This window comes from Belnapia sp. F-4-1 (genome assembly GCF_000802185.1).
GTDB lineage: Bacteria > Pseudomonadota > Alphaproteobacteria > Acetobacterales > Acetobacteraceae > Belnapia.
The window spans coordinates 2,292,742-2,349,271 of the sequence record NZ_KN676113.1 but is presented as its reverse complement, the minus strand read 5'-3'; the positions used below and the strand labels follow the sequence as shown (position 1 = coordinate 2,349,271).

Genomic DNA, 56,530 nt, shown 5'->3' with positions numbered 1-56,530 from the left:
TCTCTGGGGGCGAGACGCCGGGGAACACGCCGGTTGTCGCGTGGCAGACAAATGCTCGGTCGCGCGTGGAGATCAGGTCTGCTTCTGGGAAGCGGTGTTCACATAGGATCCGGAGGACCGTCGCAGCCTGCAGCAGGATGGTAACGGGCAGGACCAGCGCGACTGACAACTCGAACAATGTACCTGTTGCAGCTGCAACGAGTAAGAGGGAACCCCAAGTGATACGCCCAACGAGGTCGTGTGCCTTGTCCCCAGTAAATAGGCTGGCCCGAACACGACGAAGGAGGAACCGCGAGTGAAAGACGGGCGAGACGAGGTTCGTGCCAATACGTCTCCATGCCTCTCGCTTCGGCATGCCTGGCTCTAACCCACACAGGCCGAGCACAAAGTCGGCAAACTCATCCTCTTCAGTGAGCAGCTTTTTCGGGCTGTGGTGCAGCATGTGCTCACGCTGGTAATCATCAAATCTTTTGAAGAGAAGCAGCGCTGAGATAAGCCTTCCAACTCGGCGATTGCGCTCACGCGTACGAAAAACTGTGCCATGGGAACAGTGATGAAAAATGATCACCTGAAAAATCCCAAGGCCGCAGCTTGTGGCAAGGAGGCCAAGAGGTAGCAGAAGCCATACCCAATAAGGAGGCTCGACAAGTAGCAGTGGGCACAAGCTTAAGCCGCAACCCACTAGCATCCAAGCCAACGCACTCACGACAAAACTGCTAGCTGAGCGAGGTGACGCGGTCTCACCGGGCGCTGGTCTCGCCGTGAGCCAAGTCAGGAACGGCTGGACAACAGCCGGAAGCCGTTCTGACATTTGTGCCCTTGGGTCCGTTTGATGTTTTATCGAAACACGAGGTTGGTCAGCAACTGTCGATGGACCAACGAACGTCATAAGGTATGCTCTCCCTGGCTTACGGCACGGCATCGCACCGTATTCAAACCAAGAAGTAGCAAGAGAGTTCTGTTTCGTATACAATTTGGCGAAAGCTACCGTTGGCGCTTACACCTGGGTACGCGCACGCGGCCCTTCACAGCCTTAGCAGGCTTGTCCAAAGATTTGAGCCTCTCAACGTGGGCTGAGCGATGTATGTCGCCCTGAAGCGGCTAGCTACAACCTCGGGCATGGTCACTGGCCCGAAGTACCGATCACCACACATGTCCGATGGTGAGCAGATGATTGTGCCGTCTTGCCACTCGCGGCAGTCAGCCTTCTCAGGCCAGTCATCCCCTCGCCAAAGCAGTGGGCGCAATCCTGTTGCATCCTCCACCCAATGCCATCCACTGCATTCAGGCTTATCTGGAACTCCATTCCATTTAACGGTCATTGCCCGCCTCCATCAAGCGCACGACAAAAAAGCATAACACTGCTGAAGGTCTGTCCTTAGCTTTTATCAAAGCAACATTCTGGCAACATGGAGTTTTCCAGCGCCCCAAAACGCTGCTCTTAAGCAAGCCATTCGCAAACAAGTAAAAGAAATTTGTCTCTAATGCGTGTAAATCTTATTTAAGATATTGCTTTACTGCTGAACGAGAGGTCCTGCTAATCACTACGTCTATAACTCCGTTTGCTACTCCCATATTGCCTCACGCCTGCCACAACTCCGCCCGCTCAAAGATGCTGGTGAACTGCTCCGGCTCAGTCATCGACCGACCAACCGCCATGATCAGCGCCACGGCTGCGTCGATCTTCTGCTCCGGGCGCGCTTTGGTCGGGTAGAGGTTGCCTCGCCGGTCCGCCTTGCCGACGACATTCCCGATACACCACTCCAGCACCGGGTTGCCGTCATGCTGGAGGCGGCCCGAGCGCATGGCAGCGTCAAGCTCGATAATCGCCGGCGAGAAGTTCGCGGTTGTCGAGCGGAACTCGACCATCTCGATGTCCTGCGCCCGGAGCCGCTGCGCCAGCTGCGTCGATTGCCAAGGGTCATAGCCAACGCTCACGATACGAAAGCGGCGTCTGAGCTCCAGGATGTCGTCCTCGATGGCCTGGAAGTCGGTCTCGTTGCCGGGTGTCAGCACGAGGTGCTCGGCTGCGGCCCAGCCGGGGTAGGCGGCATTGCGGGCCTCGAGCACAGCCTCCTCGTTCAGGTAGCAGCGGGCGAAGGCGGCATAGGTCGTCTTGCCGATCTCCCGGCAGGTCTGGGGAAAGACCAGGGCGAGCGCCGCCAAGTCGGTGCGGCTGGCAAGGTCGAGGCCGAGGTGGCACTCCTGCCCCTCAAACTCCTCCAGGCGCAGGTCGGGGTTGCGGCAGGTCTGCCAAGCGCGCATCGAGAACAGCGCCTCATCGGCCCCGGACCAGATGTTCAGGTGTCGAGTCCGGGCGGCGGTCTCCTGCGCTAGGTTGTTCCGCGCCTGCTTCATAATGGCGCGGATGGCGTCCGGCTGCACCGCTTGGCCCCAGCTCGGGTTCGCCTTGATCCAGGTCGCCTCGTCCCAGGGGTCATCCTCCGGGTCGGCGGCATAGATCAGCGTGAACAGCCGCTCATCCTCCTGGGCGCCCTCCAGCACCCGGACGCCGTAGTCCCAGAGCTGCTTGCCGATGCCCGTGGTGTTGCCGGTCGCCGTGCTGATGGACAGCAACAGCGGATGCCGCCGCTTGCCCATGGCGGTCAGCAGCACGTCATAGACCTCGGACGTCTTGTGCGAGGCGATTTCATCGCAGACCGCCACCTGGACATTGAGGCCGTCCAGCGCCTTGGCGTCCGAGGAGACGGGGGCGAACTTGGACGCGGTCGCCTCCTGGTATAGCGCATTGGCGCCGACACCGACCCCGAAGGCCTGGCGAAAAGCCCCTGTTCTCCTCGCCATCTGCTGGGCGGCATCGAACAGGATCCGGGCCTGATCCCGCGTCACCGCCGCAGCATAGCCCTCAGCACCCCCCTCACCCTCGACGAAGGTCAGGTACAGCGCGATCGGCGCGGCGAGCGTCGTCTTGCCGTTGCCGCGGGGGACGAACACCACCGCCTGGCGGAACCGGCGCGTGGTGGTGCCTCGCTCGACGAAGCCGAAGAGGTTGGCGAAGACCAGCTTCTGCCACGCCATGAGCCGCAACGGCTGGCCGGCCTCTGGGCCCTTGATGTTCGGCATCTGCCCGGCGAACAGCAGCGCTGCCTCGACCAAATCAGGGCGAAAGGCCCAGGGCCCCTGCCCTGCCTCGGCCGCGGCCTTGTCACGCAAGAAGCGCGCACAGGCGAGCACTGCCAGCCGCCCGGCCGGGATGGCGCCACCCACCACCGCCTCGGCATAGGCGACCGCCTCAGCGACGCCCTGCGGGGCAGCTACGGCATGGTTAGCCAGCGTCCTTGCCGCCATGGATCACCTTCAGCTGGCTCCAGGGGGACTGCTCCTCGGCCGGCTCCTGAGCACCAGCTGCCAGGCGGGGTCGAGCCGCGGGCGAGAAGCCGAGCTCCGAGGCGGCTTTGATCATCAGCGCCGCTGCGCGGTTCATGATGCCGATGTAGGGCGACTGCACCGGCGTGCCGTCCCGGGTCTTCGTCAGCAGCGGCAGGCTGGTGTTCTGGTCGAGCTGCGCCTGCATCGTGGCCGCGGTGCGGTAGCGCGCCTCAGCCTCGACCCAGATCGCCAGCAGCCCGCGGTCGATCTGCTTCAGCAGGCCACGCGGCGCGTGCTCGAGGGCGTAGCGCCAGCCGGCCTGCTGCGCCTCGGTCATCCAGGCTGGCGGCTCGGGCAGCAGGTCGCCGGTGGCCTCGGGCTCGCCGGCGCGGCTCTTCCCGTGGCGGGTGGCGTTCAGGGTGCCGCGGAGCTTGTGCAACTCGGTCGGGACGGGCTTGCGGCCGCGCATCTCAGGCCGCCTCAGCGGTGGGGAACGGCAGGCCATCGCCCTCTCGAACAGCCTGCTGGCCGGTGAACGCCTGCCACCGCAGCACGGCCACGTCGACGTAGGCCGGCGAGAGCTCGATGGCGTGGCATGACCGGCCCGTCATCTCGGCGGCGATCAGGGTGGTGCCCGAGCCGCTGAAGGGCTCGTAAACCGCCTGGCCGGGGCTGGAGTTGTTCTCGATCGGCCGGCGCATGCACTCGACCGGCTTCTGGGTGCCGTGCACCGTCTCGGCATCCTGACCGCGGCTGGCGATCTGCCAGAGGGTCGTCTGCTTGCGGTCGCCCGCCCAGTGGCCGCCAGCAGCCTTGCGGACAGCGTACCAGCAGGGTTCGTGCTGCCAATGGTAATGACCGCGGCCGAGAACCAGCCGATCCTTGGCCCACACGATCTGGGCGCGGATCTCGAAGCCACAGGCGGTGAGGCTCTCGGCCACGGCACCGGCGTGGAGGGCGCCATGCCAGACATAGGCCACCTCGCCCGGAAACAGCGCCCAGGCGTCGCGCCAGTCGGCTCGGTCGTCATTGGCCACTGCTCCTGTCCGACGGGTGGTGCTGAGGCCGGCACGGTTGCGCCAGGCGGGGTCGTACTCGACGCCATAGGGCGGGTCGGTGACCATCAGATGCGGCTGGACGCCGCCCAGAGCGGCTGCGACGGCCTCCGGGGTAGTGCTGTCACCACACGCCAGCCGATGCCGCCCGAGCAGCCATACGTCGCCAGGGCGCGTCACCGGCTCGGCAGGCGTCTCTGGCACGGCGTCGGGGTCGGTGAGGCCGGCGGTGCCCTCGACCAGCAGCGAGGTGAGCTCGTTGTCGCCGAAGCCGATCAGGGACAGGTCGGCGCCCATGCCCTGAAGGTCGGCAAGCTCGGCCCGCAGCAGCGCCTCGTCCCAGCCGGCATTCAGGGCCAACTTGTTGTCGGCTAGCACGTAGGCGCGCTTCTGAGCGTCGCTCCAGCCGCGGGCGACCACGACCGGCACCTCAGGGAGGCCGAGCTGCCGCGCGGCGAGGATGCGGCCGTGGCCGGCGATGATGCTGCCCTCCTCGTCGACCAGCACCGGTGTCGTCCAGCCCCACTCGCGGATGCTGGCGGCGATCTGGGCTACCTGCGCGTCGCTGTGGGTGCGGGCGTTCCGGGCGTAGGGGATGAGACTGCCGACAGAGCGGCGCTCGACGGCGTTAGCGGGCCAGGTCTGGGCGATATGGCTCATAACGGCCCCGGTCGGTAATTTCGCAAGCAAAGAAATTCAGCGGGGGCTCGGTCACGGCGCCGAAGGGCGTCGACTTTGACACCCCCTCCCCCATCGCGCTCAGCGCAGTCATGGTCGCGCATCCACCCCGTCGCGCTGCGACTCTCGTCGGTGACAGGGGCGGCAGATCGGCTTGAGCCAGCGTCGGTCGAGCCGCAGCGGGTCGTGGATGCCGTGGAACCCGCGCATATGGTGCACCTCTGTCGCTGCCGTGACACGACCGGCGTCCTGGCACATCCGACACAGTGGCTCCTCAGCCAGCACCTGCAGACGTAGCCGCCGCCAATCTTCGCCGTACCCGCGTGCCGTGCTGCTGGCGTTGCCCTCGCGCCGAAAGCCAGAAGCCGATGGCTTCCAAGCTTCAGAGCGGTGCAGCGGTGAACGGAGAGGCATGGCGGCGTCCTCGGGACGAAGCGCCGCAGTGCAGGCAGCGCACGCCAACTATGCCTGCCACGACTGCAAGGAACAATAACCTTCCCTTTCGCTCTACTACGAAAGCTCCCGCACTTCACAGAAAGCCTGAGCGAGCACGAAAAGCTGACCCGCGTGGGATGTGTCGGTTATCGTTGCTGGTGACGGGTAGTGACGGGTTCTCCCTATTTAACCGTATATGTACGCGCACAGGGGTCGACCAAACATGCAACGCAATTACTGCAACACGCATATACGGAGATATAGGGACAACCCGTCACCACCCGTCACCAGCGGGTCTGCGTCACCAGACGCCGGTGTCGGACGGCAAGAGCTTCAGGCCCTTGAACACAGCGCCGGTGTTCGTCCGCTTCTTGACCGCATGGCGCTCGAGAGCCTCACTGAACCGCTTTTCAGTCCCAGGCTCCTCGTTCCGGGATGAGCACCATTCCTTCCAGTCGGAGAACAGCACGCGGGTCCCGGTTTCGGCCTTCGGATCAAGCAGGCAGCGTGTGTTTACCCACTCTGCAAGAGTATCCTCGTCTTCGAAATAGCTGTCGGTCGCCGACCTGATCACTGGAGGTGGATTCAAGCCTTGCTGCTGCCAGTCCAAGCAGCCGCGAATTGCCCAGGCAAGGATACCAGGGAGCTCCGCCCGCAGGGTCTCCGCAAGCGAGGGATCTGGGACGGCTGGGACGTAGGTAAGCGGGACCAAGTGCAACCGCCGACGCATGGCTGCGTCCGGGTTCCGGAGTGCTGGCCGGTGATTGCCCGCAATCCAGAGTTTGAACTGTGGCGTGAATTCGAAGGGGTCGCCGTGCATAACACGGGCGGTGATGCGATCCCCACCGGTGAGCGCCTTCAAGCGCGCCTCCGCCCAAGGCCGGTCCTGCGCGGTTTCGGTCACGAGAACGAGGCGTGCGCCGCGCAGCGCAGCCAGGTGCGTTGGATGCTGCTCGCCACTCCCCACAGTGAACACGTCAGCCATCGCCACTTTCGCATAATCCCCAAGCATGGCAGCTATGGTGCTCAGCAGAACGCTCTTGCCATTCTTGCCCGGACCGAAGAGAAAAACGAAGGCATGCTCGTCGGTCACCCCAGTCAGAGTGTAGCCAATAAATCTTTGTAGGTAGCGAATCACAGCCTTATCGCGTCGGGTGATCTGAAGAAGGAAGCGGTGCCACCGTGGACACCGCCCTCCTGGTCCGACCGAAGTCACCTTGGTGACTAGGTCATCCCGGCGGTGCGGACGCAGCTCTCCCGTGCGCAGGTTGACTACGCCGCTAGGCGTGTTGAGTGCCCAAGGATCGGCATCGAAGTCGCCAGTCTTTCGTGCATGTCTCGGATCTGAGCGCGCAAGACGTTCGACTGCCGCGATCGTATTTGCGCTGACGAGCCGCTTGGCAACCGCTGCTCCGCTTTTGCCGCCGGCCTTCGCGGTGCCAGCGACGCCGCGGCACAGCTCACGCGCTCGGCTGAAGATGTGCAGGGTCTCGTCTGCCATCCAGCGACTTCCATCCCAGAACAACCAGCGGTTCCAACCAGCCACATAGAGCGCCTGCCCGTTCAGCAGCACACTGAGCGCCAAGGCCACGCTGTCGTCTGAGAACTCCGGTGATAGGTTCGCTTCACCACCCTCATCGCCGGCGGGTAGAAGGAAGGCGTCGCAGGTCAGGTCGTCGATTGTGAGCCATCCAGCGTCCAGCATTTGCCGCACGAAGATCAGTCGGTCCACGCCATCGCAGTGGGCATGTCGGCAATGATAGACGAAGCCGCGACTAGTGCTGTCGCTTGCGTTCTTGACGAACGTGGCATCATCGGTCCCAGCTTGGCTGTGGGCGTGCTCGTTCACACAGCGGAGATGATGCTTTCCCTCGACCACCTTGCCGGTGAAGACAACTGGAGAGCGTGCTTGCAGCGCATCGACGATCTGGAAGCGTGGTCCCAGCTCCGACGCCCACGCCGCCAGGTCGTGGACCTGACCCGTTCGCGGGTCGACGTATTGGAACTCGTCTGGAGGCAGCCCCATCGAGCTCCGCTTGGAGCGCCCCTGTTGCCTGCCCCTGCTCGGCCCAGCCTTGGGCAGAGCGAAGAGATCGCACTCGGTGCCGTCCAGGATCGCAGTCTCGGGCAGTGGACCATCAGCTGGACGGCGCGGCATGAAGAACGCTCGAGACGTGTCCGTGCAGGCTTGGTCGATCTGGAGGCCGAGTGAAGCGGCTAGCGCTTCGACCTGTTCTTTCCAGACTTCGTTGGCTTCCTGCTGGTTCCGGTAGTTGGCCGCCTCCCAGGGGCGGAGCAGCGGTATGACTACTCGGAATTTTGGACAGGGCTGGTGTTCGAAAACGATGTATTCGGCATCCTCCTGGACCAGAGTCGCACCTGCGGCGATGCGGGGTAGGTAACCCTTCTCGACCATGAGAAAGTCGGCTGGAGCCGTCGTAGGGTCGGCAGCTGCGGCTCGGAACTTCTCCCAGTTGCTCCGTCGGATTCGAGTGCGGGTCGTCATGTGCGAGTGGGTCGAGGTGATGATCGCCGCATAGCCTTTCGCGGCTATCGCTGCGGCGATCTCCCTCCGAGTTGTCCCGTCATCGATATCGAGGAAGACCAGCTCGATCCGCCTCGCATCTGCGTTGCTCCGCCGAATGCCGGAGAACACGGCTGGGACGATGCAGCTGCCCTCCTTGGGACCGATTTGGTGGTCGCTGAGGAGGCCGCCGAGTTCCAGCCACGAGTAGCTTCGGACGTCGGCCCAAGGTGTCGTCTGGTTGAAGATGCCGAAGGTGCAGGTGTAATTCTGGTCAGACCCAGCGGGCGCCTCGCGCTGTGTTTGAGCGTTCGCGGTCATGATGACACTCCTTCACGCTTGGCCCGCTCTCGGCGCCAATGCTCCCGCAAGGCGCGGCCGGTGTTTTCCAGCGCCACTTCAGGGCTTGGGGTTGGGGTCTCTGAGGACGTCGGGTAATCCAACTGCTCTCGCCAGCGGCGCCGGAAGGATGGGTTCCGCCGCGGATCGCTCATGGCGGCGGCCGATGCGGCGTCCTTCATGCGGACCTCCGCTGCGCTGCCTCATAGGCTTCGATATCCTCGACCCTATAGGTGACGATCGCGCCCAGCTTTAGATACGGGGGCCCTTGGCGAAGCGACCGCCACCGCTCCAGTGTGCGCGGACTGATGCGCCAGCGACGCGCCAAGTCGAGCTGCGTCATGTGGCGTAAGGTGAGGGGAATAGATGACGCTGGTTCAGCAGCGCGCTGTGTAGTGAGCTTGTCCATGAGGTCGCCTCATCGAGAAACGGCGCGGGATGCGCCGGGCGACCTCGTTCTTATGTGGGCTGATGCGTGCCGGCGAAATGTTTTTGAATTATTTTAATTTAGCCCGGCCGGGGTAGATATTCCAGCAATCACAATGCCTTAGCAGGCCCAGAACTTGTCATTTCCGTGGTTTTTTGCGGTAGGGACCCCGTGGTCCCTGCCGGTTCCAAGACTCCGGCGTTTTCGCCTTCCGGAGTTTGAAGAAGCTTTGCTTATGGATAGGACCAGAGAAGAATGCCCGGGCGTCCGCATAGCAGTCTTCCCGGCTCGGAGGCGGCTCGCCGGGAGGCAAGCCGGCGACGCGAATGTCAAGCCACTTAACGCATAGCTCCGGGGTATAAGTCGGCTTCAACGGTTTTCGGGCAGTGCTGTCGTCCGGAGCCGCGTTCTGGTCACCATTAGCCGTGTTCGTTGTGGTTCGAGGCGACCTAACATCGGCAGTGTTCGCGCCGTCGACCGCCTCGACTCTGGCTCCCAAAAGCACCTCGACCTTCGGGTCTGATGGCACGCTCGTTTCGTAGAGGACTAGCTGAACTTCGTTGCGGAGAAAGCTGAACGTTATCTCTGTCCGAGGATTCTCGTGACGATTCTTGTATGCCCACAGCGCCGTCTCCAACTGCGCAAATGGCACCGCTACCTTTTTGGCGTGCACGCCCTCCGACTGAGGATAGCCGGTAAGCTGCAGATCGAGTCGCTTGCAGAGAAATCGAAGCACGTCCTCGGTCAGAAACTCCTCACGATGGGACGCGAATCGGTAACGCCCGTGCCTGCCGGCACGGGACTCCGCCTCGGCTTCGGGGCTTCGTTCCCGATATATTCGCGCCAGACGTGGCGAAAAGACTTCAGCTGCCTGGAGAAGGGTCCAACCGCCCGGCGGCGGCCCAGGGAGTGGGGAAGTGTTGCGAGCTTCCGCCTGAGGGGATGCGAGGCTCATATGGCAGTCACTTTCGATCCGGTATTAAGACTTAGGGTTCCGTTCAGTCCGACTCCGGCATGCCTACCGAGGCGGTCTTCCAGGTTAGGTGTTGAACACCCGCACTCGCTACGATGCACTCCGCTGCGTTTATAAAACGGCGCCATTGCCCCTATATGTCGCTGTTTTCCCTATACTTTCCGCCCATCCAGTATCAGCTTGGCAGGCGAACCATGATCTCCACGCCCCAAGCTCCCCAGCTCCCGCCCCACCTCCGCGAGGTCTGCTCCATCCTCGGAGTCGGCTTGTTGCGGATCCGGCGGCTCGCCGCCGAGGATTTCGGCCGCGATGCCGCACAGCCCAGTGACCAGGGAGAGAGTTCGCTACACTTCCGAGCTGACTAGAGCGTGCATGCAAACCGGAATAACCGGAGACCCGCATGCCCCGCATAGCCACCCAGCAGCCCCCACAGGCGCCGGCGCCGACCGTCACCACCATCCCGCCGGCGGATGTTCTGGGCCGCCTAGCCGCCCTGCAGGCCGCGCCGATCGCCCACTTGAAGCAGCAATGGCGCGAGCTGTTCGGTAAGGAGCCCTCACCCTTCAACCGCGCCTACATTCAGAGCCGGCTCGCCTACCGCATCCAGGAGCTCGCCTATGGCGGCCTGAAGCCCGAGACGCGGGCCCGGCTGGAGGCGCTCGGCGAGCAGCTTGACGGCGGCAACGTTGTCCTCCGCCGCATCCGGGCCGACAGTCGGCCGCTGCCCGGGACACGGCTGATCCGCGAGTACGACGGCATCCAGCACGTGGTCACGGTCCGCGGCGACGATTTCGAATACGAGGGACGACCCTACCGGTCCCTTTCCGCGATCGCCCGGCACATCACCGGCACCCGCTGGAACGGCTGGACCTTCTTCGGGCTAAAAGGGAGGCCCGGCGTATGAGCCGCCGCAAGCTGCCGGCTGACAGCGTCATGCCGGCCTCGGTCAAAAAGCTCCGCTGTGCCGTCTACACGCGCAAGAGCACCGACGAGGGGCTCGACAAGGAGTTCAACACCCTCGACGCCCAGCGCGACGCCTGCGAGGCCTACGTCGCCTCCCAGCGCGCTGAAGGCTGGCTGCTGGTTCATGACCGCTACGACGACGGCGGCTTCTCCGGCGGCACGCTGGAACGCCCGGCGCTCAGGCGGCTGCTGGCCGACATCGAGCAGGGCCGGGTGGACGTGATCGTCGTCTACAAGATCGACCGGCTGAGCCGATCGCTGATGGATTTCGCCAAGCTGGTCGAGACCATGGAGGCACACGACGTTACCTTCGTCTCGGTCACCCAGAGTTTCAACACCACAACCAGCATGGGCCGACTGACGCTCAACGTCCTGCTCTCCTTCGCCCAGTTTGAGCGCGAGGTGATCGGCGAGCGGATCCGAGACAAGTTCGCGGCCTCCCGCGCGCGGGGGATGTGGATGGGGGGCAAGGTGCCGCTCGGCTATGACGTGCGGGATCGGAAGCTGGTGCCCAATGAGGCTGAAGCGGTGCGGGTGCGGCGGGTATTCGAGATTTTCGTCGAGACGGGCTCCGGCACGGAGACTGCCAAGCGGCTCCAGGCGGAAAGTGTGACCAGCAGGTCGGGCCGGCCGCTTGATAAGGGCGATGTCTACAAGCTGCTCAACCTCAGGACCTACGTCGGCGAGGTCACTCATAAGGGGCAGGTTTACCCCGGTGAGCATGATGCGATCGTGCCGCGGCCCCTGTGGGAAAAGGCCCACGCCACGCTGCAGGTCAGCCCAAGGGCCCGAGCCGCTCAGAACCGGCAGCATGCGCCGGCGCTGCTGAAGGGGTTGATCTTCGGCATCGATGGCCGGGCGCTGTCGCCGACGCATTGCCGGAAGAATGATCGACTGTACCGCTACTACGTGGCGCAGCGGGTGCTGAAGGGCGACACGATCGAGGACGACGGCATCGTGCGCCGGGTGTCCGCCGCCGAGATCGAGACTGCGGTGATCAATCAGGTCCGGGCGCTGCTGCGGCAGCCCGAGATCGTCGTCGGCACTTGGCTGGCGGCGAAGGCCGAAGCGCCCAACCTGACCGAGATGGAGGTGCGGGACGCGTTGGAACGGCTGGATCCGCTCTGGGAGCAGTTGTTCCCGGCTGAGCAGGCGCGCATCGTGCGGGCGCTGGTGGAGCGGATCGTGGTGGGGCCGGGCGGCGCGGACATTCGGCTGCGGGTCGAAGGGTTGTCCAGCTTGGTCCGGGATCTTGGCGCGTTTGCGCCTGATGCGGAGCGTGTGGCGGCATGAGTGCGGCGACCAGCATCACGGTCCGAGTGCCGCTCTCAATCCGGCGCCGGCCGGGGCGGAAGACGGTGGTGATGCCAGTACAGGAAGGCGTGCCGGCAGTGGCCACACGCGCTGATCCGGCGCTGGTGAAGGCGCTGGCCAGAGCGTTCCGGTACCAGCGGCTGCTGGACGAGGGGCGATATGCCTCGATCAGCGAGATGGCGGCGGCAGAGCGAATCGAACGTGGCTTTCTCGGGACGCTGCTGCGGCTCACGCTGCTGGCGCCGGAGATCGTGGAGGCGATCCTAGACGGGTGGCAGGCGGAGGGGATGACGCTGCCGGGGCTGATGGAGCCCTTATCAGTGGCATGGGATAAGCAGCATACGGCCCTGGTACGGCAGTAGAGCTCGGAGCGTCTGCTTGACCCTATGCAGCCCAACCCGCACCCTCAGGGGCAAAACCGGGAGGAAATAATCACTATGATATCCCGCCGCATGCTCGGCGCGACTGGCGCCCTTCTCGTTACCTCGACACACCTTCGGGCCCAAGGCAGCTGGCCAGGAGAGCGTCCCATCGAGGTCATCGTGCCCTATCCGCCAGGAGGCGGGGTAGATATCATGGCGCGTGTCACCCTGCCCTTCGTGGCGCAGCACCTGCCGGGGGCGCGTTTCGTTGTCGCCAACCGTGCCGGCGCCGGCGGACAGGTGGGCTTTGAAGCTTTGTTTAACGCGGCGCCAGACGGCTACGTCTTGGGCGCACTGCCGGCGCCGACCATCAGCACCTTCCCGCTCGAACGCCAAGTTCGCTATCGGCCGCTTGACTTCAGCTTTCTTGCGAATGTCGTCGACGATCCGGGCACCATCTACGTCGCCACCAACTCGCCGATCCAAACGCTTCAGGACTTGGTTCAGGCAGCCAAGGTCAGGCCGGGGCAGATCAACTATGGCACCACGGGCGTCGGCTCCGACGATCACCTGCTCATGCTCACTTTGGAAGGGCTGGCGGGGCTACAGCCCATGAACCATGCACCGTTTGCCGGCTCGGCGCCACTCCTGGCCCAGGTGCTTGGTAACCATATTGAGCTTGGCGTCGGCAATATGGCAGAGATCCTGTCGGCCATGCGTGAGGGCCGAGTGCGTGCGCTCGGCCAAGCCGCAGAGCACCGTTGGGAAGCCGCCCCAGACGTTCCAACTTTCCGCGAGCGCGGCTACGACATCGTTGCCGGGTCTGCCCGAGGCATCGCCGGACCGCCGGGCCTGCCGCCTGACATCCGCGCGCGCCTGGAGCGGGCCTTCACAGCAGCCTTCGCCGATCCAGCTTTTACACGGGAGGCCGAGCGAGCCTCTCTGCCTCTGCGACCACTGGTTGGCACCGCCTATCGCGACATGGCGGCGCAGGTCGAAACCTCAGTCCGTGCAATCTGGAAAGTTCGACCCTGGAGCGGTCGAGGCGGCAGCGTGCTGGCGGCTCAGGTCAGAAAAGCTCCGCCATTGACATGAATGGTTTGGCCGGTGACGTAGCCGGCCTCGCGACCCACCAGCATCCGGACGATGGCGGCTACTTCCTCTACCGATCCCTTGCGCCCTAGCGGCACCCCGCCCTCGACCAGCGTAGCGGGCATCGCGCCAGCCGAAGCACCACGCAGGGTGTCGATCGGGCCCGGCGCTACGCAGTTGCATCGGATATTGTGTGGCGCCAACTCAACCGCCAGCGCGCGCATCAGCCCTTCCAAACCAGCCTTCGAGGCTGAGACGTGGGCGCGGTGCGGCGTGCCGATATGGGTCGAGATGCCGGACAAACCGACCAGAGCGCCGCCACCGCGCCGGATCATTTGCGGCACGACGGCCTGCGCCAAGATGAAGGCGCCATCGAGCGCGACCGCCATGATTTCCCGCCATTCTTGGAGCGTCATGGTTAGAAAAGGAGTCTGGCGCCTTAGTCCAGCATTGGCGACGGCGATGTCTATGCCGCCGAACGTCGCTGCTACCTCCTCCGCCATCTGCGCCACTGCATGCGGGTTGGCGACATCAGCGATATAGGAAAGCGCTTTACCGCTCTTGGCGGTGATCTCATCCACCACCGCTTCTACCGCCATCCGATCGGTCCGTCCGTTGACCACAACCGTAGCCCCGTCGCCCGCCAGGCGCAGCGCGATCGCGCGCCCAATATTCCGACCCGCTCCGGTCACTAGCGCGACCTTACCCTCCAGGCTTCCCGTCATCTCCGCACTCCCCCTGCCAAGCTCAGCCGCACCAGGTGAATGACTCGCATTGTGCCGCGCAGACTACTGTGACCTCCGGCGAGTCCAGGCAGAAATGGCAATGGCTCCTTCGCAAACCGGAGACGCGCCAGCTCCCCGCTGCCTGATCCTACCGCACGAGTTTACTCGTGGCATCGGAACCCCAAGGCGGCAACACTGCGCGGCAATGGCCCGAGCCGTGGCCCTGGAGGAGAATGACATGAAGATTGTCGACGCGCAGGTGCATCTCTGGTCAAGCGGTACGCCGAGCGGCCACCACCGCAAAGTGCCGTCCTTCACCGCGGAGGAACTGCTGGGCGAGATGGACGTGGCTGGTGTGGACGCCGCCGTGATCCATCCACCGGTCAGCTGGGACCCAAATTCGAACGACCAGGCCATCGACGCGGCCCGGCGCTATCCGAACCGGTTTGCCATTCTTGGCCAGGTACCCTTAGACCAGCCGTTGGAGGGCCAGGAACGCCTCAAGCACTGGCGCGGGCTGCCAGGGATGCTGGGCTTGCGCTATCCGTTGGTGCTTCCTGAGCAGAGCACCTTCCATGTCGACGGCACGATGGACTGGCTTTGGCCTACGGCGGAGCGCGCTGGGCTACCCATGGCGACAATGGCTGGCCGGTTCCTGCCCGAGTTCCGGCGCATCGCCGAGCGCCATCCGAACCTGCGGCTGATTATTGACCATCTCGGCCTGGTCCGGTCAGAGCAGGATGACGCTGCGTTTGCGAATCTCGATGCCCTGCTAGCCCTTGCGAAGTTCCCCAATGTCGCAATCAAGGCGACCGGCGCACCTGGCTACTCGACCCAACCCTATCCATTCCGAAACATCCACGATGGACTCTGGCGGATTTACGACGCCTTTGGGCCACACCGCTTCTTCTGGGGAACCGACATCACCCGCATGCCATGCACCTATCGGCAATGCGTGACGATGTTTACGGAGGAACTGCCCTGGTTGTCGGACGACGACCTCAAACTGGTTATGGGCCGCGCCATCTGCAGTTGGATCGGCTGGGACCTATCGCATGACTAACGCCGACGTTGAGCAAGGATGCAAAGAGCCGCTAACGACTAAATATTGCCGCCGGCACTGCCGCTGGCTCGTTCCCGAAAGGGCGACCAGTTGTATCGCTATTATGTGGCGCAGCGCGTGCTGAAAGGCGACGCGGCAGTCGAGGACGACGGCACCGTCCGCCGGATATCCGCTGCTGAGATCGAGGCAGCGGTGGTGAACCAGGTCCGGACCCTGCTGCGACAGCCTGAGATCGTCGCTGGCAAGTGGCTGGCGGCGAGGGCCGAAGCACCGGACCTGACGGAGATGCAGGTCCGGGACGCGTTGGAGCGGCTGGAACCGCTCTGGGATGAGCTGTTCCCGGCCGAGCAGGTGCGCATCGTGCGGGCGCTGGTGGAGCGGGTCGTCGTCGGGCCGGGCGGTGCTGACATTCGGCTGCGGGTTGAGGGGCTTTCTGGGCTCGTTCGGGATCTCGGCGGGTTTCCGGTCGGTGCAGAGATTGTGGCGGCATGAGAGTGGAAACCAGCATCACGGTCCAGGTGCAGCTCGCCATCCGGCGTTGGCCGGAGCGGAAGACAGTGGTGACGCCGGCGCAGGAGGGTATTCCCGCTGTGGCCACGCGTGCGGATCCGGCGTTAGTGACGGCACTGGCTCGGGCGTCCTGGTACCAGCGCCTGTTCGACCAAGGGCGTTACGCTTCAGTCAGCCAAGCGCTCCGCCGACATCAACCTTGGTCGGAATACGGCGACCAGCGGCTATCCGGGCCCGACCGGAGTGCCGCCCCACCTTAAAGCGCTGCGAAGGCGAGGGTTAGCGCAGGCCCGGCAGGCCGTGATGGTTCCTGCCGTTAGCGCGTAGCGGCACTCAAGCCGCCCGCACACCTTGTAGGAAGCTGCGGATCTCGACAGTCATGCCCTCCGCTTGGCGCGAGACATCGGTGGCGGCGGTGAGCACATCGGCCGCCCCTTGGCCGGTCTGAGCGGTGTCGCGGCCAACCTCGCTGATGCGGGTCGTCACCTCGGTGGTGCCGGCGGCCGCTTGCTGGACGTTGCGAGCGATCTCCTGAGTTGCAGCACCTTGCTGCTGGACAGCGGCAGCAATGGCGGCAGCAATGCTGCTCACGGAGTCGATCGTTCCAGCGATACCGCCGATGGCGCTGACGGTGCTCTGGGTGGCTGCCTGGATCTGATCGACTTGGGCGGCGATCTCCTGCGTCGCCTGAGCGGTCTGGTTCGCCAGGATCTTTACCTCAGAAGCCACCACCGCAAAGCCCTTGCCGGCCTCGCCAGCACGGGCTGCCTCAATGGTGGCATTCAAAGCGAGCAGATTGGTCTGGCCGGCGATATCGCTGATCAACTTGACCACCTCGCCGATCCGCTGAGCGGCCTCGGCTAAGGTTCGAACGGTCGCGTCGGTGCGCTTGGTTTCGGCGACGGCCCGGTTGGTCATCTCGGCGGACTGCGAGACCTGGCGGGTAATCTCGGAGACCGAGGCGGATAGTTCCTCGGCAGCGGCAGCGACGGTCTGCACATTGGCATTAGCCTCGCCCGCGGCATTGGCCACGGCATTGGCGCGGGAGGCGGTGCGGTCGGCCGCCTCGGTCATGCCCTCGGCCGTCGTGCCCAGCTTGGTGGCCGCGGACGCCAAGGTCTGGATCATCTCGCCGGCGCGGTTCTCGAAACCGTTGGTCAGGGCGAGCAGGCGCGCGGCATGCTCGGCCTTGGCCGCTTGCTCTACGGCCTGGGCAGCGGACTGGGCATCAGCCGCCTGCAGCCCGTCGCGGCAGATGCTGATGGCGCGCGCCATGCTGCCTAATTCGTCCTGGCGATCTTTTGCAATGACCACCCCGTCATAGCGGCGTTCTGCCAGAGCTGTCAGGGACTCCGACAACTGCTGCAGCAGGTTGCGGATGGTCCGCAATACGGCGCGGTTCAGCACCGCAACCAACGCTAAGATGGCAAGGGCGGCGCCAGCAAAGGTCAGCAAGCTCGCCCGAGCGGCCACGAACCGGGCTTGGGCTTCGGCGGTCAAGCTGCGGCTGGATTCGGTAACCAACTCGTCGACGAAGCGAATGCGCACAGCATTTTCGCTGTTCCAACGCTGCAGTAAGCCCGGCTCCGGCTTGCGCCCTTCGGCAATCGCCAGGATCTCCTGTCGCATACGCTCTAGGCTCTGGGTTTCTGGACCGGTGCGATAGGCCTGCCATTTCTCAGCGATGGCGGGGGGTGCAATATTGCGCACTTGGTCGCCGAAGCTGCGCAACTCGTCGGAACCTTCCAGAAAGCTGGCAAGGGCAGCAACCGACAGGGTGCCGTCGCGCAGCGCCTGGCCGCCTACCGAATTCTCGCCCGAAACGCCTTTGGAAACCAGCAAAACCGCCTGAAAGGCGAAGGCTCGCTGCTTAATTACCGGGTCCTCGGTCAGCGCCGCCAACCGGGCGACAAGTTCATAGCCGCGCGCGAGAATGGGCCGGATTAGACGGACCGAATCGGCGACGACAACGCTGCGCGCTTCGGACTTGTCGCGGAATGCGCCGAGTCCCTCAATGTGTTTCAGCATGAAATCAATGGCTTCCCGAGCGACCGGGTCGGCCAGCGGCGCCGCCGCGACTGCCCCGCGGAAGTCCTGCAGGTTGCGATCGGTTACTGCCCGCTCGGCCAGCATGCGGGTCCGATCCTCAGCCGCGCCACTGCTGGCATAGGCCCGCGAGGCACGCCCTTCGCCTGCCAGCATATAGGCGAAGCGCGCTCCGGCGCTGACGAGTTGCTCCAGTTCGACCACTCGACCTGCGGCCCGCCAGGCCGACAGGCTGTTGGCCGCCAGGATGCCACTGAAGGCCAGAGCCGCGACCAATGGCACCATGGCAACCAGCAACAGAAGCCGCGACAGGCTCATATTTCGCATCATGGTCTTCCAAGTTGGAATACGGGTGAAACCAAAGCGGTTTGCCCGCAATCCTACCTGCGTACTATTTCGGAATTATCACTGACCGTGCCACAATGAGGTGCAGCAAAGTTGCCGGGCTGATCGGCGCGTCTGACTCGCGCACGATGAGCGTCAGTCCCGCTGTGCTGAGCCGAGTCCTCACCGAAGCAAGAGCATTTTTCGTTTTGTGGCGCGCTGAGTACTGGACAGGTCAATCGGTTTAGAATTCGGCAGCATCAATCGGCGATACGGCCAGCATGAGCATCGAATCTGGCTGCTTAGAGCGTTTACAGGCCGCACTCGCCGGGCGACGTACCCTGCCCTACTGCGACGTTCTGATTGTAGCCTGCTTCGATGCGGGCATTTTCCTGGCGCAGGCGAACATGGATCTGCCAGAGTGGCTGAGAACAACGCCAACTTGGGCTCACGCGGCTGTGTCCGTGGGGCGTTCAGCGACCCACCGCACCCTTGAGGCGGGTCTGCCTATTTAGAGCGAGCCGGCAAGGCCGCTGGCGGCACCCAAGCCTATGGGGTTCACCCATCTGCTTCGATCACTGGATCTGCTGCAATGCCGGCCGCGCCGTCCCATGTATGCGTAGCACTTCATCCCACTCGTGCTCCGGCGTCGATGGTTGATTGCGATACAGCGACCGTCAGCAATCAAAATCGCGGAATGCGGCACACGAGGACTACGGCGTCATCGCCGAGAACGTCCGCAATCTCCACCATCTTGATACTCGCTCCGGAGCAAGCCTGGGCACTATGGCCGACCAGCAGCTCGGCTTGGGTGCCACACAACCCCTCGCGCTTGACCCACGCGATCAGTCCTGCTTTGTCGTGCGGTACGGCACAGTAATTTTCTCTGACCGATGAATCTTCTGGTGCGCCATACGAGCGTAAGATTTTTCACGTGCGTCAAGAAGCTGCCAAGCTTGCTGCCGCAGAACGATGGCGACACTACAGGTATCGCCCTTATGCGCCTCTCCTCACTAGCCGAAGAACTCGCGGCCCGATCTGGTTCGGCCTGCGGGCTGCACTTCGAAGCGCTCGCGGCGTTGGCTCGTGGTGAGGATGTGATCCTGCTAACCATCGGTGATCCAGACCTCCACACTATGTCTCCCGTGGTCGAGGCTGCCGTGTCTGCACTGCGCCAAGGTGACACCCATTACACGGAATTTGCTGGGCGCCCCGACCTGAGGCGCGCGATTGCTGAGTTACATCAGGCAAGGACAGGCATTCCTACCCAGGCCTCCCAGGTCATCGTGGGAAGTGGTGCACAGAACGCCATTTTCTCGTCTTGCTTGGCGCTGTTCTCGGCAGGGGACGAAGTGCTGGTTCCTCAGCCGGCCTATCTCACCTACGCAGCAACCGTGCGAGCGTCCGGCGCACAACCAATCTCCACCGCCGCGGCTCCCGACAGCCTGCGGTTCAACATAGATGCTATGAGAGCCGCTGCGACCGAACGCACACGTGGCGTTCTCCTTGCCAACCCCTGCAATCCGACTGGCTCCGTGTTGCGGGCTGACGAGATACGGGAACTCGCGAGGCTGGCCAAAGATTTTGATCTCTGGGTGATCTCGGATGAGGTGTACAGTTCCCTCACCTACGACGCCGAGCACTTCTGTATCGCTGCAACGCCAGATATGGCTGAGCGCACGGTGACGGTTGGCAGCCTCTCAAAGTCCCACGCCATGACCGGATGGCGCATGGGTTGGGCGATCGCTCCGCATGACGCCGCCTTGGCTATGACGAGTCTTGCTTCCTGCATGCATCACGGACTTCCAGGCTTCGTCCAAGCTGGAGCTCTAGCGGCACTCGAACGCTACAACGAATGCGCAACTGCCATGTGCGCAACCTTCCGATCTCGACGCGACGTAGCGCTTGGCATCCTATCGCAAGCCAAAGGTCTTCTCTGCAGGAAGCCTGAGGCAGGCATGTTCGTGCTCGTGGATGTGTCAGGCACCGGCATGAACTCGTCCGAATTCGCCCGCCGTCTTTATCACGACGCCGGAGTAGCGGTTCTCGACGGAGCCGTCTTTGGTAATTGCGTCGCAGGCCATGTCCGCCTTTCGCTTGGCGCGACCGAGGGAAGCCTTATGGCTGGTTGCGAAAGGCTCACCGCCTTCGCCAACAGTCTCGTTGTGGCAGTTGCCGCCTAACGGGTCAGCAGTTTGTTGTCTCGGCGGCAGCCGTCGTAAATTCATTTTCGCGCAAGATCCGTTCGCGGTGGCTCACCTGCACGACGCACAGCTGCTGCAGGCAGAGACCTCTGATCAGAGTTGGACACGGATGGTGGTCAGGGCTCGGGAAGGAATAAGAGCTCGGGGGGCGGGGACGCAGCTGTCGTCCACAGCTTCGACCGGCCAGGCGGTCGCCAAGCTGGATTAGGCGCTGAGGCTCTGCTCGAAGATCGTGTGTTTTCAGAGCGGTAAAGCTTGAGGGTTAAATCGCCCTACCCTCAATGTCCGGAGACTCTCTGGCACTTCGGAGAGAAAACCCGCCTCCGTTCCGCCACTGCACCGTCAAGGTTGTCGCAGAAACCCAGGCCAAACCTGCGCTTCAGCGCACTGGTCTGGTCGGGAGAGACAGGTTGTATGGAAGCCGACTGGAGCCAGTAAGCGATTCGGATCATCGGCCCCAACCGCATCTACGCAGTTCTCATCATCGACGGATTCGATCAAAACGCAGCGTTGAAGGCTCTTGGGCGGGACGACCCTCTTACCCGCCACGACCACGCCAAGCTGCTGTGGGTAGTCCCGCTGACTTCCCGTCACGTCCTCAGTGGCGCCGCGCCTCGACACCCAGCTCCCGCCACATCCAGCCGAAGTCATACTCACCGATCGGGTCTCCGGTCGGCCGCTTCGCCGAGTGATTCTCCAGTGTCTTGAGCCAAGCCACGACTTTTTCCCGCCCCTTCGGCGTCTTCGCCGCCGCGCGAGGCGACTTGCCGCCGAGAGAAGGAATTGGCTGGTCGAGAATGTGCCGGTAGTGGTCCTCCAAGCTTTGGTGGATCAGCGCGCGCTCCTCTTCTGGCGACAGACCGCTCGGCTTCGGGGGCGGCCGCTTCGTTTCCAGCATCTGCTCGAGGTCGGTCCGCTCAGTGAGAGGGGAGCCGACCAATTCGGCCAACACAGGCTCAAGCAGCGCCCGGCCGCGCGCTGCCCGGGCCGTGGAGTTCACCTCTAGTGACAGGCGACGACCCTTCAGTGCCAGCGTGCCGAGCACCAGCGAGCCGTCCTCCATGGTGCTGAAAAAGGTTTGGGCCTTTCCTCGGCGCGGTACGGGCTGCGGCTTCGTCCCGGGCTCATCCAACCAGTTCCAGAAACCCGGGTCTTCCTGCCGGAAGGCAGGGACGGCGGCCAGAGCCTGGCGGACCTGCTCGGGCTTGACCTTCGGCAGCAAGGGAAAGTGCAGCGTAATGAAGTCGAGCGGGTCGCCCTCGCTGTTCAGCAGTTCCGGCCGGTTCTGGCCCCGCGCTGCCTTGATGCCGGCATCAAGCCAGAAATTCGTGACCATGAAAGCGGCGCCGGCAAGCAGCAGGTCCGGGGTCATCATGTCGGCTAGCGTCTTGGAGTCCGTCTTGATGCCGAACTCCTGCGCGATCGCCGCCACGTCGCGGGGCGCCTGCGTTCGGGTCTTCCGGAGCGAGGCGAGCAGCGCCTCGCTGGTGTCATGGTCGAAAAGCATCAGCGTGCCGCTGATGACGGCGCCCTCCGACATGGGGATCACTCGTGTGGCGATGCGGTCCCATTGCCGCAGCCCCTGGGAACCCAGCTTCTCCGAGACGCGCACCGGCTCGCCGCCCCGAACTAGGTCGCGCAGCAGCATCGATTCGCCCGGCACGAGCCCGCTCACCTCATAGACGCTGATCGTCGCTCGGCGCAGGCCCGCGATGTACTCCCGTACGGAGACGCCCTCCTTCCAGCCACGCCGACGGAGGTAGTCGTCCGCAAGGTTACGATTGCCGGGGAGATCGGTGGCGACCAGGTCCTCGAATGCGGCGCCCCAGACCACCGTGGCAGCGTCTTCGCCGAGGACGTCTGCGATCTCCTCCACATCGATCCCGGCCGCCTCACAGACCTTCGCGCTATGGCGGTCGATGAACTCGGCCAGGATGCCACGCCACTCGTCCCGCTTGGCCCAGGCAATCAATCCGGCGATGTCGTGCGGCTTGGACAAGGTGACCGCCTCCGATCGGGGTGGAGGTGGATGGTCTATCGGCGCTACGCGAGGGGCAAGAGCTTGAGGGGGAGCGAGCGTGATTCGGCGCCCAGCTTCGTCCGGCAGGCGGTAGCAACGCTGAAGAAGGCGCTGACGCTCTGCCCGAAGATCCTCCATTTTCAACGCAGTAAACCTTGGTGGCAAAATCGCCCTACCCTCAAGGTCCAGAGACTCTCCGACACCGCGGGGAGAAAACCCGGCTCCGTTCCACATTCAGACCATCAAGGTCGATGCGGAAACCCAGGCCAAACCTGCGCCTCAGCGCGATGGTCTGGTTGGGAGAGACAGGTTGTGTGGAAGCCGACTGGAGCGGGCGAAGGGATTCGAACCCTCGACCCCAACCTTGGCAAGGTTGTGCTCTACCCCTGAGCTACGCCCGCACCGTCCGGCGAGGCGCCCATGTACCACAGTTTCCCGGTCGCGCAACCCCCCTCTCGCCAGGGCTGGACGCGCCTGCCGGCACGGGTCACGCTTCCGGCCAAAAGGGGGAGGAAGGCGGCATGACCAGGAGCGGCAAGGCCTTTGGCAGCTTCGCCGAAGCGGTGGCGGACATCCCGGATGGTGCAACCGTCGCCTTCGGCGGCTTCGCCGGGCCGGGGACACCCTATAACCTCACCCACGCCCTGCTGAAGCAGGGAGCGAAGCGCCTCACCTGCATCGCCAACACCACCGGCGGGGCGCATCAGCCACGGATGCCCGATATCGGCATGCTGGTGGAGAATGGCCAGGTGGCGAAGGTGGTCTGCGCCTTCACCGCCGCCACCCGCCCAACCGACCAGCTGCCCTTCACCCCCTATTACGAGCGCGGCGAGGTGGCGGCGGAGCTGGTGCCGCAGGGCACGCTGGCCGAGCGGCTACGCGCGGCCGGCGCCGGCATCCCCGCCTTCTACACCCCGACCGCGGTCGGCACGGAGCTGGCCGAGGGACGAGAGACGCGGGTGATCAACGACCGCGAATACCTCCTGGAATACGCACTCCCCTGCGACTACGCGCTGATCCGCGCCTGGCGGGCCGATGCGGCGGGCAACTTGCAATTCCGCCTATCGCAGCGGAATTTCTGTCCGCTGATGGCAATGGCGGCAAGGACGACGATCGTCGAAGTGGAAGAGCCCATCCTCCCCGCCGGCGCCCTCGACCCGGACCAGATCCACACCCCCGGCATCTTCGTCCATCGCCTGATCCCGATCCCACCGGCGCCCGAGGGGCTCTGGACGGCCCGCCGGCAGGAGCGCACGTCATGAGCGCCACGACGAGCAAAGGCTGGGACCGCCAGCAGATGGCCGACCGCTTGGCGCGCGAGTTCCAGGATGGCTGGATCGTCAATCTCGGCGTCGGCATCCCGACGCTCTGCTCCAACACCGATATCGGCGACCGCGACATCACCTACCATGCCGAGAACGGGGTCATCGGCTACGGTCCGGTGCTGCCGCCGGGGCAGGAGGACCTGCACCTCGTCAATGCCGGCGGGCAGAACGTCTCGCTCAACCCGGGCGCGGCCATCGTCCACCATGCCGACAGCTTCGGCATCATCCGCTCCGGCCGGATCGACGTCACGGTGATGGGCGCCTACGAGGTCGCCGCCAATGGCGACTTCGCCAATTGGAAGATCGGCGGCGCCAAGGGCGGCGGCATCGGCGGCGCGATGGACCTCGCCGCCTGTGCGAAGCGCGTCTTCATCATCCTTGAGCACACGACGCGAAAAGGCGAGCCGCGGCTGCTGCGCGCCTGCACCTTGCCGGTGACGGCGCGCGGCGTCGTTACCCTGGTCGCCACCAATCTCGGGCTGTTCGCGCCTTGGGGCGAGGGCTTCGCGGTGCGCGAGCTGGCGCCGGGCGTCAGCTTCGAGGCGGCGCAGCAGGCGACGGGGGCGCCGCTGCTGCCCGCCTGAGGCCCGCCGTCAGGTCGGCCGCAACGCCGGGCACTCGCTCTCGGCGGCTGGGCGGTAGGCCTGGTCGCCGGGGATGGTCTTCACCACCTCGAGCAGATCCCACTCGCCGCGCGACTCCGCCGGGCGCTTGGCACGCATCAGCAGCATGTCGCGGATGACGCGGCCATCCTCGCGGATGCGCCCGCCCCGCGTCATGAAGTCCTCGATCGGCATCTCGCGCATCTTCGCCATGACGGCCGGCGCGGCATTGGTGCCCGCGGCCTTCACCGCCTTCAGGTAATGCGTCACCGCGCCCCACATGCTGGCCTGGAACATGGTCGGCGGCCGGCCATGCAGGCGGGCGAAGCGTGCCGAGAAGGCGCGCGACGCCTCGTCCCGGTCCCAGTAATAGGCCTCGGTGAAGACCAGCCCCTGCGCCGTCTCCAGGCCGATCGCCTTGACGTTGGTCAGCAGGCAGAGCAGCGCCGCGGGCTGGATGCCGCGCCGGATCAGGCCGAACTCGCCCATCTGCTTCACGGCGTTGATGAGGTCAGTCCCGGCCACCGCAAGGCCCAGCACATTGGCGCCCGACTGCGCGGCGCGCAGCAGGTGGGTGGAGAAATCCGTCTCGTTGAGCGGCGCCCGCGTGGTGCCGACCACCTCGCCGCCAAGCGCCCGCACCGCCTCGATGCCGTTGGCCTCCAGCGAATGGCCGAAGGCATAGTCGGAGGTGATGAAGTACCAGCGCCGCCTGCCCTCGCCGATCATGGCGGAGACGGTGCCGCGGGCGAGCGCGTAGTTGTCATAGGTCCAGTGCAGCCCGTTCGGCGAGCAGGCGCGGCCCGTCAGCTCCGTCGTGCCGGCGGCAACGGAGATGTTGATGCGGCCCTTCTCCCGCGTCAGCTGCTGCACGGCCAGCGCCACAGCGGAGTTGCCGATGCCGAAAATCGCATCCACCCGCTCCTGGTCGTACCAGCGCCGCGCGATGCCCATGCCGATATCCGGGCGGTTCTGCAGGTCGCCGAAGACCAGCTCGACCGGAGCGCCAAGCACCTGGCCACCGAAGTCCTCGATCGCCATGCGCGCGGCGACGACGTCGCCCATGCCCTGCTGGTCGGCGAAGGGGCCGGACATGTCGTCCAGTACGCCGATCCTGACCGCATTGTCGGAAGCCTGAGCGAGGGCGCGGCCGGCGGGCCAGATGGCTGCGGCCGCCAGCAGCGCCGCCCGTCGCGGCATGGTCGTCCCGTTCTTGTTCATCCTGGATGTTCCTCCGCTTGATGGGGCTGTCATCGCGCTATTCCCGCGGCCGCCCCAAGCATGCAGACTGTCCCACAGCCGGAGGAACGCCGCCATGAGCCTGCATATCGACTACTACGCCTCGCTGAATTCGCCCTGGACGCATCTCGGCGCGGCGCGGATCGAGGCGCTGGCGGCTCAGCATGGGGCGAGCCTCCGCATCTGGCCGGTCGATTTCGGCACCATCTTCGCCGGCTCCGGCGGCCTGCCGCTGCCGAAGCGCAGCCCGCAGCGCCAGGCCTACCGGTTGCAGGAGCTGGCGCGCTGGCGCGAGGCGCTCGGCATCCCCATCCAGATCCAGCCGAAGCATTTCCCGGCCAAGGAGCTGCCCGCCGCCGCCTGCGTCATCGCGGTCCGCGAGACGATGGGCGATGCACTCGCCATCCGCCTCGGCCACCGCATCCTGAAGGCCTGCTGGGAGGATGAGCTGGACCCGGGCGACGAGGCGACGCTCGCCCGGCTGATCGATGAGTGCGGCCTCGATGGGAAGGCCGTGCTCGAACTCGGCAAGGAGCCGCGCTGGGCCGAGATGCGCGCCGCCGACAGCGAGCGGGCGCTGGCCCGCGGCGTCTTCGGTGCGCCCACCTATGTCATCGGCGATGACATCTTCTGGGGCCAGGACCGGCTGGAATTCGTCGCCCGCCGGCTGGCGCGCGGCTGATGCCCGAGGGCGAGGCGGGCCGCTCCGTCCGGCGGCGGGAGGACCGGCGCTTCCTCACCGGTGAGGGGCGCTATGTGGGCGACATTCCCGTGCCAGGGGCGCTCCATGGCGTCGCCCTGCGCTCGCCGCATGCGCATGCGCGCATCCTCGGCCTCGATGCTACGGCGGCACGGGCCATGCCGGGTGTCCGGCTGGTGCTGACCCATGCGGACCTGCTGGCCGAGGACATTGGCCCCCTGCCATGCCCGGCCGTGGTGGCGACCGTCGCGCCGATCATCGTCCCTCCCCGCCATGCCCTGGCCGGCGAGGCCGTGCGGCATGTGGGCGAGGCCGTCGCCTTCGTCATCGCCCAAACCGCCGCCCAGGCGCGAGACGCGGCCGAAGCCATCGCCGTCGAGTACGAGCCACTACCGGCGGTGGTGGAGAGCCGCGCGGCGCTCGCCCCCGGCGCGCCGCGGATCTGGCCCGAGGCGCCGGGCAACGAGGCCTTCCGCTTCGAGCGCGGCGAAAAGGCGGCCGTGGATGCCGCCTTCGCCGCGGCCGCGCATGTGGTGGAGCTCGACCTCGTCAACAACCGCGTCCATGCCGCGCCGATCGAACCGCGCGGCGCCGTCGCCCGCTGGGAGGGCGGACGCTTCGACCTGATGCTGAGCGGCCAGGGCGTGCACGGCATTCGCCGCCAGCTCGCCCGCGACGTCTTCCGCCTGCCGGAGGAGGATTTCCGCCTGCATTGCCCCGATGTCGGCGGCGGCTTCGGGCTGAAGAACTTCCTCTTTCCTGAATATGTCTGCCTGCTGCTGGCGGCGCGGCGCCTTGGCCGGCCGGTTGCCTGGACAGCCGACTACACGGAGGAATTTCAGGCCGCCGTCCATGCGCGGGACCTGCGCGGCCAGGCCCGGCTGGCGCTCGATGCCGAGGGGCGGTTCCTCGCCCTGCATGCTGACCTCGCCGCCGATATGGGCGCCTACTGCTCCTCCCACGGCCCGGCCTGCCCGACCAACTCGGTCTCGACGGCGATCGGCGGCGTCTACGCCATCCCCGCCATCCGGCTGGAGGTGACGGGCGCCTTCACCAACAGCGCGCCGGTCGATGCCTATCGCGGCGCCGGCAAGCCGGAAGCCAACTACCTGACCGAGCGGCTGGTCGAGGCTGCGGCGCGGCAGCTCGGCCTCGATCCGGTCGAGCTGCGCCGGCGTAACCTCGTCACCCGCTTCCCCCATCGCAGCGCGCTCGGAATGCTGATGGATACCGGCCGCTTCGCCGACAACCTCCGGGAGCTGGAGGCGCTGGCCGACCGCCCCGGCTTCGCCGCCCGCCGGGCCGAAAGCGAGACGCGCGGCAGGCTGCGCGGCCAGGGCATCGCCTGCTTCCTCGAAACCTCGCGCGGCGCTCCCCAGGAATGGGCCGCGGTGCGCTTCGCCCAGAACGGGATGGTGGAGCTCTGCCTCGGCACCCAGTCCAACGGCCAGGGGCACGAGACGAGCTTCCCGCAATTCGCGGCCGACCATCTCGGCCTGCCGCCGGAACGTTTCCGCCTGGTGCAGGCCGATACCGCCGCCGTGCCCTTCGGCAACGGCCATGGCGGCGCCCGCTCGCTGCATGTCGGCGGCACCGCGCTGGTGATGGCGATGGATGCGGTTCTGCAGAAAGCCCGGCCCATCGCCGCCCATCTGCTCCAGGCGGCGCCCGAGGCGCTGGACTATGAGGGTGGCCGCTTCTGCGTGCGGGGGACGGAGCGGAGCGTGGCGCTCGAGGCCGTTGCCGAGGCGGCGCGGGACCCGGCCAACCTGCCCGAGGGCACGCCGCCCGGGCTGGATGCCGAGGCGATGAACCTCTCGGAGCTCGTTACCTTCCCCTCCGGCGCCCATTGCGCCGAAGTGGAAGTCGATCCGGAGACCGGGCAGGTCGCGCTGCTGCGCTATCAGGCCGTCGACGACTACGGCCGCCTCATCAATCCGTTGCTGACGGCGGGGCAGGTGCAGGGCGGCCTCGCCCAGGGCATCGGCCAGGCGCTGCTGGAGGAGGTGGCCTATGAGCCGGGCTCCGGCCAGCTTCTCTCCGCCTCCTTCATGGACTACTGCATCCCCCGCGCGGAGGACCTGCCGCCGCTCGAGGCCGCCTTCGGCGAATTGCCGACGCAATCGAACCCGCTCGGGGTGAAGGGTTCCGGCCAAGCGGGCGCGATCGGCGCGCCGCAGACGGTGGTGGCGGCGGTGCTGGATGCGCTGGCGCCGCTCGGCATCACCCATCTCGACATGCCGCTGACGGCGGAGCGGGTGTGGCGGGCGATGCGCGCCGCTACTCCGCGGTAATGCCGGTCACCTGCAATACCTCGGCCCAGCGCGCATGCGCAGCCTCGAGATTGGCCTGGGTTGCTGCCGGTGGCGCCCAGGCCGGCTCCAGCCCAAGGTCGCCAAGCCGGTTGGCGACTTCGGGCCGCCCCATGGCGCGTCGTAGCCCGTCGGCCAGGGTCGCCATCACCGGCACCGGCGTCCGCGCCGGGGCCAGCAGGGGCACCACCCCGTCCCAGGCGAAGGTTGCAGGATAACCAAGTTCGAGGAAGGTCGGCGTTTCCGGCAGTTGCGGCAGCCGCTTCGGGCCGAGCACCGCCAGCACCCGCAGCTTGCCCGCCTGGACATGCTCGCGGGTGGAATTATGGCTGACCAAGCCGCATTGAACCCGGCCGGCCAGCATGTCGAGGATCAACGGGTTCTCGCCGCGATAGGCCACATGGGTCATCCCCAGCCCCGCCGCGTCCGAGATGATCTGGCTGAAGACATGGCTGCCCGAGCCGGTGCCATAGGAGCCGTAGCTGAAGGACCGGCTGCGGGCCGCCTCGATGAATTCGGCCAGGCTCCGTGCCCCGATCGAGGCCTGAACGGCGAAGATCGCCGCCGCCCTCCCCACCTGCCCGACCGGGGTGAAGTCACCCAGCGGGTCATAGGGAAAACGGCGGAACACCATCGGTCCCTGCATATAGGTCAGGATGGTGAAAAGCAGGGTCGTGCCGTCCGGTGAGGATTTCGCCACATAGTCGGCGCCGATCATGGCCGAGGCGCCGGAGCGGTTCTCCGTCACGACCGAGCGGCCGAGCGCCTCGCTGAAGGCCGGCGCCACCGTGCGCATCCAGGCATCGGTCGCACCGCCGGGCTGGAAGGGCAACACCATGCGGATGGGCCGGTCCGGCAGCGCCTCCTGTCCCTGCGACTAGGCCCGTGTATGAACCGCGCCGGCCGCGAGGCCGTACAGCAAGCCGCGTCGTTGCATCCCGTCCATCCTCCCCGCGGTCCCGTGTGCCCGAGATCCGCGAGGAAGCTTCGGAGTTTTCGTCCCCTCCAGCAATGCCGATGGCGTGGTGCGGTCAGATGACGAAGTTCAGCGGCTCCACCACCGGTCGCTTCACGCCGGCGGCGGCGGCGCGCTTGATGAGGTCGGCGACGGTCAGCTTGGTGAGGTGGTCGCGGCAGAGCCCCTCCAGCTCGTTCCAGAGCGGGGCGACCACGGCGGCTTGGAGCCGGCCCTGCGGCGCTTCCGGGGCTCCATCCTCGTCGAGGGCGGTGGAGACGATCTCGGCCAGGCGCAGGTCGCGCGGCGGGCGGCCGAGGCGGTAGCCGCCCTTCGGCCCACGGATGCTGTCGAGCAGGCCGGCCCGGGAAAGGGATTGCAGCACGGGCTCGATACCCCGCCGGGCCTGGCCCAGCCGCTCGGCAATGTCGGCGGCGCTCACCGCCTCGCTGCGCCCGGCATGGAAGGCGACATCCAGCATGATGGCGATGGCCGTCATCGCCCTTTCCCGCCGTAGCAGCATCCAGCCAGCCCTCCCCGGGGATTCAACGCCCTGGGACCGTGATATGCCGATGCGATGCACGGGGCAAGGCCCGGACCGCGTAACGCGGTCCGGGATGTTTCACGCTTAGTCGCGCGTCAGTGTCGCGGCCTCGGGGCCCTTCTTGCCCTGGACGACCTTCATCACCACCGCCTGGCCCTCGGCCAGCGGGGTGAGCCCACTGCGCTCCAGCGCCGTGGCATGGACGAAGACATCGCGCCCGCCACCCTCGGGGGAGACGAAGCCGAAGCCCTTCTCCGGGCTGTACCACTTGACGGTGCCGCGCATCTCCTGCGCGTCACCCTGCGGCATGAAGCCGCCGCCACCGCCGGGAGCGCGGGGCGGACGGGGGCCGCCGAAGCCGCCACCGGCGCCACCGGCGCCATAGCCGCCACCCCCGCCGCCATAGCCACCGGCCATGCCGCCGCTGCGCGGCGCCTGGGCCTCGCCGGGGCTGGTGATCTCGATCACCTCGGTCACCTGCTGGCCCTTTTGGCCCGGGCCGACGCGGACGCGGAGCCCGGCTCCCGGGTTGACCGCATCGCTGCCGGCGCGCTGCAGCACCGAGACGTGCAGGAAGGCATCGCCCGAGCCATCGCCCAGCTCGACGAAGCCGAAGCCCTTCTCGGGGTTGAACCACTTCACCGTGGCCTTCAGCTCCGGCCCGGAGGCGAAGACGGAAGGCGTGCGGGCCATGGGCGGACCGCCGCTGGAGAAGCTGGGCGGCGGCGGGGCCCAACCGCCCGGGAAGTCGGGTGTGTCGTCGTCGAAGCCGCGCTTGCGGGGCTTACGGGGGCGCCAGCTCTCGTTCTTGGCCATATCGGAAACTCTTCGGTGCTCCTGCAGCCATGCCCCTTCCTTGGTGCACGGCCCGCCGCCCCGATCCATGAGGAACCGAGGTCTGGCGATTGCCAAAACTCGCGGTACAGCGAGCCGCGGTCAAGGGGCAGTTCGGCGCAAGTGCGATGACAGGGCCATAAATCGACGCAAGCTACCTTCTCGGCGTGCTGAACTGGTAGGGCGCGGCCGTCGTCACCAGCGGATCGAGCGCCAGCCGGTGCTCCAGCGGCGGAAAGGCGCGGCTGCGGCAATCCAGCCGGTCGCACAGCCGGCAGGACAGGCCGATGCCGACCATCGCCTTCTCCAGGTCGAGCCCATCGCCATAGACCACCTCCGGCGCGCGGGAGAGGTCGCAGCCCATGGCGACCACCTGCACCGCCGCCGGTTCGCCCCACCGCGTCGGGGCGCCCTGCACGGTGCGCGCGAAGCAGAGGAAGGTGCCGCCATCCGGCAGTTGCGCCAGCTGCACCCGCACCTGGCCCGGCGTGGCGAAGGCGTGGTGGACGATCCATTTCGGGCAGCTGCCACCGAAGCGAGCGAAGGGGAAGCCGGCGGCGCTGAAGCGCTTGTCCACATTCCCCGCCGGATCGACGCGGAGGAAGAAGAAGGGCACGCCCCGAGCCCCCTCGCGCTGCAAGGTGGTGAGCCGGTGGCAGGCCTGCTCGAAGGAGGTGCCGAAGCGCGCCGCCAGCGCCTCCACGTCATGCCGCAGGCCGCGGGCGGCGGTGCCGAAGGCCGCATAGGGCATCAGCAGGGCGCCGGCGGCATAGTTCAGCAGGCCGATGCGGATGAGGGCCGTCGCCTCCGGGCTCGATGGCTCGAAGCCGCCGAGCGCGGCCTGCACCGCCTCGCCCGCCTCGAGCAGCATGAGCTGGAAGGCGAGGTGGAAGCCGCGGCTCTCGCGCGGCAGGAATTCCGACAGGTCAAGTCGCCGCCCCTGCGGATCGTAGCGGCGCAGCGCGCCAGGCAGCGGGCCGACGACGACGGTCAGCCCATGCCGCTCGCGCAGCCGCTGCGCGACGGCATGGTTCATCTCCGAGGGCAGCGTCGTGCGCATCTCGGCGGCGATCGCCTCCGCCGCCGCCTCCAGCACGGGGAAGTGGTTGGCGCGGTCATGGAAGAAGTCGCGCGCCTCCTCCGTTGGCAGCAGCAGGCGGCGCCCGGTCGGCAGGGCGATGCCGCCGCTGTCCTCGCGGGCCACCCGCCAGGCGCGGTAGAGCGCCAGCATCGCCCGCCCGGCATGCGGCGCGCTGCCGGCGATGGTGGCGACCTCTTCCTCCGGCACCTCGTCGAGCCCGAGCAGCGGGTCCGACAGCACCTCGCGCAGCCCGGTCTCCAGCGCCTTCTCGCGGATGCCGGAGAGCGCGGCGATATCGACCTGCAAGGCTTCGGTCAGCTTGATGAGCAGGCTGGCGGTGACGGCGCGCTGGTCGTGCTCGATCAGGTTCAGGTAGCTGGCCGAGATGCCGAGGCGCGCAGCCAGGGCCTGCTGCGCCAAGCCCTTTTCCTGTCGCAGGCGGCGGATGGTGCGACCGATCAGCGGACGTGTCACGCTTCACACCTTTTACAAGTTTCGCCACATCCCTGTGAGAATATCGACAGGTTTGCAGCCTCCAATGCGATCTAGTTGCTGAACTTCAGCCCGGCAATGTGAATTATTCACTCGTCCAACGAGACGTGATGGACTGGAGACACGAATGCGCCAGATACCTGCCCCCTCCTTCGCGCCCGATGGCAGCCTTGGGGGCGAGCGGCCCGACCCCGGCCGCTTCGAAGGCATCCGCCGCGACTACACGTCGGCCGATGTCGCCCGCCTCGCCGGCAGCTTCCGCATCCAGCACACGCTGGCCGACAGGGGCGCCCGGCGCCTCTGGCAGCTGCTGAAGACCGAGCCCTATGTGAACACCCTTGGCGCCCTCACCGGCATGCAGGCCTTGCAACAGGTGAAGGCGGGGCTGAAGGCCATCTACCTCTCCGGCTGGCAGGTGGCGGCGGACGCCAACACCGCCGGCACCATGTACCCGGACCAGTCACTCTACCCGGTCGACAGCGTCCCCAACGTCATCCGCCGCATCAACAACGCGCTGCGCCGCGCCGACCAGATCGCGGTGCAGGAGGGCAAGGGGGACGATACTCACTACATGGCGCCGATCGTGGCGGATGCGGAGGCCGGCTTCGGCGGTGCGCTCAACGCCTATGAGCTGATGCGCGCAATGATCGATGCCGGCGCCGCCGGCGTGCATTTCGAGGACCAGCTGGCCTCCGAGAAGAAATGCGGCCATCTCGGCGGCAAGGTACTGGTGCCGATCCAGCAGCACATCCGCACGCTGAACGCCGCCCGCCTCGCCGCCGATGTCGAGGGCGTTCCTACCGTCCTCCTTTGCCGCACCGATGCCGAGAGTGCGCAGCTGCTGACCGCTGATATCGACGAGCGCGACCGCCCCTTCATCACCGACGAGCGGACGCCGGAAGGCTTCTTCCGCATCAAGCCGGGGATGGGCAAGCAGTACGCCATCGCCCGCAGCCTCGCCTACGCGCCTTACGCCGACCTGCTCTGGTGGGAGACCTCCGACCCCGACCTCCAGGATGCGCGCGACTTCGCCGAGGTTATCCAGCGCGAGTTCCCCGGCAAGATGCTCGCCTACAACTGCTCGCCCAGCTTCAACTGGCAGCGGAAGATGGGCATCGAGGCGGCGACGGCGTTCCAGCGCGAGCTGGGCGCCATGGGCTACAAATTCCAGTTCGTCACACTGGCCGGCTTCCACAGCCTGAACCTTTCCATGTTCAAGCTGGCGCGCGGCTACAAGGACCGCGGCATGGGCGCCTATTCGGAGCTCCAGCAGGCGGAGTTCGCTGCCGAGGCGGAGGGCTTCACCGCCATCCGGCACCAGCGCGAGGTGGGCGTCGGCTATTTCGACGCGGTGGCCACGGCGGCGGGCGGCGGGCAGTCGAGCACCACGGCGCTCGCCACCAGCACGGAGGCCGCCCAATTCCACGATCACGCGCTGGCGCACGAGCCCGCCCCGGCGAAGTAGGCACCCGGCCCCGCGCCGCGGTGCGGGGCCACCTCCCCCAACCCAGAGGAAAGCGTCCCATGTCCAACGACGATTACGACGACGGCCTGGTCCAGTCCCATGGCGGGGTGGCCGAGCCGATGCCCTGGCGCGAGGAAGCCCCGGCCGAGCCGGAGCCCCGCCGAATTGCCTTGGCCGATGACTGCTACGATGACGGCCTCGTCCACGAGCATGGCTGGGCCTGCTCCGAGCGCGGCCGTCAGGCGCACGTCTAATCGACGAGGCTCGCCGCCAGGTTCACCGCCGCCGCCAGGATGACGGCGTTGAACAGGAAGGAGACCAGCGCGTGGATCAGCGTCAGCTGCCGGATCAGCCGGGCGCTGACCGCGACGTCGGATGTCTGGAAGGTCATGCCGATGGTGAAGGCGAAATAGAGGAAGTCGGTGAAGTTCGGCTCCTCCTCGCCCTCGGGCCCCTTCGGGAAGTCGAGGCCGCGCCCGCCCATCTGCCAGTACTCATGCGCATAGCGCACCGCGAAGAGATGGTGCACGAAGCCCCAGGAGAGGGCGATGGTCAGCAGGGCCGGGCCGATCTCCTCCGGCCCCGGCTTTCCCTCGGCCGAAGCCAGGTACCAGAAGACCGCGACGAGCGAGGCGATGGCCGAGGCCAGGCTGGCGCAGAGCACCGCCGTCTCCCCCTCGTCCAGCTCCTCGGCCCGGCGGCGGATCATCTCCGGCGTCGCCCGCTGCATCAGGGTGAAGGTCGGGATGCCATCGGCGAGGACCGCGACGCACCAGCCGGCCAGCACCGCGCCCGGCACCTGCAGGCCGAGCAGCCAGCCCAAGCCGCCGGCCAGCAGGCCGAGTGCGGCCGCGGCCCTGAGGATCGGCCGGTTGCGCAACCAGGGCAGCATCACGCCGCCGCCTGGAGCGCCCGGGCGAAGACCGCCGCATCGACATTGCCGCCGCTGAGGACGATGCCGCAGCACCGGCCACGTGCATCCAGCTTGCCGGCCAGGAGCGCTGCCAGCGCCACCGCCCCGCCCGGCTCGACGACGATCTTCAGGTGATCGAAGGCGAAGCGCATGGCGCGGAACACCTCGGCCGGCGTCACCACCAGACCGCCGGCGAGCAGCCGCCGGTTGACGGCGAAGGTCAGCGCCCCAGGCCTGGGCGCCAGCAGCGCGTCGCAGAGCCCGTCGCCCTGCCCGTCATTCGCCAGCCGCTCTCCGGCGGCAAGGCTGCGGCGCGTATCGTCCCAGCCCTCCGGCTCCACCGCCCAGACCTCGGCGACGGGCGCCAGCGCCTCCATCGCCAGGGCGCAGCCGGCCACCAGCCCGCCGCCGCCGGTGCAGACGGCAAGGGCATCGAGCGCGAGGTCCGCCGCCCGCGCATCCTCTACCAGCTCCACCGCCAGCGTGCCCTGGCCGGCGATGACATGCGGGTGGTCGAAGGGAGGGATGAAGGTGGCGCCACGCTCCGCCACAAGCTGGGCAGCGAGCGCCTCGCGGTCCACGTCATGCCGGTCGAAGAGCTGGATCTCGGCGCCCCAGCGCCGCGTCGCCTCACGCTTGATGACGGCACCGTCCGCCGGCATCGCTATGACGGCAGGCATGCCGAGCAGCTGCGCCGCGCAGGCCGTCGCCTGGGCATGGTTGCCCGAGGAATAGGTGACGACGCCGCCGCACCGCGCCTCGGGCGGCAGCTGGAGGGCAGCGTTCAACGCGCCACGGAGCTTGAAGCTGCCGGTCCGTTGCAACGGCTCCGGCTTAACCAGGATGGTGCCGCCGGTCAGCTCGTCGAGCAGCGGGTGGCGCAGCATCGGGGTACGAAGGGCGAGGCCACGCAACCGGCCGGCGGCAGCCTCGATATCGGCGAAGTTCGGGAGATCCTGCATGCCGCCATGCTCGCCCCCGGGCGAGATGGCGGCAAGCCGGGGTCAGATATCCGGGCTTTGCGCGCCCGGCCGCTGGTCGCCCGGCGCCTGCTCGGCGATCTTCCCGCCATTGGTCTCGAGCGCCCGGGTCGCCTTTTCTACCTGATCGTCCTCGATGAGCAGCGAGACGAGGATACCCTCGCCCCCGCCCTGGCCCCGATCGAAGCCGTGGTGCGATTCGCTGCGCCGGTCCTGCGTGCCGGCGGTGGCATTGTCCGCCCCGGCGGCCTGCACCTGGATTCGGTCACGCGGGTAGTCGAATTGCTGCACAAGGGTCTCAACGGCGCGCTCGGCCTCCGCGCGCGAATCGAACAGGCCAGTGATGGTACGCATCGGGACGGTCCTTATATCACGGATTGTCGTCCAAACGGCCGGCTGCGCCCCACGTTCCCGCCACATCCATTACCCCCCCGTTGTCAGCGGGGCAGGGCTGCGCCACAGTCATGCCCGGGGCCGGGACAGGTCCGCGACAGGGATGGTGCGGGATAACCCCTCGCCCGCAGGGGAAGGACGACAAGAATGACAGGCAAGGGAATGACCCGGCGCGGGGCACTGCGCTCGGGTGCCGGCGTGATCGCGGCGGGGGCTCTGGGCGCCCCGATGGTTCATGCCCAGGGCACGGGCGGCAGCCTCCGCGTCGCCTTCTGGGACCATTGGGTCCCGACCGGGAACGACGCCATGCGCGCCCTAGTCAAGGAATGGAGCGAGAAGAACCGGGTCGAGGTGACGCTAGACTTCATCAACACCACGGGCAACCAACTCCAGCTCGCCGGCGCCGCCCAGGCGCAGTCGAAGAGCGGCCACGATATCATCTCGCTCGCCCCCTGGGATGTCGGCACCTACGCCTCCGTGTTGGAGCCGGTGGATGACGTCATCAACCGGCTGATCGCCAAATACGGGCCGATCAACCCGGTGGCCGAGTACCTGGCGAAGCGCGAAGGCGCCTGGCGCGGCGTGCCGGCGACCTCGGGCACCCAGAACAAGCCGGCCTGCGTCCGCTTCGACCTGATGCAGGAGCATGCCGGCCTCGATGTCCGCGCCATGTGGCCGGCCAACGGCCAGGCAGGCCCGGGCGCCGACCAGTGGACCTGGGATACCTTCCTCACCGCCGCCGAGAAATGCGCCAAGGCCGGCTACCCCTTCGGCCTGCCGCTCGGCGCCTTCTCCGACGCGGTGGACTGGGTGGGCGCGCTCTTTGCCAGCTACGGCGCTTCGATGATGGACGAGAAGGGCAAGCCCACCGTCCGCAACAACCCGAAGCTGCGCACCGCCATCGAATATGCCGTCAGGCTCTCGAAGGCGCTGCCGAACGACGTCTGGGCCTGGGACGATGCCTCCAACAACCGGGCGCTGATCTCCGGCCGGTCGGCGCTCGTCTTCAACCCGCCCTCCGCTTGGGCGGTGGCCAAGCGCGACCAGCCGCAGGTTGCCGAGAAGTGCTGGACCATCCCGATGCCGGCCGGGCCGGAGGGGCGCTTCCTCGCCTACCTCCCCTGGACCTCCGGCATCTGGAACTTCGGCCGCAACAAGCAGACGGCGAAGGCGCTGCTGGAATTCCTCGGCGAGCGCTCCTCGGCCGAAGCGCTGACCAGCAAGACCAGCGGCTACGACATCCCGCCCTTCGAGAGCATGACCGACTTCAAGATCTGGGAAACCGAGGGCCCGCCGGTCGGCACGGTCTACAACTACCCGCTGAAGCCGCACCACAAGGCGAAGCCCTCCATCGCCTTCGCCCCGGCGCCCGGCGAGTTCGCCGCGCAGATGTACGTGCAGGCGCTGAACACCAAGGTCATCGCCCGCGTCGCCCAGGGCGGCGATTCGGTGGACCAGGCGCTCGGCTGGCTGGAGCGTGAGTTGTCGACGATCGTCCGCGGCGGCTGACGATCACGGGCGGGCGGCCGGTGCCGCCCGCCTGCTTTACTGTTTTCAGGGAGAACGGATCATGGCCGCGGACGGCACTCTTGTCGCCGGCGCACCGGCAGCGGCCGGGAGCGGGCGCGCCAACACCATGCAGCGCTTCGCCAGACAGCGATCGACCATCGCCTTCCTGATGGCGCTGCCGCTGATCGCGCTCATCGGCGGGCTGGTGGTCTATCCGGCCGGCTACGCCATGTGGCTCTCGACGCTCAACCGCCGGATGACGGCCAATATCGGCCTCGGCAATTTCGAGATCCTGCTCGAGAGCGACACCTTCTGGATGGTGATCATGCAGTCCTGCATCTTCGCCGTCGGGGCGGTGATCGCAAAGGCGCTGATCGGATTCTGGCTGGCGCACATGCTGCACCACATCCCGGCCAAGGGGCAGCGGAAGTGGCGCGGCATGCTGCTCATCCCCTGGGTCATACCGCCGGCGCTGTCCACGCTCGGCTGGTGGTGGATGTTCGACCCGAGCTACTCCTCCATCAACTGGCTGCTGAACATCTTCGCCGTGCCTGCCGTGCCCTGGCTGGGCGAGCCCTGGTGGGCGCGCTTCTCGGTCATCCTGGTGAATGTCTGGTACGGCTCGCCCTTCTTCATGATCATGTACCTGGCGGCGCTGAAGTCGGTGCCCGACCAGCTCTACGAGGCGGCCGCCATCGACGGCGCCACGGGCTGGCAGGGGCTGCGCTACGTGACGCTGCCGATGATGCAGAACATCATCTCCATCACCGTGCTGTTCAGCCTGATCGTCACCTTCGCCAACTACGACATCGTCCGAGTGCTGACCAATGGCGGGCCGCGCGACCTGACGCAGGTCTTCGCCTCCTACGCATTCCAGGTCGGCATCCTCTCCGGCAACCTGCCGCGCGGCGCGGCCGTGAGCCTCTTCATGTTCCCGGTGCTCGCGGTCTTCGCCTACTTCATCCTCCGCGGCATCAACCGCCGCAACAAGGAGCAGATGTGATGTCCGCCAGCACCGCGAACACCATCGCCTCCTACACGGGGAAGAAGCTCGGCAGCCTCCGGTCGGAGCGCCGCTGGGCGCTCTGGACGGCCTATGCCTCGCTGATCGTGGCGACGATCATCTTCCTCGCCCCGCCCTTCTACATGCTGGTCACCAGCCTGAAGAGCAGCTCCGAGATCTCGAACCTTTCGGGCAATCCCTGGCTCGTCCGGGCGCCGACGCTCGAGAACTACAAGGAGCTGATCGCCAACCCGCTGTTCCGCGGCTTCTTCGTCAACAGCGTGATCATCACCCTCTGCGTCGTCGCCATCTCGATGGTGATCTCGGTGCTGGCGGCCTTCTCGCTGGCACGGATGAAGTTCTGGGGCAGCCAGGCCTTGGCGACCGGCGTCTTCCTCACCTACCTCGTGCCGGACACGCTGCTCTTCATCCCGCTCTACCAGATCGTCGGCAGCCTCGGCCTGCTGAACTCGATCTGGGGGCTGATCCTGATCTACCCGACGCTGACGGTGCCCTTCTGCACCTGGATCATGATCGGCTACTTCGCCTCCATCCCGAAGGAGCTGGACGAGGCGGCGCTGATCGACGGCGCGGGCTGGATGCAGATGCTGACCAAGATCTTCATCCCCGTGGCGCTGCCCGGCATCATCGCGGCGACGATCTTCGCCTTCACCGTCTCCTGGGCGGCCTTCGTCTACCCGACGGCCTTCGTCACCACGCCGGAACACATGCCGCTCACCATCGGCGTCGTGTCGCAGCTCATCCGGGGCGATACCTTCGCCTGGGGCCAGATCATGGCGGGCGCGCTGATGGCGGCGCTGCCGCCGGTGGTCGTCTACGCCTTCCTCATGGATTACTACATCGCCGGCCTCACCGCCGGTGCGACGAAGGGATAAGCCGCGCCATGGCACAGGTGCATCTGCGCAAGGTCGTCAAGGAATACGAGGGTGGCGTCCAGGCGGTGAAGGGGATCGACCTCGACATCGCCGACCATGAGTTCGTGGTACTGGTCGGCCCCTCCGGCTGCGGCAAGTCGACGACGCTGCGGATGATCGCGGGGCTCGAGGAGATCTCGGGCGGCGAGATCGATATCGGCGGTACGGTGGTCAACGACGTGCCCCCGCGCGACCGGGACATCGCCATGGTGTTCCAGAACTACGCGCTCTACCCGCACATGACCGTCTACGACAACATGGCCTTCGGCCTCACCTTGCGGAAATTCGACAAGGGCGAGATCAAGCGCCGGGTCGAGAATGCGGCGAAGATCCTCGACATCGGCATGCTGCTGGACCGCAAGCCGAAGGCGCTCTCCGGCGGCCAGCGGCAGCGCGTCGCCATGGGCCGCGCCATCGTGCGGGACCCGAAGGTGTTCCTCTTCGACGAGCCGCTGTCGAACCTCGACGCCAAGCTGCGCGTGCAGATGCGGACCGAGATCAAGAAGGTCCACCAGACCGTCCGCACCACCACCGTCTATGTCACCCACGACCAGGTCGAGGCGATGACGCTCGCCGACCGGGTGGTGGTAATGAACCACGGCAAGATCGAACAGGTCGGCCCGCCGCAGGAGCTCTACCACCACCCGAAGACGCGCTTCGTCGCCGGCTTCATCGGCAGTCCGTCGATGAATTTTATTCCCGCCCGGCTGGAGGAGACCAGTGGTGGCCTCGTCGTCCGCATGACGGACCGGGCCGTGCTGCCGGTGCCGGCTTCCCGCACCGCGCGCTACGCACCTCATGTCGGGCGCGACCTGCTCTTTGGCATCCGCCCGGAGCACCTGACCGAGCCGCACCCGAACGAGCACCGGCCGAACATCGCCCATTTCGAGGCTGCGCCCGAGGTGGTCGAGCCGATGGGGATGGAGACGCTGCTGCATTTCTGGGTCGAGGGCCATGAAATCTGCGCCCGCTTCGACCCGGCGGTGGAGGTGGCGCCGGGCAGGCCTGCCGCCATGGCGGTCGACATGGACCAGATGCACATGATCGACCCGAAGACGGACCTGGTGCTGTAGCCGGGACGAGGCGGAGGGATTAGGATCGGACCATGGCAGACTACCAACCGGTGCTGATCGGCGCCCGCCCCCTCGCTGACCTCGTCGGCAATATCTTCCGCGCCAATGGCTGCGATGCGGCCGAGGCCGAGCGCATCGCCGAGCACCTGCTCGGCGCCAACCTCGCCGGGCATGACAGCCATGGCGTGGCCCGCGTGCCGCGCTATGTCGAGTGGCAGCAGGCTGGCTATGTCGTCGCCGGGCAGCAGGCGGAAGTCGTCACCGATGGCGGCGCCTTCGCTCTGCTCGACGGGCATTACGGCTTCGGCCAGACGGTCGCGCCGCAGGCGACGGCCATGGGCATCGAGCGGGCGCAGCAGCACGGCACCGCCATCATCGCGCTGCGCAATGCCGGGCATGTCGGGCGGATCGGCGCCTATGCGGAACAGGCGCTGGCCGCCGGGCTGATCTCCATCCATTTCGTCAACGTGGCGGGCAGCGTGCTCGTCGCCCCCTTCGGCGGTACGGAGCGGCGCTTCTCGACCGCGCCCTTTTCGGTCGGCGTCCCGACGGACCCGCCGGTGGTGCTCGACTTCGCCACCTCGCATGTCGCCGAGGGCAAGGTCCTCGTCGCCTCCAATGGCGGCAAGCCGTTGCCGCCGGATGCGCTGATCGAGCCGGACGGCACCCTTTCGGGCGACCCGCACACGCTCTATGGCGACTATCCTCCGGTCGGGCCGCGCAACCCGGCGGGCGGGCTCGGCGCCATCCGCGCCTTCGGCGAGCACAAGGGCTCCGGTCTTGCCTTCATGTGCGAGCTGCTGGCCGGCGCCTTCACCGGCGGCGGCTGCTCCGGCCCGATCGATGCGCGCGGGCGCATCGCCAACGGCATGCTCTCGATCTACATCTCGCCCCGGCATTTCGGCACCGAGGCTGCTTTCAAGCAGGCGGCCGAGGAGTACGTCACCTGGGTGAAGTCCTGCCGGCCGTCGAGGCCCGGCGGCGAGGTACTGGCGCCCGGGGAGACCGAGGCGCGGCTGAAGGCGGAGCGTCTGGCCAACGGTGTGCCGTTGCAGCCGGATACCTGGGCCGGCATCGTCGACTGCGCCCGCAAGCTCGGCGTGACCGTCCCGAATTGAGCGACGACACGCTGACCGCCGCCGCGCGCTATGGCCGCTATGCGGCCATTCGCCGGCGCATTCTGACGGACGCCTCGAAGCGCATCCCGCTGGCGAGCCTGGCGCAGCAGGCGCGCGCCCTCTCGCTCTGGGACGGCAAGCAGGTGGTGCCGGCGGATCCGATGCAGCTCGCCGTGGTCTTCGACCTTGCTGTGCTGGAGCCGCTCGGCGACCACACGCGCGCCATCGAGCGCCAGGCTCGCGCCGAGGAGGCGCCGCCCGGCAGCGAGGAGCACCGCCTGCTGGAGGCGCTGATGGCGGCCTCCTTCGGCCTCTGGCGCATCCTCGGCCCCAATCCGGAGGGCGGCGTCCGCGCCGAGAGTTTCCCGGATGGAGAGCCGCTCGTGATCTGGGATCGCTTCCTCGACCGCGACCGGGCGCCGGGGGCGCTGGTCGGCGCCCGGATCGCCCGGCCGGACGAGGACCTGCCGATGACCTGCGGCGCCGTCGTCTCGCTCGACAGCCGGGCGGTGGAACGGCTGCTGCTGGGGACGCCGCCACAGCGCGGGCCGGTCATTCCCACCCTCCCCCTGCCCGATGACGGGCCGGCGCTGGAGCAGCTGGTGGCGGAGCCGGCGGCGCGGCTGCGGCTCGCGGCGCTGGCCGGCAGCCCGGGCTTCGCGGCCGCGGTCTATCGCACGGCGATCGATCTTGGACTGATGGGGCGGATCAACGGTCGCACGCCGCCGGGCGGCTGAGGCCAGGACCAATCGGGGAGGAACAACGATAATGCGCCGCCTGCTGCTTGCCCTGCCGCTTCTGCTGGCTGCCCTGCCGGCCTGGGCCTTTCCCGACCGGCCGATCACGCTCGCCACCGGCTACGCGCCGGGCGGCTCCACCGATATCGCGGCGCGGCTGCTGGCGGAGCGGTTGGCCGCCAATCTCGGGCCAGAGGCGCGGGTGGTGGTGGAGAACCGGCCGGGCGCCGCGGGCATCGTCGCTAGCGACTGGTTACGGCGGCAGGCGCCGGATGGGCACACCATCATGCTGGTCGAAAGCTCCTCCCACGCCATCGCCCCGGCGGCGCTGGTGGGGGGCACGCGCTACGATCCGGTGGCGGACTTTTCGCATCTCGGCGTGATCGGCACCGCGCCGCTGCTGATGATCGTCAACAAGGACTTCCCCGCCACCACCGCGCCGGAAGTGCTTGCTCGGCTGCGCGCAGCCCCGCCTGAAAGCATCACCTATGCCACCTCGGGCGTCGGCACGATCGTGCACCTGGCACCCGAGATGCTGGCGCTCGACCTCAAGACGCGTTTCGTCCACATCCCCTATCGCAGCGGCGGGCAGATGCTGACGGCGATCTTCCAGGGCGAAGGGCAGTTCGGCATTGCCGTTCTTGCCTCCGCCGCGCAGCAGGTACGGGATGGAATGGTGCGGGGCATCGCGGTAACGGGGAACCGGCGCTTTCCCTTCTTCCCCGACCTGCCGACGCTCGCCGAGGCCGGCGTGCCGGGCTACGACATCGCCACCTGGAACATCCTCCTCGGCCCACCCGGCATGCCGGCCACGGTGCAGGCCGCGCTGAACCGTGCGCTGGTCGCCTCCCTCGCCGAGCCGGCGCTGCAGCAGCGGCTGCTGACGGCGGGTGTCGATGCCTGGACAGCACCGAATGGTCCGGCGGAGGCGCGGGAGTTCCTGGTGCACGAGGTCGCCAAGTTCCGCACCGTCGTCGAACGGACCGGGGTGAGGCTGGAGCCTTAGGTCCGCTCCTGGTCCGAGGCGGTGCGGGGCGGGCCGATGAGGCGGCGGATCGCGGCCAGCATCTCGGGCGAGTCCCAGGGCTGGTCGCCTTCCACTCGCGCGCGTTCGCGGCCCTCGCGGTCCACCAGCACCGTGGTCGGCAGGCCGCGGGCGCCGAGGGCGCGGCTGGCGGCGCCGCGCGGGTCGAGCCAGAGGCCGAGCTGGCGGATGCCCTTGTCCCGGTAGAAGGGCTCGACCAGCGCCTTGCCGCCACGGTCGGAGGAGAGAGCGAGGATCACGATGCCCTCCGCCGCGAGCGCCGCCTGGGCGCGGTCGAGCGCCGGCATCTCGGCGACGCAGGGCGGGCACCAGGTGGCCCAAAGGTTGATCAGCAACCCGCGGCCGGTGAAGTCGGCGACGGTGTGCGGCTTGCCATCGGCATCGGTGAAGCTGAACTCGGGCAGCGGTTTCGGCGCGGATTCGGCCAGTTTCGCGGCGAGGGCTTTGCGCCCGAGGGCGGCGCCCGCTAGGGTCCCGGCCGCCGCCAGGGCGATCGTCCGGCGGGTCGCACGCAGTCCGGAAAGCGCAGCCATCGTGTCCAGTAACTCCCAATGGGGCGGCCGCTTCGCCGCCGGTCCCTCCGCCATCATGCAGGCGATCAACGCCTCGATCGGCTTCGACCGCAAGATGTGGCGCCAGGACATCCGGGGCAGCCTCGCCCATGCCGCCATGCTCGCCCATGTGGGGATCATCACGGCCGAGGACGAGAGGGCGATCCGCGAGGGGCTGGAGGCCATCGCGGCACGGATCGAGACCGGGGAGTTCCCCTGGGACGAGGCCCTCGAAGACATCCACATGAATATCGAGGCGCGGTTGACCGAGGCCATCGGCGAGGCCGGCAAGCGCCTGCATACCGGCCGCAGCCGGAACGACCAAGTGGCGCTCGATGTCCGGCTCTGGGTGCGGGATGCGATCGACGGGCTGACCGGACAGATCGAGGACGTGATGCGGGCGCTGGCCGAGCAGGCGGAGGCGCATGCGGCCACCGTGATGCCGGGCTTCACCCATCTCCAGCCCGCCCAGCCGACGACCTTCGGCCACCACATGCTGGCCTACGTCGAGATGCTCTCCCGCGACCGCGGCCGCTTGGCCGATTGCCGTCGGCGCCTCAACGAGAGCCCGCTCGGCGCCGCGGCCCTCTGCGGCACCGGCTTCCCCATTGACCGGCAGATGACGGCACAGGCGCTCGGCTTCGACGGGCCAATGCGGAACAGCCTGGATGCCGTCGCCAGCCGGGACTTCGCTGCCGAATTCCTCTTCGCCTGCGCGATGTGCGCGACGCATCTCAGCCGCCTCGCGGAGGAGGTGGTGATCTGGACCAGCCCCTATTTCGGCTTCGTCAAGCTGTCGGACGCCTTCACCACCGGCTCCTCCATCATGCCGCAGAAGCGCAATCCGGATGCGGCGGAGCTCGTCCGCGGCAAGACCGGGCGGGTGATGGGAGCCCTCACCGGCATGCTGACCGTGCTGAAGGGCCTGCCGATGACCTATGGCAAGGACATGCAGGAGGACAAGGAGGGCATCTTCGATGCCGCCGAGACCATGACGCTCTGCCTCGCCGCCACGGCCGGAATGGTGCGCGACATGAAGCCGGATGCGGCGCGGCTGCGCGAGGCCGCCGGCGCGGGCTTCTCCACCGCGACCGACCTCGCCGACTGGCTGGTGCGCGAGTTGCGGATGCCCTTCCGCGATGCACATCATGTCACCGGACGGCTCGTTGCCAGGGCGGAGGCGAAGGGGACCGACCTTGCCGGGCTCAGCCTCGATGAGATGCGGGCGGTGGAGCCGCGCATAACGGAGGGCGTCTTCGGCGTGCTGACGGTGGAGGCCTCGGTCGCCTCGCGCGCCTGCTTCGGCGGCACGGCGCCGGAGAATGTGCGGCGCATGGCAACCGAGTGGCGGGAGCGGCTGGCGTGATCCGGCTGCTGCTCGCCTTGCTGTCCTTGATGCCGCTCGTCGGCTGTGGGCGGGCCGGGCCGCCGCGGGCGCCGGGACCGAGGGACCAAATCATCTATCCGCGGGCCTATCCAAAGCCGGACCCGCTGCCGTTGCCGCCGGGCGCCCAGCCGTTGGACAATGCATCCCAGACGCAAAGGCCACGGTAGGGCGGATCGCCACGGCTTGAGGTTGGAAGACGCTTGAAAACTTCAGGCGGCTAACTGCCAAGTTCCTGAATTGCTTTGAAGCTGCTGCTAGCTTTAAAAAATTCAGGAATTATGTGGCGCGTAGGATGGCCTACGAGCGCAGTTCATCCTGGGCCATTATTTCTGCGCTCTAGCAGCCTGTCGGATTTGCACTTGGTGTCAGGCCGAGGGTTGAGGCGCGATCAGGCTGCGAGCCGCAGGTTGTGGAGCCTGCGGCAGTTGTAGGCGAGGGCGACGAGGGTCCACTCGCTGGTGACCTTGGCGAGGCCGCGGAGGTGGAAGCGGGTGAAGCCGAGGGCTGACTTGATGGTGCCGAAGACGGGCTCGACGGTCTGCTTGCGACGGGCGTAGCGGGCTTTGGCATTAGGGGTTTCGAGCTTGGCCACCATGGCGAGGCGCCAGGGCTCGGTGATGCGGCGTGGCGTCCTGGGCTGGGGTGGCGGCCGGAAGTCGTAGGCGCGGTGCGGCTGGGTCCGGCCGATGGCGACCAGCGGCTCGATCCCGTGCGCCTCGAGGGCGGCAACTGCCTCGCCTGAGGCGAAGCCGGTGTCGGCGAGGACGGTCTGTGGCAGGCCGATGCCGCCCTCCATGCCGAGGATGGTTGCGGCAAAGCTCGGCGCATCGGCCGAGGTGGCGACGACGCCGGTGGCGAGGATCAGCTGCGAGCCCTCGGCGCAGACCACAGCCTGGGCGTTGTAGGCCTGGCGGTACTCATGGGCGTCGGAGCGGCGCATCAGCGCGCTGTCGGGGTCGGTGAGGTTGGACTGCCGCTCGGGCGGCGGATCGTCCTTGGGCGGCTTGGGCGGGCGGCCCCGCCGGCCCGTCTTGGCCTCGTAGGCGGCGCGCTTGGCGTCATACTCGGGTCGGGCGGCCTCGGCTTCGGCACGGGCCTCGGCCTCCAGCCGGGCGCAGGCGGCATCGAGCTTGGCCTTGAGCGCCTCGCGCCTGGCGATCTCAGCGGGCAGCGCCTGCGGGTCGGGCTGGGCCTCAGCGTCGGCCGCCTCGGCGCGGTTGGTCAGGTCGGTGATGTCGGCAGCGAGCCTGACGCGCAGCGCCTTGGCGCGGTCATACCGCACCGAGCGGATCTTGGAGGCGTTGGCGTCGAGCTTGGTGCCGTCGATCGAAACCGTCCCGAGCCGCAGCAGGCCGCTCTCGCGCGCCAGCAGCAGCACCTGCAGGAAGGCCGCCTCGAAGGCAGCGCGGTTGGCCCGGCGGAAGGCGGCAATGGTGTCGTGGTCGGGGTGCAGGTTCGCCGCCACGTAGCGCACCCCAATGTCGCGGTGGGTCGCCCGCTCGATCCGCCGCGAGGAGAAGATGCCGTTCGCATAGCAGTAGATCAGCAGCGCCAGCAGCAGGCGCGGGTGATACTGCGCCTTGCCGCCCGGGATCGGCCGCACCGCAAAGGCGCCGAGCGGCACCCGGTCCACCGCCGCCACTACGAAGTGCGCCACGTCGTCCGCCGGCAACCAGTCCTTGGCATCCGGCGGCAGCAGAAAGGCCTGCTCGCGGCTGAACGGAATGAACCCTGTCATGCCCGCCAGATTCGCCCATTTCAGGCCAGATGGGAATCCGACAAGCTGCTAGGACACCTCGAATAACTGTCTGACTGGCTGCTGGGGCCGATGGGGCGGACGGGTCTGTCCGCTTTGGAGCCTCTGCTCGGCCTTCCAGCAGAGGCTGCGCGCCTCTTCCGGGGCCAGGATCGATCAGGCGGGCACAACTCGCCCCTTTATCAACGTCAAGCGGCGCATGTTTAGGCCAGGTTCACCAGCATGATCCGCGCTGTGGCGCGCGCCAGGCCGATGCACCGCACGACACGGCCCATGCGCCGCTTCTCGCAACTGCGGTCGGCACACGGCAGCGCCGCCTCCAGCTCCGCGGGAAACGCCTCGAAGTCCATCACGGCGCGCAGCCGTTCCGGCGGATCGCCGGAGGCCGATAACCAGCGCGGCCGCCCCTCCGCGTCGAAGGACCCGGGCTGTCCCGCCATCCGCCGCTCCCGTCCCGCCGTCACCAGCGGCAGCGAATCAGCCCGCAGTCGTCAGCGCCAGGGTTTTCCGAAGTGTCCTCTTGCCTAACGTTAATCCCCGCCGTCTAATGACGAACAAGGCTTGCCAAAGAGCAATGCCGCAAGGGGAGACGGTGTGGTGATCTTGCCATCCGGCCAGGCCAGGGCTGCATGCTAGTCTATCTTCTACGCAGGATAGGTTTAGCGGTCATCACCTGTGTTTTCATCTCCATCCTGACCTTTATCATTATCCGATTGCCACCAGGCGATTTCGTGGATGCCTATATTGCCAGCCTGGCAGCTAGCGGCAGCACGGTTTCGCTCGAGCAGGCGGACGCAATGCGCCGCGACTATGGCCTCGATCAACCCTTGCCAATGCAATATCTGCGTTGGGTCGGGCGCGTGCTGGAAGGTGACTTTGGCGTCTCCATGGTGTGGCGCCGGCCGGTGGCCGAGGTCATCGGTGATCGTCTCTGGCTGACCATGCTGGTGTCACTTGCGGCGCTTTTCCTTACCTGGGCAATCGCACTACCAATCGGCATTTACTCCGCCGTCCGGCAGTACTCCATCGCCGACTACATCTTCACGACGCTTGGCTTCATCGGCCTTGCGGTGCCGAATTTCTTGCTCGCGCTGATCCTGATGTATGTCGGCTTCCGGTACCTGGGCCTCAATGTCGGCGGCCTCTTCTCGACGGAATACGTGCAGGCGTCCTGGAGCTGGGGCCGCGCCTGGGACCTGGCGAAGCATCTTCCGCTGCCAGCCGCGGTGCTGGCGCTGGCCGGCACCGCGCAACTCATCCGCATCATGCGCGCCAACCTGCTGGACGAGCTGCGGAAGCCCTATGTCGTCACCGCCCGCGCTAAAGGATTGTCAGAGGCACGCGCAATCCTGAAATACCCGGTGCGCGCAGCGCTGAATCCCTTCGCAAGCTCGATCGCCTACCTGTTCCCCTACCTGGTCTCCGGCAGCATCATCGTTTCCCTCGTGCTGGGGCTGCCGACGGTTGGGCCGCTGCTGCTTCAGGCGCTGGTCGCGCAGGACATGTTCCTCGCCGGCGCCATCGTGTTGCTGCTCGGCATCATGACGGTGATCGGCACGCTGATTTCTGATCTGCTGCTCACCTGGATCGACCCGCGCATCCGACTGGGAGGCAGGTGATGAGCACAACGGTCATCGAGCCCGCCAGCAGTTCCGGCAGCAGCCCGCCTGTCGGTGATCCCGGCAATGCTGCGGCAGAGGCGCGCTTCGCGCAGGCGACGCAGCTCCAGCTCACTTGGTGGCGCTTCCGGCGGCACAAGCTGGCTCTGGTCAGCCTGATCATCGTCGTGCTGTTCTACCTCGTGGCGGCCTTTGCCGACTTCCTTGCGGTCAGCGACCCCCACGCGACCGATGCGCGCCGCAGCTTCATTCCGCCGCAGGGCATCCACCTGTTCGACGAGGGCGGCTTCAACCCGCATGTCTATGGCCTGAAAGGCGTCCGGGATCCGCGAACCTTCAAGCTGGCCTACACGCCTGACCCCGCCCGGAAGCTGCCCGTCCGGCTCTTCGCCCGCGGCTACACCTACCATCTCTTCGGGCTGTTCGAGACGGATATCCACTTGCTGGGCCTCGAAGGTGGCGGCCGCAGCGATGGCATCTTCCTGCTTGGCACGGATCAGCTCGGCCGCGATCTCTATTCCCGCATGATGGTCGCGACCCGCATCTCGTTGCTGATCGGCCTAGCCGGGGTAACGGTCAGCCTGTTTCTGGGCGTTATCCTGGGCGGCATCTCCGGCCTCTACGGCGGCTGGGTGGACACATTGATCCAGCGGCTGATCGAGGTGCTGCGGTCCATCCCCACCATACCGCTCTGGATGGGCCTGGCGGCAGCGCTGCCGAACACCTGGTCGGTGACCCAGGTCTACCTCGCCATCACCATCATCATCTCCCTGATCGGCTGGACCGAGCTGGCGCGGGTGGTCCGCGGCCGCTTCCTGGCACTGCGGGAGGAGGACTTCGTCGTGGCGGCGGAGCTGGCCGGGGCCAGCCAGATGCGCATCATCCTGCGACACATGCTGCCCTCCTTCGCCAGCCATGTGATCGCCGCGGTGAGCCTTGCCCTGCCCGCGATGATCGTCAGCGAGACCTCGCTCAGCTTCCTCGGCCTTGGCCTGCGCCCGCCAGCGATCAGCTGGGGGATCCTGTTGCAGGACGCGCAGAACATCCAGGTGCTTGCCGGTGCGCCCTGGCTCCTCTCGGCCGCGGTGCCCGTGACGGTCGTGATCCTGGCCTTCAACTTCCTCGGCGACGGGCTACGCGATGCGGCGGACCCCTATGGCTGAACCGAGCGCCCTCTCGATCCGCGATCTTGCCGTCCAGTTCCGGAATGAGCAGGGCGTCATCCGCGCCCTGGACGGCGTCAGCTTCGACTTGCGGGCCGGCCAGACGCTTGGCATCGTCGGCGAGAGCGGCTGCGGCAAGAGCGTCACCGCGCGTTCCATCCTGCGGCTGATCGACAGGCCAGGGCGGATCACCGGTGGGCAGATCCTGCTGGACCCGGCGGGACCGCAGGCGATCGACCTGACGGCGCTCGATCCCGACTCCCGGCAAATGCAGCAGGTGCGCGGCGGCCGAATTGGGCTGATCTTCCAGGAGCCCATGACGGCGCTCAGCGTCCACTACACTGTCGGCAACCAGATCATTGAGGCGATCCGCCAGCACCGCGACCTCTCGAAGGCCGATGCCAAGGCGCAGGCGATCGCTTTGCTCGGGGAAGTCGGCATCCCGCATCCGCAGCGGCGGATCGACGCATATCCCTTTGAGCTCAGCGGCGGGCTAAGACAACGGGTCGGCATCGCCATGGCGCTTGCCGGAAACCCGGACATCGTCATCGCCGACGAACCCACTACGGCGCTCGACGTCACGACCCAGGCCCAGATCCTCGGCCTGCTCCAGCGGCTGCAGCGGGAGAAGGGGATCGCCCTCATGCTGATCACCCATGACATGGGCGTCATTGCGGAGATGGCCGACGAGGTGGCGGTGATGTATTTGGGCCGCATTGTGGAGACGGCCCCGGTCGAACGCCTCTTCGCTGCGCCGCGCCACCCATATACCCGGGCGTTGCTGCGTGCCGTGCCGAGCATCCTGGCAACGCCGCGTCAGCGCCTGTCCACCATCGGCGGCGCCGTGCCGCATCCGGGCCTGCGCCCGACTGGCTGTAGCTTCCATCCACGCTGCACGGAGATGCTGGGCGAGCGTTGCCGGCGCGAGATTCCTGCATCGGTGCCGCTCGGTGTCAGCGGCGGCGCGAGCTGCTTCCTTCCGGGGGCTTCCGAATGAACGTGCTCGAGGTCTCCGACCTGAAGAAGCATTTCCCAATCCGCGCCGGGCTGCTGCAGCGCGAGGTGGGGCGGGTGCGGGCGGTGGACGGCGTCAGCTTCCATATCGCCGAGGGTGAGACTCTGGCGCTGGTCGGGGAGAGCGGCTGCGGCAAGACGACGGTCTCTCGCTGCATCTTGCGAGCGCAGAGCGTCACCTCGGGCGCCATTCGCTTCCGGCCCGAGGATGGTCGGGAGGTGGATCTCGCCACCCTGCCGAAGCGCGAGCTGCGGCCGCTGCGCCGGCACCTCCAGATGATCTTCCAAGACCCCTACGCCTCGCTCAACCCGCGCATGATGGTTGGCGACATTATCGCCGAGCCGCTGAAGGTGAACGGAGTGCCTGCCGCCGAGCGCCAGGCCCGCGTGCTGGAGCTGCTGGAGCTGGTGCAGCTTCCTGCCAGTGCGCGCACCCGCTTCCCGCATGCCTTCAGCGGCGGCCAGCGGCAGCGCATCGGCATCGCGCGTGCGCTCGCGCTGCACCCAAGGCTGGTTGTGGCGGACGAGCCGGTTTCGGCGCTCGATGTCTCGGTGCAGGCGCAGATCATCAACCTGCTGCTTGATCTGCAGGACCGGCTGAGCCTGTCCATGCTGTTCGTCGCGCATGACCTGGGTGTAGTGAGGCATATCAGTGACCGCGTGGCGGTGATGTATGTGGGCCGCATGGTCGAGGTGGCGCCGACCGATGCGCTGTACCGGAGCCCCCGGCACCCCTACACCGAAGCCCTGCTGGCCGCCGTGCCGGCACCGGATCCTGCACGACGCGGCCGCCGCATCCCTGTGACCGGCGAGGTCGCGGATCCGGCCCGGCCGCCGCCCGGCTGCGCCTTCCACCCGCGCTGCCCCTATGCCGTGGAGCGTTGCAGGACGGAACAGCCGAACCTCGGCGAGGTCGAGCCCGGCCGCTGGGTGAGCTGCCATCGCGCAAAGGAATTGAGCCTCGCGGGCGTAGCCTAGAACAATAATTAGGGGAGTAGGCCATGCATCGGAGGGAATTTGGTATCACCCTGCTGGCGGGACTCGCCGGCACAGCCGCCCTGGCGCAACCGGCGGGCATTGAGCAGTCGGGACTGGTCGGCAAGCTTGAAGGCCCAGCACTCGTCACCGATCCGGCGCGGATGCCGAAGCAGTTCAAAGAGGCGCCCATGCTCACCGAGCAGGTACGTGCCAGGGTACTGCCGCCGGTGGAACAGCGCCTGCCGCAGGACGTGATGGTGGTGCAGCCGCTGCGCAACATCGGCACCTATGGCGGCACCTGGCGCCGCGGCTTCATCGGTCCTGGCGACAGCGAAAACGGCAACCGGCTGATGTCAGCCGACAAGCCATTGTTCTTCGACGAAACGGGCACCAAGGTGCTGCCCTGTCTGGCCCGCGATCACGAGGTGAGCGAGGATGGCAAGCGCATCATCCTGCATCTCCGCCGCGGGCTGCGCTGGTCGGACGGCACGCCTTGCACCGCGGATGACTGGATCTTCTGGTTCGAGGACCTCTACAGCAACAAGGATCTGGTACCTGCCCCGGCGCCGGAACTGGCGGCGAATGGCAAGCCTGGGCGCATGGTGAAAGTCGATGATGCGACCATCGCCTTTGAATTCGAGGAGCCCTATTTCCTCTTCCCGGCCCTGATGGCCGGGGACACCCTTGTCGGCGGCGGACAAACGCGGCTGCAGTCCAATGGCCAGACCTATGCGCTCTACGCGCCGGCGCATTACCTGAAGCAGTTCCTGCCGAAGTACAGCTCGGCCGAGGCGCTGAATACGCAGGCCCGCGCCGCAGGCTTCGGCAATTGGGTCCAGCTTTTCCAGTACAAGTCGGACTGGCGCCTGAACAAGGAGCTGCCGACGCTCGCGGCTTGGCGGATGGTGCAGCCGATCAACACCAGCCTATGGGTGTTGGAGCGCAACCCATTCTACTACGCCGTTGACACTGCAGGACAACAGCTACCCTATCTCGACCGCATCCAGATGACGCTGGCGGAGAATCCAGAGGTGGTGAACCTGCGCGCCATCGCTGGCGACTACGACTACCAGGAGCGTTTCATCGACCTGGGCAAACTGCCGGTGATCATCGAGAACCAGCAGCGAAGCCGTTACAAGGTGCATCTGGACCTCGGCTTCAATGGTGCCGATTCAGTGCTGTTTCCGAACCCCAATTTCACCGACGACAAGGAGATCGCGCACTGGCTGGGCCAGGCGCAGTTCCGCCGCGCCCTCGCCCTCGGCATCGACCGCGAGCAACTCAACGAAGCCTTCTGGCTGGGACTCGGCACACCCGGATCGGTGATCCCGGCCGATGTGCTGCCGGAAAGCCCAGGCGAGGAGTGGCGCCAGCGCTGGTCCACGCATGATCCTGCGCAGGCGAACAAGATGCTCGACGGGCTGGGCCTCAACCGAAAGGACCGTGAGGGCTATCGCCTCCGCCGGGACAACGGCCAGCGCCTGCGGCTGGAGATTACCGTGGCGCAGACGCTCTCGCCGACTTGGCCGCAACAGGCTGAGATGATCGTGCAGCATTGGCGGCAAATCGGCATCGCCGGTGATGTGAAGGTGCAGGAGCGTAGCCTGGCCCTGACCCGAGCCCGCAACGACCAGACCCAGATCCTGCTCTGGACCAACAACGGCACAGAAAGCCTCTACCTGTATCCGCGCTACTGCCTGCCGGTGGACCCGACGGCCGGAGTGATGGGGAATGGCTATGCCTTGTGGTTCGCCTCCAACGGCGAGCGCGGCATCCGGCCCGCCGAGCCCGAGATGCTGAAAGCCTTCGACCTGATGCGGAAGGCGACCGGGCAGCGGGAGGAGGAGCGGAATCGCACGGCGCAGGAGATCTGGAAGCTTGCGGTGGAGCAGCAATGGGGTATCGGACTGGTCGGTCTGTCCCCCGCCTTCATGGGCGTGCGAGTGGTCAGCGAGCGGCTTGAGAATGTGCCCGGCCGGACGGGTATCTCGCAGCACATCCGCACCCCTTGGGGGGCGCATCCGGAGCAATGGTACTTCAAGTAAGGCGGTCACGGCTCACAACTTGCCATTACCGATTTGGGCCGGCTGGCAGCGCAAGGGTGGGGTTGCCGGTCGCACGTACCAGCGACATCCTCGCTCCCATCGGGGCCTTCGGCACGGCGCCGAACGTTTTCTGGTGTGCCGCGAGCCAACCTTGGCGCGACTTGGAGGCGGGGTCGCAGCCGCGCGCCGAACCCGGCGCCCTCGCGCTTACAGCACCACCGGCGTGGGCGGCACCGGGCATTCTGGCAGGGAGACAGTGTGCCGGGCGCTGGACATCTTCCTAACCTATGTGACCGATCGTGGTACGGCGCCGCTGATGCAGGATGGGATCGGCGGCCGTGTGCCGCTCCTGGCCCACGGGATGGCAGGCGCGGTCGGCTCTTACCAGACCGGACAAATTCGGCCGCTTGCCATGCTTGGGCCGAAGTGCGCTCTGGAACTGTCCGAGGTGCCGACCATGGCGGAGCTTGGCCACCCTGTGCCAGATAGCAACTTGTGGTTCGGCATCATGGCAACAGCCGGAACATCAGTTGCCCTTGTGACGCGACTGGCGCGGCACCTCGAAGCACTCGCCCGTTCGCCACTCAGACGGCGGTATCGAACTTTAATGGACAGCAAGAGTTCACCACGCGAGGCGCTCTGGCCCACCAATGGCCGCTTGCTCGGCACCTCCACTCCAACCGAGTGCAGGAGCTACCTCGCCAACTCCAGGCTATGCGCCCGAGTGAAATGGAAAAATCTAAATCTTGCCTCTTCAGCTGTGCCGCTTGCCGAACTCCGGCACGTTGCTGGACGAGGCTGCCAGCATCTGTGACTTCGTGACCTTCAGCGCCTCGGCGGCGGTCGCGTTCTCGTTGATCTTCGCCATCACCGCCTCCCGTGCTCGGTCGAAATACTCGCGGTTGCTGGCTACGAACTCGCGTGACTTGCGCAGCCCGGTGAGATAGCCGTTGATTTCCGGCACCACATAGCGCGCCACCATGTCCCAGCTGCGGAAGGTGTTCTCCGGGTTGGCCCAATCATGGACAAAGCCAACCACGGTGCCAAAACCGCCGCTGATGGCCAGCACCTCCTTGATGCGGGCAATGAGGTCATCTGGTGTCCCGATTGTCGCTACCGCGCCTTGGCCGAAAGCAGATTTGTCTACTGCCTCATCCGGGTCGGTGAATGGCTTGGCACCTGGACGCTGCAGAGTACCCGCGATGTATTCGTTGTGATGCCGCAGCAGCCCATCACGGGCCTCAGCACGTGCCCGCTCGCGTGTCTCGGCGATGTGCCAGCTTAGCAGCACGCGCCAGTTGTTCCGGCTCACCACAGTTTGATGCTTAACTGCGGCAGCCTCGGCGAAACCCCATTGCGTCGGCAGTGCGTTCAGCCCCTCGTTCGAGAGCGAGCCGATCGAGATAATGCCGATGCCATGCTTGCCCGCAAGCGTCATGCCCGATGGGCTAATCTGGGAAGCGACCGCGAACGGCATCTCTTCCTGCAACGGCAGAAGCTGCAGTGCGGCATCGTTCAGATTAAACCACTCGCTACGATGGGTAACGCGTTCGCCCTGGAACAGCCGGCGGATGATGCCAATCGCTTCGTCCTGCCGGTCGCGGAGCAGCATCGGGTCGATGCCGAGCGTGTGAGCATCCGAAGCAAGAGCGCCGGGGCCGGAGCCGAAGATCGCTCGGCCGCCGGTCATATGGTCGAGCTGCACCATTCGCTGCGCCACATGAAATGGATGGTGGTACGGCAGCGACACCACACCGGTCGCCAGCTTGATGCGCTTCGTACGCTCGCCTGCGGCAGCCAGGAACATCTCGGGCGATGCAATCATCTCCCATCCGCTGGAATGGTGTTCGCCACACCAGAATTCGTCGTAGCCAAGTCGATCCAAATGTTCCACTAGATCAAGGTCGCGGCGGAACTGCAGCATGGGATGCTCGCCGATCGGGTGATGGGGAGCGAGGAAGGCACCGAAACCAAGCCGGGGCATGCGGACGTCTCCTGAATGCGGATGCCGGCGGCACACATCTGGCCACCAAGCCGTCATGGCGGATGCGCGTGCGGCAGGTACGGCCCGTCTACGCGACACATCTTGGCATTTTATGGGAACGATAGGCGGCATACCTGGCCGTCGGCAAGATGTGCAGATTCATTTGGAAGCTATGCCGCCATCTAGCTGTTCGGCTGCAGCAGTTGCCGTAACACGCTGCCATCGGCCAGCCGGTCGAATCCGGCATTGATTTCAGCCAAAGGCAAGCTGCCCGATTTGAGCCGTTCCACCGGAAGCTTGCCGCGCTTGTAGAGACCGAGAAAGCGCGGGATGTCCCGCTCTGGCACGCAGCTGCCCATATAGCTGCCGAGAATGCTCTTCTCGTCCGACACCA

The 56,530-nt window shown here is 66.6% G+C and carries 49 protein-coding genes and 1 tRNA gene (2 of these 50 running past the window's edge); 27 read left to right on the top strand and 23 right to left on the bottom strand.

Features of this window, described 5'->3' with window-relative positions:
* The 6 genes from LH62_RS29235 to LH62_RS28250 form a co-directional block, all read right to left on the bottom strand.
* Window positions 1–688 carry the 5' portion of a fatty acid desaturase gene (locus LH62_RS29235; protein ID WP_255360016.1) on the bottom strand. 299 nt of this gene lie to the left of the window's left edge, so the window shows 688 of its 987 coding nt (coding positions 1–688); it begins with the start codon at window positions 686–688; its stop codon lies off the left edge, out of view.
* A gap of 893 nt (window positions 689–1,581) precedes the next feature.
* Entirely contained in the window at window positions 1,582–3,309 is a 1,728-nt protein-coding gene (locus LH62_RS11290) for a terminase large subunit (protein ID WP_043361338.1), read from the bottom strand.
* Entirely contained in the window at window positions 3,287–3,799 is a 513-nt protein-coding gene (locus tag LH62_RS28255) for a phage terminase small subunit P27 family (RefSeq protein WP_052214201.1), read from the bottom strand. The genes LH62_RS11290 and LH62_RS28255 overlap by 23 nt, the downstream gene beginning before the upstream one ends.
* Before the next feature lies 1 nt (window position 3,800).
* Window positions 3,801–5,045 (bottom strand): site-specific DNA-methyltransferase, encoded by a 1,245-nt coding sequence (locus LH62_RS11280; RefSeq protein ID WP_043361336.1) that lies wholly within the window; start codon window positions 5,043–5,045, stop codon window positions 3,801–3,803.
* A gap of 108 nt (window positions 5,046–5,153) precedes the next feature.
* On the bottom strand, window positions 5,154–5,321 hold the full coding sequence (locus LH62_RS32695) for a hypothetical protein (protein ID WP_160299819.1): 168 nt from the start codon (window positions 5,319–5,321) through the stop codon (window positions 5,154–5,156).
* Window positions 5,322–5,799: 478 nt separating this feature from the next.
* Window positions 5,800–8,343, bottom strand: a complete 2,544-nt coding sequence (locus LH62_RS28250) for a phage/plasmid primase, P4 family (RefSeq protein WP_052214199.1) — start codon at window positions 8,341–8,343, stop codon at window positions 5,800–5,802.
* 1,818 nt (window positions 8,344–10,161) lie between these two features.
* On the opposite strand from LH62_RS28250, the gene LH62_RS11265 reads away from it, so the two are divergent.
* The 4 genes from LH62_RS11265 (at window position 10,162) to LH62_RS29225 (ending at window position 13,495) form a co-directional block, all read left to right on the top strand.
* The gene (locus LH62_RS11265; protein WP_052214197.1) at window positions 10,162–10,665 is read left to right on the top strand and encodes a DUF2924 domain-containing protein; all 504 of its coding nucleotides are present in this window, start codon (window positions 10,162–10,164) and stop codon (window positions 10,663–10,665) included.
* Window positions 10,662–12,017: a recombinase family protein gene (locus LH62_RS11260; protein ID WP_082012489.1), complete on the top strand. Its 1,356-nt coding sequence runs from the start codon at window positions 10,662–10,664 to the stop codon at window positions 12,015–12,017. The genes LH62_RS11265 and LH62_RS11260 overlap by 4 nt, the downstream gene beginning before the upstream one ends.
* On the top strand, window positions 12,014–12,400 hold the full coding sequence (locus tag LH62_RS11255) for a hypothetical protein (RefSeq protein ID WP_043361334.1): 387 nt from the start codon (window positions 12,014–12,016) through the stop codon (window positions 12,398–12,400). The genes LH62_RS11260 and LH62_RS11255 overlap by 4 nt, the downstream gene beginning before the upstream one ends.
* A gap of 213 nt (window positions 12,401–12,613) precedes the next feature.
* Window positions 12,614–13,495: a tripartite tricarboxylate transporter substrate binding protein gene (locus LH62_RS29225; RefSeq protein WP_236552532.1), complete on the top strand. Its 882-nt coding sequence runs from the start codon at window positions 12,614–12,616 to the stop codon at window positions 13,493–13,495.
* Here the strand turns inward: LH62_RS29225 and LH62_RS11250 are convergent.
* Entirely contained in the window at window positions 13,465–14,217 is a 753-nt protein-coding gene (locus LH62_RS11250; RefSeq protein WP_043361333.1) for an SDR family NAD(P)-dependent oxidoreductase, read from the bottom strand. The two genes, LH62_RS29225 and LH62_RS11250, sit on opposite strands and share 31 nt — an antisense overlap.
* Before the next feature lie 238 nt (window positions 14,218–14,455).
* Between LH62_RS11250 and LH62_RS11245 the strand changes: the two genes are divergently transcribed.
* The gene (locus tag LH62_RS11245; RefSeq protein ID WP_160299818.1) at window positions 14,456–15,280 is read left to right on the top strand and encodes an amidohydrolase; all 825 of its coding nucleotides are present in this window, start codon (window positions 14,456–14,458) and stop codon (window positions 15,278–15,280) included.
* Window positions 15,281–15,325: 45 nt separating this feature from the next.
* Window positions 15,326–15,772 carry a hypothetical protein gene (locus LH62_RS11240; RefSeq protein ID WP_236552531.1) on the top strand — a complete coding sequence of 149 codons (447 nt, stop codon included), beginning with the start codon at window positions 15,326–15,328 and terminating at the stop codon, window positions 15,770–15,772.
* A gap of 351 nt (window positions 15,773–16,123) precedes the next feature.
* Here the strand turns inward: LH62_RS11240 and LH62_RS28245 are convergent, their stop codons facing one another.
* Window positions 16,124–18,154: a methyl-accepting chemotaxis protein gene (locus LH62_RS28245; protein ID WP_052214191.1), complete on the bottom strand. Its 2,031-nt coding sequence runs from the start codon at window positions 18,152–18,154 to the stop codon at window positions 16,124–16,126.
* An 899-nt stretch (window positions 18,155–19,053) separates the two neighbouring features.
* Between LH62_RS28245 and LH62_RS29220 the strand changes: the two genes are divergently transcribed.
* Complete coding sequence (locus LH62_RS29220) at window positions 19,054–20,343, top strand: pyridoxal phosphate-dependent aminotransferase (protein ID WP_201445468.1); 1,290 nt, start codon at window positions 19,054–19,056, stop codon at window positions 20,341–20,343.
* A 619-nt stretch (window positions 20,344–20,962) separates the two neighbouring features.
* Here LH62_RS29220 and LH62_RS11230 read toward each other — a convergent pair.
* Together LH62_RS11230 and LH62_RS11225 are read right to left on the bottom strand one after the other, a co-directional pair.
* Window positions 20,963–22,363 (bottom strand): hypothetical protein, encoded by a 1,401-nt coding sequence (locus LH62_RS11230; RefSeq protein ID WP_043361332.1) that lies wholly within the window; start codon window positions 22,361–22,363, stop codon window positions 20,963–20,965.
* 347 nt (window positions 22,364–22,710) lie between these two features.
* Window positions 22,711–22,785: transfer RNA gene (locus LH62_RS11225), tRNA-Gly, on the bottom strand.
* A 120-nt stretch (window positions 22,786–22,905) separates the two neighbouring features.
* Between LH62_RS11225 and LH62_RS11220 the strand changes: the two genes are divergently transcribed.
* Complete coding sequence (locus tag LH62_RS11220) at window positions 22,906–23,646, top strand: CoA transferase subunit A (RefSeq protein WP_043361330.1); 741 nt, start codon at window positions 22,906–22,908, stop codon at window positions 23,644–23,646.
* On the top strand, window positions 23,643–24,293 hold the full coding sequence (locus LH62_RS11215) for a 3-oxoacid CoA-transferase subunit B (RefSeq protein ID WP_043361329.1): 651 nt from the start codon (window positions 23,643–23,645) through the stop codon (window positions 24,291–24,293). Before LH62_RS11220 ends, LH62_RS11215 begins: the two co-directional genes overlap by 4 nt.
* Window positions 24,294–24,302: 9 nt before the next feature.
* Here the strand turns inward: LH62_RS11215 and LH62_RS11210 are convergent, their stop codons facing one another.
* Window positions 24,303–25,532, bottom strand: a complete 1,230-nt coding sequence (locus tag LH62_RS11210; RefSeq protein WP_236552530.1) for an ABC transporter substrate-binding protein — start codon at window positions 25,530–25,532, stop codon at window positions 24,303–24,305.
* 94 nt (window positions 25,533–25,626) lie between these two features.
* On the opposite strand from LH62_RS11210, the gene LH62_RS11205 reads away from it, so the two are divergent.
* Together LH62_RS11205 and LH62_RS11200 are read left to right on the top strand one after the other, a co-directional pair.
* Window positions 25,627–26,232 carry a 2-hydroxychromene-2-carboxylate isomerase gene (locus LH62_RS11205; RefSeq protein ID WP_043361326.1) on the top strand — a complete coding sequence of 202 codons (606 nt, stop codon included), beginning with the start codon at window positions 25,627–25,629 and terminating at the stop codon, window positions 26,230–26,232.
* Complete coding sequence (locus tag LH62_RS11200; protein ID WP_043361324.1) at window positions 26,232–28,544, top strand: xanthine dehydrogenase family protein molybdopterin-binding subunit; 2,313 nt, start codon at window positions 26,232–26,234, stop codon at window positions 28,542–28,544. The genes LH62_RS11205 and LH62_RS11200 overlap by 1 nt, the downstream gene beginning before the upstream one ends.
* Here LH62_RS11200 and LH62_RS11195 read toward each other — a convergent pair.
* The 4 genes from LH62_RS11195 to LH62_RS11180 form a co-directional block, all read right to left on the bottom strand.
* On the bottom strand, window positions 28,531–29,400 hold the full coding sequence (locus tag LH62_RS11195; RefSeq protein WP_052214189.1) for a tripartite tricarboxylate transporter substrate binding protein: 870 nt from the start codon (window positions 29,398–29,400) through the stop codon (window positions 28,531–28,533). The genes LH62_RS11200 and LH62_RS11195 overlap by 14 nt on opposite strands.
* 193 nt (window positions 29,401–29,593) lie before the next feature.
* A complete protein-coding gene (locus tag LH62_RS11190) occupies window positions 29,594–30,040 on the bottom strand; it encodes an Rrf2 family transcriptional regulator (RefSeq protein WP_043361320.1) in 447 nt (148 codons plus the stop codon).
* 105 nt (window positions 30,041–30,145) lie between these two features.
* Window positions 30,146–30,877, bottom strand: coding sequence for a cold-shock protein (locus tag LH62_RS32515; protein ID WP_043361317.1), 732 nt, complete (start codon window positions 30,875–30,877; stop codon window positions 30,146–30,148).
* A 172-nt stretch (window positions 30,878–31,049) separates the two neighbouring features.
* Window positions 31,050–32,450, bottom strand: a complete 1,401-nt coding sequence (locus LH62_RS11180; RefSeq protein ID WP_043361315.1) for a short-chain fatty acyl-CoA regulator family protein — start codon at window positions 32,448–32,450, stop codon at window positions 31,050–31,052.
* 145 nt (window positions 32,451–32,595) lie between these two features.
* Here LH62_RS11180 and aceA point away from each other — a divergent pair, with 145 nt between their 5' ends.
* Both aceA and LH62_RS11170 read left to right on the top strand, forming a co-directional pair.
* Window positions 32,596–33,933 carry an isocitrate lyase gene (aceA, locus tag LH62_RS11175; protein WP_043361312.1) on the top strand — a complete coding sequence of 446 codons (1,338 nt, stop codon included), beginning with the start codon at window positions 32,596–32,598 and terminating at the stop codon, window positions 33,931–33,933.
* A gap of 59 nt (window positions 33,934–33,992) precedes the next feature.
* Entirely contained in the window at window positions 33,993–34,187 is a 195-nt protein-coding gene (locus tag LH62_RS11170; RefSeq protein WP_043361310.1) for a hypothetical protein, read from the top strand.
* On the opposite strand, the gene LH62_RS11165 is transcribed toward LH62_RS11170, so the two are convergent.
* From LH62_RS11165 to LH62_RS11155, 3 genes are read right to left on the bottom strand one after another with little or no spacing between them, the layout of a single operon-like run.
* Window positions 34,184–34,825 carry a DUF1345 domain-containing protein gene (locus tag LH62_RS11165; protein WP_052214186.1) on the bottom strand — a complete coding sequence of 214 codons (642 nt, stop codon included), beginning with the start codon at window positions 34,823–34,825 and terminating at the stop codon, window positions 34,184–34,186. The genes LH62_RS11170 and LH62_RS11165 overlap by 4 nt on opposite strands.
* A complete protein-coding gene (locus LH62_RS11160) occupies window positions 34,825–35,808 on the bottom strand; it encodes a threonine/serine dehydratase (protein WP_043361308.1) in 984 nt (327 codons plus the stop codon). Before LH62_RS11160 ends, LH62_RS11165 begins: the two co-directional genes overlap by 1 nt.
* Window positions 35,809–35,850: 42 nt before the next feature.
* A complete protein-coding gene (locus LH62_RS11155; RefSeq protein ID WP_043361306.1) occupies window positions 35,851–36,180 on the bottom strand; it encodes a hypothetical protein in 330 nt (109 codons plus the stop codon).
* A 186-nt stretch (window positions 36,181–36,366) separates the two neighbouring features.
* Between LH62_RS11155 and LH62_RS11150 the strand changes: the two genes are divergently transcribed.
* From LH62_RS11150 to LH62_RS11120, 7 genes are all read left to right on the top strand, one after another.
* Window positions 36,367–37,728: an ABC transporter substrate-binding protein gene (locus LH62_RS11150; RefSeq protein WP_043361305.1), complete on the top strand. Its 1,362-nt coding sequence runs from the start codon at window positions 36,367–36,369 to the stop codon at window positions 37,726–37,728.
* 61 nt (window positions 37,729–37,789) lie between these two features.
* Window positions 37,790–38,731 carry a carbohydrate ABC transporter permease gene (locus LH62_RS11145; RefSeq protein ID WP_043361303.1) on the top strand — a complete coding sequence of 314 codons (942 nt, stop codon included), beginning with the start codon at window positions 37,790–37,792 and terminating at the stop codon, window positions 38,729–38,731.
* Complete coding sequence (locus LH62_RS11140) at window positions 38,731–39,627, top strand: carbohydrate ABC transporter permease (RefSeq protein ID WP_052214184.1); 897 nt, start codon at window positions 38,731–38,733, stop codon at window positions 39,625–39,627. Before LH62_RS11145 ends, LH62_RS11140 begins: the two co-directional genes overlap by 1 nt.
* An 8-nt stretch (window positions 39,628–39,635) precedes the next feature.
* Window positions 39,636–40,739, top strand: a complete 1,104-nt coding sequence (locus LH62_RS11135; RefSeq protein WP_043361302.1) for an ABC transporter ATP-binding protein — start codon at window positions 39,636–39,638, stop codon at window positions 40,737–40,739.
* Window positions 40,740–40,771: 32 nt separating this feature from the next.
* Entirely contained in the window at window positions 40,772–41,857 is a 1,086-nt protein-coding gene (locus tag LH62_RS11130; protein ID WP_052214181.1) for a malate/lactate/ureidoglycolate dehydrogenase, read from the top strand.
* Window positions 41,854–42,594: a hypothetical protein gene (locus tag LH62_RS11125; RefSeq protein WP_043361300.1), complete on the top strand. Its 741-nt coding sequence runs from the start codon at window positions 41,854–41,856 to the stop codon at window positions 42,592–42,594. The genes LH62_RS11130 and LH62_RS11125 overlap by 4 nt, the downstream gene beginning before the upstream one ends.
* Before the next feature lie 31 nt (window positions 42,595–42,625).
* The gene (locus tag LH62_RS11120) at window positions 42,626–43,600 is read left to right on the top strand and encodes a tripartite tricarboxylate transporter substrate binding protein (RefSeq protein ID WP_052214179.1); all 975 of its coding nucleotides are present in this window, start codon (window positions 42,626–42,628) and stop codon (window positions 43,598–43,600) included.
* On the opposite strand, the gene LH62_RS11115 is transcribed toward LH62_RS11120, so the two are convergent.
* Window positions 43,597–44,172, bottom strand: a complete 576-nt coding sequence (locus LH62_RS11115; protein WP_052214177.1) for a TlpA disulfide reductase family protein — start codon at window positions 44,170–44,172, stop codon at window positions 43,597–43,599. The genes LH62_RS11120 and LH62_RS11115 overlap by 4 nt on opposite strands.
* 1 nt (window position 44,173) lies before the next feature.
* Here LH62_RS11115 and argH point away from each other — a divergent pair, with 1 nt between their 5' ends.
* Window positions 44,174–45,556, top strand: coding sequence for an argininosuccinate lyase (gene argH / locus LH62_RS11110; protein WP_369796755.1), 1,383 nt, complete (start codon window positions 44,174–44,176; stop codon window positions 45,554–45,556).
* A gap of 409 nt (window positions 45,557–45,965) precedes the next feature.
* On the opposite strand, the gene LH62_RS11105 is transcribed toward argH, so the two are convergent.
* A complete protein-coding gene (locus LH62_RS11105; RefSeq protein ID WP_043359747.1) occupies window positions 45,966–47,315 on the bottom strand; it encodes an IS1182 family transposase in 1,350 nt (449 codons plus the stop codon).
* 221 nt (window positions 47,316–47,536) lie between these two features.
* Window positions 47,537–47,773 carry a hypothetical protein gene (locus tag LH62_RS11100; RefSeq protein WP_043361298.1) on the bottom strand — a complete coding sequence of 79 codons (237 nt, stop codon included), beginning with the start codon at window positions 47,771–47,773 and terminating at the stop codon, window positions 47,537–47,539.
* Between the two features lie 189 nt (window positions 47,774–47,962).
* Between LH62_RS11100 and LH62_RS11095 the strand changes: the two genes are divergently transcribed.
* Genes LH62_RS11095 through LH62_RS32690 form a run of 6 tightly spaced genes read left to right on the top strand, consistent with a single transcriptional unit; the run spans window position 47,963 to window position 54,966 of the window.
* Window positions 47,963–48,952: an ABC transporter permease gene (locus LH62_RS11095; RefSeq protein WP_043361297.1), complete on the top strand. Its 990-nt coding sequence runs from the start codon at window positions 47,963–47,965 to the stop codon at window positions 48,950–48,952.
* Window positions 48,952–50,115, top strand: coding sequence for an ABC transporter permease (locus tag LH62_RS11090; RefSeq protein WP_043361296.1), 1,164 nt, complete (start codon window positions 48,952–48,954; stop codon window positions 50,113–50,115). Before LH62_RS11095 ends, LH62_RS11090 begins: the two co-directional genes overlap by 1 nt.
* Entirely contained in the window at window positions 50,108–51,112 is a 1,005-nt protein-coding gene (locus tag LH62_RS11085) for an ABC transporter ATP-binding protein (RefSeq protein WP_043361295.1), read from the top strand. The genes LH62_RS11090 and LH62_RS11085 overlap by 8 nt, the downstream gene beginning before the upstream one ends.
* A complete protein-coding gene (locus LH62_RS11080) occupies window positions 51,109–52,107 on the top strand; it encodes an ABC transporter ATP-binding protein (RefSeq protein ID WP_043361293.1) in 999 nt (332 codons plus the stop codon). The genes LH62_RS11085 and LH62_RS11080 overlap by 4 nt, the downstream gene beginning before the upstream one ends.
* 23 nt (window positions 52,108–52,130) lie before the next feature.
* Complete coding sequence (locus LH62_RS11075; protein ID WP_043361291.1) at window positions 52,131–54,152, top strand: ABC transporter substrate-binding protein; 2,022 nt, start codon at window positions 52,131–52,133, stop codon at window positions 54,150–54,152.
* Window positions 54,073–54,966 (top strand): tripartite tricarboxylate transporter substrate-binding protein, encoded by an 894-nt coding sequence (locus LH62_RS32690; RefSeq protein ID WP_082012480.1) that lies wholly within the window; start codon window positions 54,073–54,075, stop codon window positions 54,964–54,966. Before LH62_RS11075 ends, LH62_RS32690 begins: the two co-directional genes overlap by 80 nt.
* Here the strand turns inward: LH62_RS32690 and LH62_RS11070 are convergent.
* A complete protein-coding gene (locus LH62_RS11070) occupies window positions 54,907–56,136 on the bottom strand; it encodes an LLM class flavin-dependent oxidoreductase (protein WP_043361290.1) in 1,230 nt (409 codons plus the stop codon). The genes LH62_RS32690 and LH62_RS11070 overlap by 60 nt on opposite strands.
* A 182-nt stretch (window positions 56,137–56,318) precedes the next feature.
* On the bottom strand, window positions 56,319–56,530 hold the 3' portion of the coding sequence (locus LH62_RS11065) for a zinc-dependent alcohol dehydrogenase family protein (RefSeq protein WP_043361289.1). 922 nt of this gene lie beyond the right edge of the window; only the last 212 of its 1,134 coding nucleotides appear in the window; the start codon falls outside the window, past its right edge; it ends in the stop codon at window positions 56,319–56,321.

Excerpts from the sequence above, each read along its gene's own strand:
- LH62_RS28250 (WP_052214199.1), bottom strand. The coding sequence starts at position 8,343 with ATGACCGCGAACGCTCAAACACAGCGCGAGGCGCCCGCTGGGTCTGAC.
- LH62_RS11170 (WP_043361310.1), top strand. The coding sequence starts at position 33,993 with ATGTCCAACGACGATTACGACGACGGCCTGGTCCAGTCCCATGGCGGG.
- LH62_RS32695 (WP_160299819.1), bottom strand. The coding sequence starts at position 5,321 with ATGTGCCAGGACGCCGGTCGTGTCACGGCAGCGACAGAGGTGCACCAT.
- LH62_RS29225 (WP_236552532.1), top strand. The coding sequence starts at position 12,614 with ATGGCGCGTGTCACCCTGCCCTTCGTGGCGCAGCACCTGCCGGGGGCG.
- LH62_RS32515 (WP_043361317.1), bottom strand. The coding sequence starts at position 30,877 with ATGGCCAAGAACGAGAGCTGGCGCCCCCGTAAGCCCCGCAAGCGCGGC.
- LH62_RS11095 (WP_043361297.1), top strand. The coding sequence starts at position 47,963 with ATGCTAGTCTATCTTCTACGCAGGATAGGTTTAGCGGTCATCACCTGT.
- LH62_RS11085 (WP_043361295.1), top strand. The coding sequence starts at position 50,108 with ATGGCTGAACCGAGCGCCCTCTCGATCCGCGATCTTGCCGTCCAGTTC.
- LH62_RS11210 (WP_236552530.1), bottom strand. The coding sequence starts at position 25,532 with ATGAACAAGAACGGGACGACCATGCCGCGACGGGCGGCGCTGCTGGCG.
- LH62_RS11245 (WP_160299818.1), top strand. The coding sequence starts at position 14,456 with ATGAAGATTGTCGACGCGCAGGTGCATCTCTGGTCAAGCGGTACGCCG.
- LH62_RS11150 (WP_043361305.1), top strand. The coding sequence starts at position 36,367 with ATGACAGGCAAGGGAATGACCCGGCGCGGGGCACTGCGCTCGGGTGCC.
- LH62_RS11145 (WP_043361303.1), top strand. The coding sequence starts at position 37,790 with ATGGCCGCGGACGGCACTCTTGTCGCCGGCGCACCGGCAGCGGCCGGG.
- LH62_RS11250 (WP_043361333.1), bottom strand. The coding sequence starts at position 14,217 with ATGACGGGAAGCCTGGAGGGTAAGGTCGCGCTAGTGACCGGAGCGGGT.
- LH62_RS11100 (WP_043361298.1), bottom strand. The coding sequence starts at position 47,773 with ATGGCGGGACAGCCCGGGTCCTTCGACGCGGAGGGGCGGCCGCGCTGG.
- aceA (WP_043361312.1), top strand. The coding sequence starts at position 32,596 with ATGCGCCAGATACCTGCCCCCTCCTTCGCGCCCGATGGCAGCCTTGGG.
- LH62_RS29220 (WP_201445468.1), top strand. The coding sequence starts at position 19,054 with ATGAATCTTCTGGTGCGCCATACGAGCGTAAGATTTTTCACGTGCGTC.
- LH62_RS11265 (WP_052214197.1), top strand. The coding sequence starts at position 10,162 with ATGCCCCGCATAGCCACCCAGCAGCCCCCACAGGCGCCGGCGCCGACC.
- LH62_RS11215 (WP_043361329.1), top strand. The coding sequence starts at position 23,643 with ATGAGCGCCACGACGAGCAAAGGCTGGGACCGCCAGCAGATGGCCGAC.
- LH62_RS32690 (WP_082012480.1), top strand. The coding sequence starts at position 54,073 with ATGTGCCCGGCCGGACGGGTATCTCGCAGCACATCCGCACCCCTTGGG.
- LH62_RS11080 (WP_043361293.1), top strand. The coding sequence starts at position 51,109 with ATGAACGTGCTCGAGGTCTCCGACCTGAAGAAGCATTTCCCAATCCGC.
- LH62_RS11190 (WP_043361320.1), bottom strand. The coding sequence starts at position 30,040 with ATGCTGCTACGGCGGGAAAGGGCGATGACGGCCATCGCCATCATGCTG.
- LH62_RS11070 (WP_043361290.1), bottom strand. The coding sequence starts at position 56,136 with ATGCCCCGGCTTGGTTTCGGTGCCTTCCTCGCTCCCCATCACCCGATC.
- LH62_RS11205 (WP_043361326.1), top strand. The coding sequence starts at position 25,627 with ATGAGCCTGCATATCGACTACTACGCCTCGCTGAATTCGCCCTGGACG.
- LH62_RS11220 (WP_043361330.1), top strand. The coding sequence starts at position 22,906 with ATGACCAGGAGCGGCAAGGCCTTTGGCAGCTTCGCCGAAGCGGTGGCG.
- LH62_RS11165 (WP_052214186.1), bottom strand. The coding sequence starts at position 34,825 with ATGCTGCCCTGGTTGCGCAACCGGCCGATCCTCAGGGCCGCGGCCGCA.
- LH62_RS28245 (WP_052214191.1), bottom strand. The coding sequence starts at position 18,154 with ATGAGCCTGTCGCGGCTTCTGTTGCTGGTTGCCATGGTGCCATTGGTC.
- LH62_RS11160 (WP_043361308.1), bottom strand. The coding sequence starts at position 35,808 with ATGCAGGATCTCCCGAACTTCGCCGATATCGAGGCTGCCGCCGGCCGG.
- LH62_RS11130 (WP_052214181.1), top strand. The coding sequence starts at position 40,772 with ATGGCAGACTACCAACCGGTGCTGATCGGCGCCCGCCCCCTCGCTGAC.
- LH62_RS11155 (WP_043361306.1), bottom strand. The coding sequence starts at position 36,180 with ATGCGTACCATCACTGGCCTGTTCGATTCGCGCGCGGAGGCCGAGCGC.
- LH62_RS11255 (WP_043361334.1), top strand. The coding sequence starts at position 12,014 with ATGAGTGCGGCGACCAGCATCACGGTCCGAGTGCCGCTCTCAATCCGG.
- LH62_RS11105 (WP_043359747.1), bottom strand. The coding sequence starts at position 47,315 with ATGACAGGGTTCATTCCGTTCAGCCGCGAGCAGGCCTTTCTGCTGCCG.
- LH62_RS11260 (WP_082012489.1), top strand. The coding sequence starts at position 10,662 with ATGAGCCGCCGCAAGCTGCCGGCTGACAGCGTCATGCCGGCCTCGGTC.
- LH62_RS11075 (WP_043361291.1), top strand. The coding sequence starts at position 52,131 with ATGCATCGGAGGGAATTTGGTATCACCCTGCTGGCGGGACTCGCCGGC.
- LH62_RS11200 (WP_043361324.1), top strand. The coding sequence starts at position 26,232 with ATGCCCGAGGGCGAGGCGGGCCGCTCCGTCCGGCGGCGGGAGGACCGG.
- LH62_RS11115 (WP_052214177.1), bottom strand. The coding sequence starts at position 44,172 with ATGGCTGCGCTTTCCGGACTGCGTGCGACCCGCCGGACGATCGCCCTG.
- LH62_RS11280 (WP_043361336.1), bottom strand. The coding sequence starts at position 5,045 with ATGAGCCATATCGCCCAGACCTGGCCCGCTAACGCCGTCGAGCGCCGC.
- LH62_RS11090 (WP_043361296.1), top strand. The coding sequence starts at position 48,952 with ATGAGCACAACGGTCATCGAGCCCGCCAGCAGTTCCGGCAGCAGCCCG.
- LH62_RS11120 (WP_052214179.1), top strand. The coding sequence starts at position 42,626 with ATGCGCCGCCTGCTGCTTGCCCTGCCGCTTCTGCTGGCTGCCCTGCCG.
- LH62_RS11135 (WP_043361302.1), top strand. The coding sequence starts at position 39,636 with ATGGCACAGGTGCATCTGCGCAAGGTCGTCAAGGAATACGAGGGTGGC.
- LH62_RS28255 (WP_052214201.1), bottom strand. The coding sequence starts at position 3,799 with ATGCGCGGCCGCAAGCCCGTCCCGACCGAGTTGCACAAGCTCCGCGGC.
- LH62_RS11195 (WP_052214189.1), bottom strand. The coding sequence starts at position 29,400 with ATGGTGTTGCCCTTCCAGCCCGGCGGTGCGACCGATGCCTGGATGCGC.
- LH62_RS11290 (WP_043361338.1), bottom strand. The coding sequence starts at position 3,309 with ATGGCGGCAAGGACGCTGGCTAACCATGCCGTAGCTGCCCCGCAGGGC.
- LH62_RS11140 (WP_052214184.1), top strand. The coding sequence starts at position 38,731 with ATGTCCGCCAGCACCGCGAACACCATCGCCTCCTACACGGGGAAGAAG.